This is a genomic window from Marinobacter sp. (genome assembly GCF_041690455.1).
Lineage (GTDB): Bacteria > Pseudomonadota > Gammaproteobacteria > Pseudomonadales > Oleiphilaceae > Marinobacter.
In genome coordinates this window covers 1-51,613 of sequence record NZ_JAWLHI010000027.1, presented here as the reverse complement: position 1 = coordinate 51,613, position 51,613 = coordinate 1, and the positions used below count along the sequence as shown (strand labels likewise).

Annotated in this window: 43 protein-coding genes, 1 tRNA gene and 1 pseudogene; 27 read left to right on the top strand and 18 right to left on the bottom strand. The window is 60.3% G+C overall.

Annotated elements, in window-relative coordinates:
- Positions 1–669 carry a thiamine phosphate synthase gene (thiE, locus tag ACESMW_RS08535; RefSeq protein ID WP_372986615.1) on the top strand — a complete coding sequence of 223 codons (669 nt, stop codon included), beginning with the start codon at positions 1–3 and terminating at the stop codon, positions 667–669.
- Positions 670–682: 13 nt separating this feature from the next.
- Positions 683–1,963: a glutamate-1-semialdehyde 2,1-aminomutase gene (hemL, locus tag ACESMW_RS08530; protein ID WP_372986614.1), complete on the top strand. Its 1,281-nt coding sequence runs from the start codon at positions 683–685 to the stop codon at positions 1,961–1,963.
- A gap of 34 nt (positions 1,964–1,997) precedes the next feature.
- Here the strand turns inward: hemL and ACESMW_RS08525 are convergent, their stop codons facing one another.
- The 4 genes from ACESMW_RS08525 to ACESMW_RS08510 form a co-directional block, all read right to left on the bottom strand.
- Positions 1,998–3,338: a tetratricopeptide repeat protein gene (locus ACESMW_RS08525; protein ID WP_372986613.1), complete on the bottom strand. Its 1,341-nt coding sequence runs from the start codon at positions 3,336–3,338 to the stop codon at positions 1,998–2,000.
- A gap of 140 nt (positions 3,339–3,478) precedes the next feature.
- Positions 3,479–3,844, bottom strand: coding sequence for a hypothetical protein (locus tag ACESMW_RS08520; protein WP_372986612.1), 366 nt, complete (start codon positions 3,842–3,844; stop codon positions 3,479–3,481).
- Entirely contained in the window at positions 3,841–4,512 is a 672-nt protein-coding gene (locus ACESMW_RS08515) for an anti-sigma factor family protein (RefSeq protein WP_372986611.1), read from the bottom strand. The genes ACESMW_RS08520 and ACESMW_RS08515 overlap by 4 nt, the downstream gene beginning before the upstream one ends.
- A 10-nt stretch (positions 4,513–4,522) precedes the next feature.
- Positions 4,523–5,110 (bottom strand): RNA polymerase sigma factor, encoded by a 588-nt coding sequence (locus tag ACESMW_RS08510; RefSeq protein ID WP_372986610.1) that lies wholly within the window; start codon positions 5,108–5,110, stop codon positions 4,523–4,525.
- A 194-nt stretch (positions 5,111–5,304) separates the two neighbouring features.
- On the opposite strand from ACESMW_RS08510, the gene ACESMW_RS08505 reads away from it, so the two are divergent.
- Positions 5,305–6,207, top strand: a complete 903-nt coding sequence (locus tag ACESMW_RS08505; protein WP_372986609.1) for a DUF4382 domain-containing protein — start codon at positions 5,305–5,307, stop codon at positions 6,205–6,207.
- A gap of 55 nt (positions 6,208–6,262) precedes the next feature.
- Here the strand turns inward: ACESMW_RS08505 and ACESMW_RS08500 are convergent, their stop codons facing one another.
- Both ACESMW_RS08500 and mrcB read right to left on the bottom strand, forming a co-directional pair.
- Positions 6,263–6,841: a tetratricopeptide repeat protein gene (locus ACESMW_RS08500; protein WP_372986608.1), complete on the bottom strand. Its 579-nt coding sequence runs from the start codon at positions 6,839–6,841 to the stop codon at positions 6,263–6,265.
- On the bottom strand, positions 6,838–9,156 hold the full coding sequence (gene mrcB, locus ACESMW_RS08495) for a penicillin-binding protein 1B (RefSeq protein WP_372986607.1): 2,319 nt from the start codon (positions 9,154–9,156) through the stop codon (positions 6,838–6,840). Before mrcB ends, ACESMW_RS08500 begins: the two co-directional genes overlap by 4 nt.
- A gap of 121 nt (positions 9,157–9,277) precedes the next feature.
- Here mrcB and ACESMW_RS08490 point away from each other — a divergent pair, with 121 nt between their 5' ends.
- On the top strand, positions 9,278–10,855 hold the full coding sequence (locus ACESMW_RS08490) for an AAA family ATPase (RefSeq protein ID WP_372986606.1): 1,578 nt from the start codon (positions 9,278–9,280) through the stop codon (positions 10,853–10,855).
- Between the two features lie 19 nt (positions 10,856–10,874).
- Positions 10,875–11,246 (top strand): Rieske (2Fe-2S) protein, encoded by a 372-nt coding sequence (locus tag ACESMW_RS08485; RefSeq protein ID WP_372986605.1) that lies wholly within the window; start codon positions 10,875–10,877, stop codon positions 11,244–11,246.
- Here the strand turns inward: ACESMW_RS08485 and sfsA are convergent.
- Complete coding sequence (gene sfsA, locus ACESMW_RS08480) at positions 11,230–11,961, bottom strand: DNA/RNA nuclease SfsA (protein WP_372986604.1); 732 nt, start codon at positions 11,959–11,961, stop codon at positions 11,230–11,232. The genes ACESMW_RS08485 and sfsA overlap by 17 nt on opposite strands.
- Before the next feature lie 176 nt (positions 11,962–12,137).
- Here sfsA and dksA point away from each other — a divergent pair, with 176 nt between their 5' ends.
- The 11 genes from dksA (at position 12,138) to pgi (ending at position 24,109) form a co-directional block, all read left to right on the top strand.
- Entirely contained in the window at positions 12,138–12,578 is a 441-nt protein-coding gene (gene dksA / locus ACESMW_RS08475) for an RNA polymerase-binding protein DksA (protein ID WP_091997293.1), read from the top strand.
- Between the two features lie 56 nt (positions 12,579–12,634).
- A complete protein-coding gene (gene gluQRS / locus ACESMW_RS08470; protein ID WP_372986603.1) occupies positions 12,635–13,507 on the top strand; it encodes a tRNA glutamyl-Q(34) synthetase GluQRS in 873 nt (290 codons plus the stop codon).
- 50 nt (positions 13,508–13,557) lie between these two features.
- A complete protein-coding gene (locus ACESMW_RS08465) occupies positions 13,558–13,734 on the top strand; it encodes a hypothetical protein (RefSeq protein ID WP_008940627.1) in 177 nt (58 codons plus the stop codon).
- Positions 13,724–16,687 carry an ATP-binding protein gene (locus ACESMW_RS08460; RefSeq protein WP_372986602.1) on the top strand — a complete coding sequence of 988 codons (2,964 nt, stop codon included), beginning with the start codon at positions 13,724–13,726 and terminating at the stop codon, positions 16,685–16,687. Before ACESMW_RS08465 ends, ACESMW_RS08460 begins: the two co-directional genes overlap by 11 nt.
- Before the next feature lie 7 nt (positions 16,688–16,694).
- Positions 16,695–18,095, top strand: coding sequence for a sigma-54-dependent transcriptional regulator (locus ACESMW_RS08455; RefSeq protein ID WP_372986601.1), 1,401 nt, complete (start codon positions 16,695–16,697; stop codon positions 18,093–18,095).
- A 436-nt stretch (positions 18,096–18,531) separates the two neighbouring features.
- A complete protein-coding gene (locus ACESMW_RS08450) occupies positions 18,532–18,804 on the top strand; it encodes a hypothetical protein (protein ID WP_258546136.1) in 273 nt (90 codons plus the stop codon).
- On the top strand, positions 18,777–20,141 hold the full coding sequence (gene pcnB, locus ACESMW_RS08445) for a polynucleotide adenylyltransferase PcnB (protein WP_372986600.1): 1,365 nt from the start codon (positions 18,777–18,779) through the stop codon (positions 20,139–20,141). The genes ACESMW_RS08450 and pcnB overlap by 28 nt, the downstream gene beginning before the upstream one ends.
- Entirely contained in the window at positions 20,138–20,650 is a 513-nt protein-coding gene (folK, locus tag ACESMW_RS08440; protein ID WP_372986599.1) for a 2-amino-4-hydroxy-6-hydroxymethyldihydropteridine diphosphokinase, read from the top strand. The genes pcnB and folK (ACESMW_RS08440) overlap by 4 nt, the downstream gene beginning before the upstream one ends.
- Before the next feature lie 130 nt (positions 20,651–20,780).
- Complete coding sequence (gene panB, locus ACESMW_RS08435) at positions 20,781–21,575, top strand: 3-methyl-2-oxobutanoate hydroxymethyltransferase (protein WP_372986598.1); 795 nt, start codon at positions 20,781–20,783, stop codon at positions 21,573–21,575.
- On the top strand, positions 21,572–22,420 hold the full coding sequence (panC, locus tag ACESMW_RS08430; protein WP_372986597.1) for a pantoate--beta-alanine ligase: 849 nt from the start codon (positions 21,572–21,574) through the stop codon (positions 22,418–22,420). Before panB ends, panC begins: the two co-directional genes overlap by 4 nt.
- A 27-nt stretch (positions 22,421–22,447) precedes the next feature.
- Positions 22,448–24,109, top strand: coding sequence for a glucose-6-phosphate isomerase (pgi, locus tag ACESMW_RS08425; RefSeq protein WP_372986596.1), 1,662 nt, complete (start codon positions 22,448–22,450; stop codon positions 24,107–24,109).
- Here pgi and folK (ACESMW_RS08420) read toward each other — a convergent pair.
- Both folK (ACESMW_RS08420) and folB read right to left on the bottom strand, forming a co-directional pair.
- Positions 24,092–24,616, bottom strand: coding sequence for a 2-amino-4-hydroxy-6-hydroxymethyldihydropteridine diphosphokinase (folK, locus tag ACESMW_RS08420; RefSeq protein WP_372986595.1), 525 nt, complete (start codon positions 24,614–24,616; stop codon positions 24,092–24,094). The two genes, pgi and folK (ACESMW_RS08420), sit on opposite strands and share 18 nt — an antisense overlap.
- A complete protein-coding gene (gene folB / locus ACESMW_RS08415) occupies positions 24,616–24,972 on the bottom strand; it encodes a dihydroneopterin aldolase (protein ID WP_372986594.1) in 357 nt (118 codons plus the stop codon). The genes folK (ACESMW_RS08420) and folB overlap by 1 nt, the downstream gene beginning before the upstream one ends.
- Before the next feature lie 141 nt (positions 24,973–25,113).
- Here folB and plsY point away from each other — a divergent pair, with 141 nt between their 5' ends.
- Positions 25,114–25,707 carry a glycerol-3-phosphate 1-O-acyltransferase PlsY gene (plsY, locus tag ACESMW_RS08410; RefSeq protein ID WP_372986593.1) on the top strand — a complete coding sequence of 198 codons (594 nt, stop codon included), beginning with the start codon at positions 25,114–25,116 and terminating at the stop codon, positions 25,705–25,707.
- Positions 25,708–25,715: 8 nt separating this feature from the next.
- Here plsY and tsaD read toward each other — a convergent pair whose 3' ends face one another.
- Positions 25,716–26,771 (bottom strand): tRNA (adenosine(37)-N6)-threonylcarbamoyltransferase complex transferase subunit TsaD, encoded by a 1,056-nt coding sequence (tsaD, locus tag ACESMW_RS08405; protein WP_372986616.1) that lies wholly within the window; start codon positions 26,769–26,771, stop codon positions 25,716–25,718.
- A gap of 237 nt (positions 26,772–27,008) precedes the next feature.
- On the opposite strand from tsaD, the gene rpsU reads away from it, so the two are divergent.
- The 9 genes and pseudogenes from rpsU to ACESMW_RS08360 all read left to right on the top strand — a co-directional run bounded on the left by rpsU (position 27,009) and on the right by ACESMW_RS08360 (position 39,899).
- Positions 27,009–27,224 carry a 30S ribosomal protein S21 gene (gene rpsU / locus ACESMW_RS08400; RefSeq protein WP_007153483.1) on the top strand — a complete coding sequence of 72 codons (216 nt, stop codon included), beginning with the start codon at positions 27,009–27,011 and terminating at the stop codon, positions 27,222–27,224.
- 163 nt (positions 27,225–27,387) lie between these two features.
- Positions 27,388–29,118, top strand: coding sequence for a DNA primase (dnaG, locus tag ACESMW_RS08395; RefSeq protein WP_372986592.1), 1,731 nt, complete (start codon positions 27,388–27,390; stop codon positions 29,116–29,118).
- 119 nt (positions 29,119–29,237) lie between these two features.
- Positions 29,238–31,094 carry an RNA polymerase sigma factor RpoD gene (gene rpoD, locus ACESMW_RS08390; protein WP_372986591.1) on the top strand — a complete coding sequence of 619 codons (1,857 nt, stop codon included), beginning with the start codon at positions 29,238–29,240 and terminating at the stop codon, positions 31,092–31,094.
- Between the two features lie 96 nt (positions 31,095–31,190).
- Positions 31,191–31,267: transfer RNA gene (locus tag ACESMW_RS08385), tRNA-Ile, on the top strand.
- Between the two features lie 658 nt (positions 31,268–31,925).
- Positions 31,926–32,015: pseudogene (locus tag ACESMW_RS08380) on the top strand (PEP-CTERM sorting domain-containing protein); the annotation flags it as partial.
- Between the two features lie 297 nt (positions 32,016–32,312).
- Positions 32,313–33,650, top strand: a complete 1,338-nt coding sequence (gene aupA / locus ACESMW_RS08375; RefSeq protein ID WP_372986590.1) for an alkane uptake protein AupA — start codon at positions 32,313–32,315, stop codon at positions 33,648–33,650.
- Positions 33,651–33,664: 14 nt separating this feature from the next.
- A complete protein-coding gene (locus tag ACESMW_RS08370; RefSeq protein ID WP_372986589.1) occupies positions 33,665–36,979 on the top strand; it encodes an Ig-like domain-containing protein in 3,315 nt (1,104 codons plus the stop codon).
- A gap of 149 nt (positions 36,980–37,128) precedes the next feature.
- Positions 37,129–39,423 (top strand): molybdopterin-dependent oxidoreductase, encoded by a 2,295-nt coding sequence (locus ACESMW_RS08365; RefSeq protein WP_372986588.1) that lies wholly within the window; start codon positions 37,129–37,131, stop codon positions 39,421–39,423.
- 17 nt (positions 39,424–39,440) lie between these two features.
- Positions 39,441–39,899 (top strand): DUF2489 domain-containing protein, encoded by a 459-nt coding sequence (locus ACESMW_RS08360; RefSeq protein ID WP_372986587.1) that lies wholly within the window; start codon positions 39,441–39,443, stop codon positions 39,897–39,899.
- Between the two features lie 303 nt (positions 39,900–40,202).
- Here the strand turns inward: ACESMW_RS08360 and ACESMW_RS08355 are convergent, their stop codons facing one another.
- Genes ACESMW_RS08355 through ACESMW_RS08345 form a run of 3 tightly spaced genes read right to left on the bottom strand, consistent with a single transcriptional unit; the run spans position 40,203 to position 44,640 of the window.
- The gene (locus ACESMW_RS08355; protein ID WP_372986586.1) at positions 40,203–41,582 is read right to left on the bottom strand and encodes an aminoacyl-tRNA deacylase and HDOD domain-containing protein; all 1,380 of its coding nucleotides are present in this window, start codon (positions 41,580–41,582) and stop codon (positions 40,203–40,205) included.
- Positions 41,583–41,597: 15 nt separating this feature from the next.
- Complete coding sequence (recG, locus tag ACESMW_RS08350) at positions 41,598–43,673, bottom strand: ATP-dependent DNA helicase RecG (protein WP_372986585.1); 2,076 nt, start codon at positions 43,671–43,673, stop codon at positions 41,598–41,600.
- Between the two features lie 7 nt (positions 43,674–43,680).
- On the bottom strand, positions 43,681–44,640 hold the full coding sequence (locus ACESMW_RS08345) for a hydrogen peroxide-inducible genes activator (RefSeq protein ID WP_343814533.1): 960 nt from the start codon (positions 44,638–44,640) through the stop codon (positions 43,681–43,683).
- A 76-nt stretch (positions 44,641–44,716) separates the two neighbouring features.
- Here ACESMW_RS08345 and ACESMW_RS08340 point away from each other — a divergent pair, with 76 nt between their 5' ends.
- Positions 44,717–45,586: an NAD-dependent epimerase/dehydratase family protein gene (locus tag ACESMW_RS08340; protein ID WP_372986584.1), complete on the top strand. Its 870-nt coding sequence runs from the start codon at positions 44,717–44,719 to the stop codon at positions 45,584–45,586.
- Here ACESMW_RS08340 and ACESMW_RS08335 read toward each other — a convergent pair.
- The 5 genes from ACESMW_RS08335 to ACESMW_RS08315 all read right to left on the bottom strand — a co-directional run.
- Entirely contained in the window at positions 45,579–45,965 is a 387-nt protein-coding gene (locus tag ACESMW_RS08335) for a RidA family protein (protein WP_091997337.1), read from the bottom strand. The two genes, ACESMW_RS08340 and ACESMW_RS08335, sit on opposite strands and share 8 nt — an antisense overlap.
- 78 nt (positions 45,966–46,043) lie before the next feature.
- A complete protein-coding gene (locus ACESMW_RS08330; protein ID WP_372986583.1) occupies positions 46,044–48,182 on the bottom strand; it encodes a RelA/SpoT family protein in 2,139 nt (712 codons plus the stop codon).
- A 162-nt stretch (positions 48,183–48,344) separates the two neighbouring features.
- The gene (rpoZ, locus tag ACESMW_RS08325) at positions 48,345–48,557 is read right to left on the bottom strand and encodes a DNA-directed RNA polymerase subunit omega (RefSeq protein WP_091997338.1); all 213 of its coding nucleotides are present in this window, start codon (positions 48,555–48,557) and stop codon (positions 48,345–48,347) included.
- Positions 48,558–48,643: 86 nt separating this feature from the next.
- Positions 48,644–49,276 carry a guanylate kinase gene (gmk, locus tag ACESMW_RS08320; RefSeq protein WP_372986582.1) on the bottom strand — a complete coding sequence of 211 codons (633 nt, stop codon included), beginning with the start codon at positions 49,274–49,276 and terminating at the stop codon, positions 48,644–48,646.
- A 276-nt stretch (positions 49,277–49,552) separates the two neighbouring features.
- A partial coding sequence (locus ACESMW_RS08315) for a cation-translocating P-type ATPase (RefSeq protein WP_372986581.1) occupies positions 49,553–51,613 on the bottom strand: 2,061 nt, incomplete at its 5' end.

The window sequence follows — 51,613 nt, the reverse complement described above, 5'->3', positions numbered from 1 at the left end:
GTGGGAACGCTAGAAAAAGGCCTTCGTCCCGGCCTGTATGCCATAACCGACAGCAAACTCACCCCGCCTGATCGCCTGCGGGCATCCGTGGAAGCCGCACTGCGCGGCGGCGCCGTACTGGTACAATACCGGGAGAAAACCGCCCCCTGGCCAGAGCGGTGGCGCCAGACCCGGGACCTTCAGGCCATTTGCATTAATGCCGGTGTGCCCTTGATCATCAACGATGATCCACAGCTGGCAAAGCGCATCGGAGCCGCGGGTGTACATCTCGGCCAGAGCGACGGATCGCTGGTGCTGGCCCGCCAACTGCTGGGTGACGATGCGATTATCGGGGTCACCTGTCATGACAGACTGGAGCTGGCCCGCCATGCGCTTGCGGAGGGAGCCGATTACCTGGCCTTCGGACGCTTCTACTCGTCCGGTACCAAGCCGGAGGCACCCGGAGCAGATCCGGCTGTCCTGACCGAGGCAAAACATCTCGGCAAACCGGTGACGGCCATCGGCGGGGTAACGGCGGAAAACGGTGCTTCCCTTATCCGGGCCGGAGCCGACCTGCTGGCCGCGGTCGGGGGCGTATTCGGCGGCACACCGGAACAGATTGAACAGAGGGCGAGAGCCTTCGGGCGGCTGTTCGCTGCCCATCATCCACTTTTCTCATTATCGGATTAACAGGAGCCGAACCATGACACACTCCGAAACCTTGTTCGAAGAGGCGCAAAAATACATTCCCGGTGGCGTGAATTCACCGGTACGGGCCTTTCGTGGCGTGGGCGGCACCCCGATTTTCTTCAAGCACGCCGAAGGCGCTTACCTGTTTGACGAAGACGATCGCCGCTACATTGACTACATCGGTTCCTGGGGCCCGATGATCCTCGGCCACTCCGACCCGCGCATCAAGCAGGCCCTGCATACCCAGGTCGACCTTGGCGTTGGCTATGGTGCCCCCACCGCCATCGAGACCGAAATGGCCAAGAAGGTGTGCGAACTGGTGCCCTCCATTGACCTGGTGCGCATGGTGAACTCCGGCACCGAAGCCACCATGACCACCATTCGACTGGCGCGAGGCTACACCGGCCGCGACAAGATCGTGAAATTCGAGGGCTGCTATCACGGCCACGTGGACTCACTGCTGGTCAAGGCCGGCTCCGGCGCCCTGACCCTGGGAGTACCCAACTCCCCCGGCATTCCCGCCAGCCTGGCGGAACATACCCTGACCCTGACCTATAACGACATCGACGAAGTCCGGGACACGTTCGAGAAAATGGGTGACCAGATCGCAGCCATCATCGTGGAGCCGGTCGCCGGTAACATGAACTGCATCCCGCCGGTCCCGGGCTTCCTGGAAACATTGCGTGAAGTCTGCGATCAGCATGGATCTGTCCTGATCTTTGACGAGGTCATGACCGGTTTCCGGGTGTCCCTGGGTGGGGCTCAGGGCTACTACGGCGTCACCCCGGACCTGACTGCCCTGGGCAAGGTGATCGGCGGCGGCCTGCCCGTGGGCGCCTTCGGTGGCAAGCGGAAAATCATGGAGCACATCTCGCCCCTGGGTCCGGTTTACCAGGCCGGTACCCTGAGCGGCAATCCACTGGCCATGGCAGCGGGCCTGACCACGCTCAACGCCATTTCCGAGCCCGGCTTCCATGACCGGCTCACCGAAAAGACCATTGAGGTGCGCAATGGCCTGAAACAGGTGGCTGACGAAGCCGGCATTCCGATGACGGTGCAGAGCGCCGGGGCCATGTTCGGTTTCTTCTTTACCGAAGAACCCTCGATCACCCGTTTCGACCAGGTGATGGCTTGCGACGTGGAGCGTTTCAAGAAGTTCTTCCAGGGCATGCTGAAGGAAGGGGTTTACCTGGCACCCTCCGCCTTTGAGGCAGGGTTCACCAGTGCGGCGTTGTCCGACGAGGACATCGAGCACACGATTGCCGCGGCCCGCAAAGTGATGGCGACGCTGTAATTGCAGAGCTCCGGGTCCGGCCGAAAGGCCGGGCTCAGAGTACGCCTTCCAGCGTCACCATGAATGTGTGGCGCTGGTAACTGTAACTGTCTATCGCGCTACTGTTGTCTCGGAACAGCCACTCGCCCCGCAGGAGCCAGCTCCGGCTCAGGCCATACTCCGCAAAAGTTCCGGTTTCCCAGCGCCGGTCTGTGCGGCGTTCAACCACCACCGCTTCGCCCTCCAGCAAACGGTGGGAATCCTGATAACGGCTGTACCTGAATCCGCCCATGGCGCCCAGCACCATATCTGCCTGAACGCTGTAACGGGCGACCGCTTCAATGGCGTGATGTTGCGGTGAGACACTGACAAACTGGCTGCCGGAAGCCAGATCGCTCCGGTCATTCAACTCCCAGAGGTACTTGCCTTCCAGCTTCCACGCCCCGATCCTGCGCGCCGCCCTGGCCCGCAGTCGATACCACTGACCATCATAGGCCTCGAACGAGCTGCCCCCGTCGACCCGGGCAGCTGCCAGGGACATATCGCAGCCATCGACCGGAAGCGCAACCGGGCACTGGGTCCAGGCCATGAGACCCTCCACGCCATAACGCGTTTCGAACGCGTCCGCACCGAACCAGGACTGGCTCAGTACCGCCCCCAATTGCCGGCTCAGACCCGAACCCTGTTCTGACCAGGCAAGTTTGCCCTGAAGGAATCGGGTGTTGTAGTCATCGTCGTCCGGATAGTCCCGGCCAAAAAAGGCAGCTTCCAGATCCCAGCCGGTGTTCTTGTCGCCGCGGACACGGACGCTGCCGGCAACCACCGCATCCAGGAACAGGCCGCCCTCCCGGGTGGTGGCGGTCTCTGGGAGACCGGCGATGTTACTGTCGTAACCACCGGATGCAGCCAGATAAAGGCGACGGGGGCGCTGACCGGACACCGGCACCTGAACGCCGGTTTCCACCAGCCTGGCCCGGGCGAGGTCCTGCAGTTTGTCAGGGCCGTCGCTCTCAATGACCGACAGGAAGTAATCCCGGGCGACCGGTTCGTCGTTCCGCGCCAGGGCAATCAGGCCAAGGTTATAGCGTGCCAGGGTTTCATGGGGAGAAGACAAGAGACGAGCGAACGACTCTTCTGCGGCATCCAGCTGACCCAGTCGGTAATACACCACACCGAGGTTGTAATGGAGCGTCATGGAATCCAGACCGGCCGCGCGGGCCGCTTCCAGCCGTTGTCGCGCGGCCTTCAGGTCGCCTTGCTGGAAAAGATCGACACCTTTTCGGAAGTCCGCCTGCGCCGGCGATTCCCCGGAGGGATCCTGCGCCAGTGATGGCACGGAGGCAAACAGGAGCGAGCAACTCAGAAGCAGCTTACGGGTGAGGCAGGCAGCCAGCAAACAACACCTTCCGTTTTGTTCCGGACCAGGGGGATGAGTCGGCGGGCTGACAGCGAGCCAGCGTTACCGAACGATAACGCGACAAGTATAACAGGGAGAGGGCAAAATGGCTGCCCGCCGGGGCGTGGCGGGCAGTAGAATCAATTGCGGGGTTTGGCTGCCTCGGGCAGGTTGTCTCGAACTTCCTGGACCTGTTCAGGCAACTCAGACCTGTCAGGCTTTTCCCGGGAAGATTCGCGGGCCTTTTCCGCCATTTCCTGACCGAATTCCCGGCCTTGTTCACGGGCATCCCGGGCCATGTCCACCCCCGGTGCATCCCGGTTCTCTCTGGCCCGATCCGGCCGTTCAACGGACACGGGTTCGGGCAATTCGATCTCACGGACGACGGATTCGGTCAGAGCCCGTTCATCAAGAACCATGCGCATGGTGACATCAAGGTCCTCACGCGCTTGGGTCTCGGAAGCGAACAACGCAACCAGCACTATTACCGGAACATAACATCTCATGATGCCGGCACCTCCTGATCTTCAATCGCACCGGGAATCTCGACCCGGAAACTCTTTTGCTGCTCTCCTGTATTCAGGTGAGCGACCAACTCTCCCCTGCCCGGAAACAGGACTTTCAAGGGCAAGGAAACCACATTCTCACCGGCATCGAGGCTGATCTGCCAGCTCAGTTCCTGGCGCCCCGGCCATGGAGACAACTCTACGTTCGAAGGCAGTTCAAGCGTCAGGGTGACATTGTCCAATGCCTGGCCAGAACGAAATGCCAGCCGTACCATCTGCTCAACGGGCTCGAAAACCACAGGCTCCAATGCCTGCTGGCCTGCCAGCTGTTGTGGTTCGGGAGAGGTTCCCTTGTTCACAATCACACCCAGCGACACACCCAACGCCAGCGCCGCCGCGATAGCTCCACCAAGTACTCGATGGCTCCAGCGCACCTGCCGGACAGGGTCCGTTGTTGCCGCCGAAAGCACCCGGGACTCAAACCCCCGGGATGGCTCGGGAATGCGCTGGCGAACCTTCAATTTCTCACCCAACAGCCGTTCCGCCTCCAGTGCCCGGCTGCAGGCTGTGCATACCGACAGATGCTCAGCCACCTTCTCCCGGTGCTGGGCTGGCAACTCATTGTTCAGGTAAGCAACAAGGCTTACGCGGATTTCCCGACAGGACATAGTTATCACCTCAGTTTTCCACACGCCCGGCGCCTGCTGTTGGTTCCAGCTGTTGCTGTAATTTTTTTCTCAGTGCAGCGCGGACCCGATGCAAGCGGGATTTCACTGTCCCCAGGGGGATATCCAGAATTTCCGCAATCTCATCCTGGCGCCAGCCATCCACATCGTGAAGAAGCAACAATGTACGCTGGTCGGGCTCGAGCGTAGCAATGACCCTGTCCAGCTCCGGGCCCAGCCGATCCAGCTCCAACAGGGCCATCGGCCCGGTATCTTCGGCCTCCAGGCTGTCGAGCCAGTCCGCCTGGCTATCCGCCTCCACCAGTTCACTCATGGGCCGGTCGCCCTGCCGGCTCTTCCGCCGCAGCTGGTCGATGAAATGCCGGTACAGCACCCGATTCAACCAGGGGCGCAACTGGTCCACCGTCTCCAGTTCCTCCAGACGGGGATACAGTTTGACCACAACATCCTGGACCAGATCCTCGGCATCCTGCTGCTGACCCGCAAGCCGGAAGGCAAAACGGTACATGGGCTCAAGATGGGGCTGGATCAGGATCTCGAAACGCCGTTTTTTACCCGACTTGAAGGAAAGAATCGACAAAACCGTTACTACCCGTGTGGTTCGCTGTTGAAGCGGCAAGTCTATACCAGACTGGCACGCGGTTGCAGTTACGGGCGGGGCCCGGAAACCGCCGTATTACCGGTTAGTGAGGAAAGGTTAACAAAATTTCCGGAACCCTCCCGGAATTTGTGTCGTGGATTGAGGGAGATTCAGCCAAAAACCACGGAGGTTGTATGAAGCGTTCAATCCAGATTTTCGCCGTATCTGCGCTGGCAGCGGGTATTGCCGCTTGCGGTGGTAGTAGTGATGGTGGCTCGTCTACCGGTAGTGTTAGCGTCGGGCTCACGGACGCACCGATTGATAATGCCGATGCCGTAAACATCGAAGTTGAGGCACTGGTCCTGCAATCACCAGACGGTGACCGACTCCGGTATGAATTCGACTTCCCACAGCCACTCAACCTTCTCGAACTGCAGGGCGGCGCCGTTGAAGCTCTGATTCAGGATGAAGAAGTTCCGGCTGGCGAATACAGCTGGATGCGCCTGGAAGTTGGCACCAACAACACTATTGAAATTGATGGTGCTGTCTACGACCTCACCACCCCCTCAGCACGCGGTGTACAGACAAGCGGCTTCGTGGTTCCTGCCGGTGGAGAAGTGGCGCTGACCATCGACTTTGATGTCCGAAAATCCATCGTAAATCCACAGAATGATACAATCTACAAGCTCAAGCCTGTGGTGAGACTCGTCGACAACTCTACCGTAGGGACGATTAGCGGAACTGTAACGGCGGAACTCATTAACGAACAATGCACTGACGTTACCACCATGGAGGAGTCCTTCCTCGGAAACATCTATGTGCACGAGGAGTTTAATCAGGCTCCGGATGATATTGGCAGCGCGAACGAACCGCTGGTTGTTGTCCCCGTAACCTACAATGGCAGCGAAAGCACATACACAGCAGCATTCATTCCGACGGGGGAATATACCGTCAGTTATTCTTGCGGCGATGACTTCGTTGAGACAGCTGATGGACAACCCGCCGATGACGACCTGACATTTGTAGGAAGGCAGAATGTAGAAGTGACTGAGGGTGAGACTGCAACTGCGGACTTTGATACTCAAGTAGCTCAGTAAAGAGCTCCGCCCAATGGGGGAAAGGGCGCGACAGTGATTCGCGCCCTTTCTATTTCTAAAGCGCCGCAGCCCTAGCTTCCGCCTGATCCGCCCCGGCCACATTCCCCCTGGCCCGGCGAATATCCGCCAGCAACAACCACCCTGCCCTCTGCAGACGGGCATTGTCACCTGCCAGCGACAGCCCCTTCAGAGTGAATTGTTCGGCGCTGCCCAGGTTACCGGCTGCCACGTAGGCCTCGGAAAGCTTGAAATAGACCTCCGCCGAACGGGGTGCGATGCGCTGCGCCCGCTCCAGGCGGGAAATGGCTCCGGAGGTGTTGCCCTGGGCCAGCAGGTTATCAGCCTCACTGACCAGGCTCTGGGCCGCCGGGGAAAGACTCTCTCCCGAGTCCTGATAGCTGGGCGCGGTGTCGCGGCGCTCCTCAACAACCGTGGGCTCCTCCTCCGGCTGCTCGCTCTTGCGCCATACCGGCTCCTCTTCCGGCTCGCTGGTGGAGGTCCGTGGTGGCTCCGGGGCCCTGGAGGTCTCACCACCACCGATCGGCACATAAATGGAACCGGGACCACTGGCACAGCCTGCCACAGCAAGAAAGGCGCCCAGGGCACCGGCACGGGTCAGCACAGATATCTTCATCGGAACAATCCTTCAAACCAGCCTTGAATTCGACGCTGCAGGGTACCAGAACAGGAAACCTCCTGATCCGGCTCACTGCCGGTTATGAATGGTACGAAGCGGGCATTGTCGCAGTATTCATCGGTCAATGCCTGCCTCTCGGCGTTGACCCAATGATAGGTCACACCGTCCGGTACCACTGGCGAGAAACCATGCTGGGGCACGCCAGCCATGAACCGCGACCACACCGGCAACGCACCGGAGGCACCCGACAGCGAGGTCGGGCCATTATCATCACGACCTACCCAGGCAACCGCCAGCAGATCACCGCTGAAACCGGCAAACCAGGAATCCCGGCCATCGTCGGTGGTGCCGGTTTTGCCTGCTACGGTCAACTGCTCGGGGATGGTGTAATAGGCCGAGCGACCGGTTCCCTCCTGCATGACTTCCTGCATTGCGTACTGCACCAGGTGCACGGCGGCCGGGTCAGCAACCTGGTCCACCTCCAGCGGATAGCGATTCAGCGGCTCTCCCTGGGAATCCGTCACCTCTCGGATGGTGCGCAAAGGCGTATTGAAGCCGGACGTGGCCAGCCCCTGATACATCTGGGCGACGGTGACCGGCGTCATGGACACCGAGCCGAGCAGCATGGACGGATAGCGGGAGATGGACGATGTCACGCCGAACGCCTGCAGGGTCTCGGCGACCACATCGACACCGATATCCAGCCCGACCCGAACCGCCGGCAGGTTATAGGAATGAGACAAGGCCTCATGCAGGGGCACCTCACCCCGCTCCTTTTTGTCGTAGTTCTTCGGCTCCCAGCGCCTGCCATCATCGAATTCCAGCGCAAATGATTTGTCATTGACCGGTGCAATCAGGGTGTAGCGATCCGGTTGCGCCAGCGCGGAAAGATAGATAAACGGCTTGATCAGGGAACCGATGGGTCGCTCAGCGTCCAATGCCCGGTTGAAGCCGGCAAACCCGGGGTCCTTGCCGCCGACCAGAGCCAACACCTCGCCACTGTCCTTGGCGGTAACCACCAGGGCCGCCTCCAGGGCTTCCCGGACTTCACCGCTGGCAAGCCGGGGCATAGTATCTTCCACTGCGTACTCGGCCGCATACTGGATAGCCGGATTGAGGGTCGTGAAAATCCTGAGGCCTTCGCTGCGCAGATCTTCCTCCCGATAATCCCGGGCCAGGTGCCGACGCACCAGATCAATGTAGGCCGGATAACGGTTCTCGGAGTAGGAAGGTTGTTTACTGACGCCCAGAGGCAACCCCCGGGCCCGGGCCGCCTGGCTCGGATCAATCAGCCCCGCCTCTTCCATCTCGGAGATCACCAGGTTCCGGCGCTCGGTGGCCCGTTCCGGATTCCGGCGGGGGTTGTAGTAGCTCGGTCCCTTGACCATTCCCACCAGCAGGGCGATCTGGTGAACTTCGAGGTTATTCAGGGATTCACCGAAATAGAACTGACTGGCCAGACCGAAGCCGTTGATGCTGCGGGTACCCGCCTGGCCCAGGTAGACCTCGTTCAGATAGGTTTCAAGGATGTCGTCTTTCTCATAGTGCCATTCCAGCAGCACCGACATCAGCGCTTCGTTACCCTTGCGCAACAGGGTCTGCTCCCGGGTCAGGAAGAAGTTCTTCACCAACTGCTGGGTCAGGGTACTGCCCCCCTGGACAATCTCCCCAGCCCGGAGATTCACGAGCATGGCCCGGGCGATGGACAGGGGCGCAACGCCGAAATGGTCATAGAAATGCTGATCTTCCACCGCCATGAGGGTCGCCGGCAGCAAGTCCGGCACTTTGTCCAGCTCGACAAGGATGCGGTCTTCCTTGTGGGTCGGGTAGATGCCACCGATCTGCGCCGGCTCCAGGCGCACGATCGGTGCAGGGTCACCACTCAGGACCCGGAGGTTTTCGACCCGGTCACCATAGATGCCAAAGGCAATCCGACGTCGTGCCTCCTCGCCATCCGGGAACCGGAAGCCCCGGGTACTGATCACGAAACGATTGCCATTGCGGCTGTAGCTGCCGGCCTTGGTACCGTCCCCCCTTCGGAAACCGGATAGTTCCAGTTCTCTCTGGAGGGCCGTCGTGCTGACGCTGGCTCCGTCATAAAGTTCCAGGGGCCGTGCGTATACCCGGGAGGGAATCTCGAACCGGCGGCCCTCGAAACGGGAGGTCACCACGGCATCCAGATACACCATCCAGCCGGCCAGCAACACCAGGGCGATCAGGGAAATTCGGAAAAACAGACGCCAGAACCAGGGCTGGCGGCTGGATTTCGGGGATTTGCGGGGGGATTTACGGGGAGTCTTTGATTTTGCCATGGCGCGATTATAGCGAAGGGATACCCCGGTGAGGCAGGCCCGCTGTGTGTTATTTCTGTAATCTGCCCGTTATGATAGGGCTTCAAAAATCAACGAGTTCAGGGAATGCGAGGAGAACACCGTGAGCGAGACGTCCGGCAATACGCTGATTCAGGCACTGCAGAATTCGGCGCTGTATGACCACCCTGTCCGGGAATTTCAGGTGATCGAAACGCACATTTCCCAAGTAATCCTCACCGGCGACTACGCCTACAAGATCAAGAAGCCCATGGACTTCGGCTTCCTCGATTTCTCCACTCTGGAGCGGCGCAAACACTTCTGCGAGGAAGAACTCCGGCTCAACCGTCGGCTGGCCAGCAAGCTTTATCTGGAAGTACTTCCTATCACCGGCAATCCGGAAAAACCGGTTATCGGTGGTGAGGGAGAACCCTTCGAGTATGTCATCCGGATGCGCCAGTTCGACCAGGACAAGCTCTTTGATCGCTTGCAGGAGCGCGGTCAGCTGACACCGGAACTGCTCACCAGCGTGGCCCGGCAGGCGGCCGAATTCCACGAACAGCTGCCGCCCGTAGCGGAGGACAAGCCCCTGGGCACTCCGGAAGCGGTTTACGCCGCCATGCAGGAGAACTTTGACCAGATCCGCCCGCTGATCGACGACAAGACGCTGCTGGCACAGCTGGACAACCTCGAAGCCTGGACCCTGACCACCTTTGAACGACACCGGGAGCTGATCGCCCGGCGCCACGACAACGGCTTTGTCCGTGAATGCCATGGTGATCTTCATCTTGCCAACATCACGGTGTATGAAGGCGAAGTCACCGTGTTCGACTGCATCGAGTTCAACGAGCCTTTCCGCTGGATCGACGTCATCAACGACCTGGCCTTCCTGCTGATGGACCTGGAATCCCGCCATGAACGGGCCCTGGCCAACCGCGTACTGAACACATATCTGGAGTACCGGGGCGACTTCGAGGCACTGCCACTGCTGCCCCTGTACAAGGCCTATCGCGCCATGGTCCGGGCCAAGATTGCCCTGTTCACCATGGGCAATCCGGACATGGGTGAGGACGAAAAGGCTGAACTGATGCAGCGCTACCGGGGCTATGCACAGCTGGCCGAGGATTACAGCATCATTCCGAACCCTTACCTGTTGGCCACCACCGGCCTGTCCGCCAGCGGCAAGAGCTGTGTCAGCGCCGCCATGGCCGGGGAACTGGGATTGATCCGGCTGCGCTCTGACGTCGAGCGCAAACGCCTGCATGGTCTCGGGCCACTGGAGGACAGCAAGTCCGACACCGGTGAGGGCCTCTACACACCGGAGGCCACAACCCGGACCTACCAGCGCATTGCGGACCTGTCAGCTGAGCTCCTGGCCGCAGGCATTCCGGTAGTCGTTGATGCCGCCTGCCTGAAGCAGAGTGAGCGGGACCTGTTTGCCGCTGTAGCCGAAGACCGGGCCGCGCCCTTCGCCCTGTTGCATTGCGAAGCGCCCGAGGACCTGCGCCGGCAGTGGATCCGGAGCCGTTCCGGGGATGCCTCCGAGGCCACCGAGGAACTGCTGGATGCCCAGCAAAGCTGGTTCGAGCCGCTCACCGCGATGGAGAAGGCCCACACCATCCATCTGCACACCGACCAGGAGCATGTGGCCGAGGCGGTGGCGGACCGTATCCGCCAGCATTTCGGGCTGCAGGGCCACTGAGAAGGCAGTAAGATATTCCATGTCTGAAGGCACCAATCCCTGGCAACCGGTCTGCTCCACCGCAGACCTGCAGCCGGGACAGTTCATCGAGTTCCGGTTGACCGTCAAGGCCCGGGAACCGGAGGGAATGCCCCTGACCGGCTTCCTGTTTCTCGATGACGGCGAACCGAGGGCCTATCTGAACCAGTGCCCGCACCTTGGCATCGAGCTTAACTGGATGCCGGGTCGGTTCATGGATTCGGACAACCTCTTCCTCCAGTGTTCTACCCACGGCGCCCTGTTCAAGACCGGCACAGGCGAATGCATCGCCGGTCCGTGCCAGGGCGATGCCCTGACCGCACTGGAGCTGATGGAAAAGGACGGCCAATGGCAGATCAGGCTCCCAGATTGACCGGAACGGCCTCGGTCAGCACCAGACTGCCCGAAAAATCACCTTCAGCATTTACCAGCGCGGCCCGATAGGCGAGAACCTCAACTCCGGCGGCAACCGCCTCCCGAAGTAGCCGGCCATAGGTCGGATCAATGTGGTCCGCGGGCCGCACTTCGTCGATGCCGGTGTGATTGACCACGAAGAACAGGACTCCTCGCTCGCCCTGCGCCACCTGCCCCATCAGCTCCCGCAAATGCTTTTGGCCACGGGTGGTGACGGCATCGGGGAAGTACCCGGCCCCGTCCTCATCCAGGGTCACGTTCTTCACTTCCACCCAGGCATCGGGCCGGCTGTCATGGCCGGACAGTAGCAGATCGATACGGCTTTTCTCCCCACCGTACTTCACTTCCGACCGACATTCAGCATACCCGGCCAGCTCCAATACCACGCCGGCTTCAATCGCATGCCTCGCCTGGGCATTGGGTCTGGCGGTATTTACGCAGGCCAGCACTCCGGGCCGGGTCTCCACCAACTCCCAGGTATACTTCAGCTTGCGCTTGGGATTGTTGCTCTCGCTGAGCCAGACCCTGGCGTTTTCCGGCTGGCAGCCGCGCATGGAACCGGTATTGGGGCAGTGGGCCGTCACTTCAGTGCCGTCGGGCAACCGTATGTCCGCAAGGAAGCGCTTGTAGCGGCGAATAAGCCGGCCTTCGACCAAAGGTTCAGAAAACTTCATGTCATCTCCGCAAAAGTCAGTGTCACAAGGCTGGCACCCCCGTGACTAATCTGCTATTTTCCGCAAATTCCCGTTTCAGGACGAATGCTTCATCCAGGGTACAATCGCACAGCCTCCGGGCTGGCATGATGGGAAGCAAAGCGTTCTTGTGAAGTACAAACAAGAGGCCGGGTTCAATGGCAAATACTGCAGAACAGTCACGCGAACGTTTTACCAACTTCACCCCCTATGAAATGAAGAAGGGTGAAGAGTACATGAGTGCCGAGATGTTGCAGCACTTCAAGGATCTGCTCCTGCAATGGAAACAGGAGCTGATGGAAGAAGTGGACCGCACCATGCACCACATGCAGGAAGACGCAGCAAATTACGCGGATCCGAGTGATCGCGCAACCCAGGAGGAAGAGTTCAGCCTGGAACTGCGTACCCGTGATCGTGAGCGCAAGCTGATCAAGAAGATCGACCAGACCATCGACCGGATCGACAAGGACGACTACGGCTTCTGCGATCAGTGTGGTGTCGAGATCGGTATCCGCCGCCTTGAGGCTCGCCCGACTGCCACCCTGTGCATCGACTGCAAGACGCTTGCCGAGATCCGTGAGCGCCAGACAGGCATCTGATCCCGAAACCAGCTGTCTGCCGGAAACCGGAAGGCGACCGGCAGACTGACTTTCCCATGGCCAATCCACGCTACCGGGGCCGTTTCGCACCCTCCCCAACGGGCCCACTGCATTTCGGCTCCCTCGTTACCGCTGTCGCCAGCTATGTCGAAGCCCGGGTCCACCGCGGCCAGTGGCTGATTCGCATTGAAGACCTGGATCCGCTCCGGGAACCTCCGGAGGCCACCGGCCAGATTCTCCGAAGCCTGGAAGCCCACGGCCTGTTTCCGGACGAGCCGGTCCGGTTCCAGTCCCGACGCCATGACGCCTACCAGGACGCCATCAACCGGTTGCTGACCACCGGGCATGCCTATCGCTGCCCCTGCTCCCGCAAGGAACTCCTGGCCAATGGCGGCCGGCACCCGCATCACTGCCGGGAAGCCAGGCTCCAGCCGGGCGACCGTCCTTTTGCGGTCCGGTTTACCCTGCACGATGAGCAATGCCATTGGCAGGATGAGCTGCTTGGCCCGCAACATCAGGTAGTTCAGGCAGAGCTTGACGACCCGGTCCTCCTGCGCAAGGAGGGCTTCTACGCCTACCAACTGGCCGTGGTGGTGGATGATATCGATCAGGGGATTACCGACGTGGTCCGGGGCTCGGACCTGCTCGACATGACTGCCCAGCAACAACAGATCTATCGGGCCCTGGGTGCCGAGCCACCCGGATGGCTGCACATACCGGTGATCCTAAACGAACAGGGGCAAAAGCTCAGCAAGCAGACCCACGCGCCCGCCCTTGACGATGACCGGGCCTCCGAGAACCTGTTCCGCGCACTGGACGCCCTCGGCCAGGAACCACCGGCGTCACTGCAGGCATCAAGCCCGGATGAGATCCTGGTCTGGGCCTGCCAGCACTGGCGCCGGCAGGCAATGGACCTGACAGCCCGCTAACTGGCATGGTATAAAGCCCTTCTTACACTTCAGTGCGGACCTTGAGCCTGATGTACATCTACCGTCTGGTCTTCCTGCTGGTTCTGGCCATATACATTTTCTCTCCCAACATCCTGGATTGGTGGACTGCGCCGGGTAACGTCTGGTACAGCCCCTATGTCATCTGGGCGGGACTGATCGCCATCGGGTTCTGGCTTGAATGGCGACGGGATCCCAATGAGTTTTAGTGCCTCGGGCCTGGTACTGGCCAGCCTGGTTTACCTGCTCCTGCTTTTCGGTGTGGCCTGGATTACCGAACAGGGCATGCTGCCCAAACAGTGGGTACGCCACCCCCTGGTCTACACGCTGAGCCTTGGCGTCTATGCCGGTATCTGGGCGGTTTATGCCGCCATCGGCATGGCCGCTGAAACCGGTTACGGTTTCCTCGCCTATTACCTTGGCATCAGTGGCGCCTTCCTGCTGGCACCGGTGTTGCTCAACCCGATCATGCGCATCGCCAGGGCCTACCAGCTGACGTCCCTGGCCGACCTCTTTGCCTACCGTTACCGCAGTCAATGGGCGGGAACCCTCGTAACCCTTTGCTCCGGCGCTGCCATACTGGCGCTGCTGAGCATGCAGATCCAGGCAGTGGCCGTCTCCGCCAGCATCCTGGCCCCGGACACCTCGCCCAAGGCCATGAGCCTGCTGTTCTGCCTGATCGTGTTGCTGTTCGCCATCCTGTTCGGCGCCCGCCGCAACCAGAACTCGGAAAACCACCAGGGGCTGGTGCTGGCTATTGCCTTCGACTCTCTGGTGAAAGTGGGCGCGCTGTTGACTCTTGGTGGCGTAATCCTGTTCCAGGTTTTTGACGGGATGGAAGGGCTGGAGCTATGGCTCGCCATGAACAAGGCCGCCACCGGAACCATGACACTGGCCATTGACGACGGCAGCTGGCGCGCCCTGATGCTGATGTCTTTCGCCGGCGCCCTGGTACTGCCACACATGTACCACATGACGTTCAGCGAGAATCCATCGCCCAAATCCCTGGCCAAGGCCAGCTGGGGCCTGCCGCTTTACCTCCTGCTCCTGGCCCTGCCGGTTCCCGTGATTCTCTGGGGTGGTCAGGCTCTGGATGTGGGCACCAACCCCAATTTCTATGCGCTTGGCGTCGCCCAGGCCCTGGACAGCCCGCTGCTGTCGCTGCTCATGTATATTGCCGGCCTGTCCGCCGCCAGCGGCCTTATGATTGTCAGCACCCTGGCACTGGCGGGCATGGTCCTCAACCACATGGTGCTGCCGGTCAAGACCCCCCGGGACCAGGCGGACATCTACCGCTGGCTGCAGTGGGTCAAGCGGCTGCTGATCGCGGTGATCATCTTCTTTGCCCTGCTGTTCCATGAAACCGTGGGCCAGGAGCTGGACCTGGCCATCCTGGGCGCCATTTCGCTGTCCGGGATGCTCCAGCTGCTGCCCGGCGCGCTGGGCGTCATCTACTGGCCGGAGGGTAACCGGCGCGGGCTGATTGCCGGCCTGATTACCGGGCTCGTGATCTGGCTGGCGACCCTGGTTCTGCCCTTCTCCCACACCATCAACCCGCTGGCCTGGTTCAACGTGCCGCTGGTTCCGGATTACAGCAACTGGCATATCTTCACGTTCATCAGCATTACCGCGAATGTTACCGTCTTCGGCCTGTTTTCCATCCTCAGCGCCAGCTCGGCGGAGGAAACCAGTGCCGCCCAGGCCTGCTCCATGGGTGCGCTGTCCCGGCCCCAGCGGCGGGAACTGCTGGCCAGCTCTTCCACCGAATTCATTCGCCAGCTCGCGGACCCTCTGGGCTATGGCGTGGCCAGGCGGGAAGTGGAAAGGGCCCTGGCCCAGCTGAAGCTGCCCAATATCGAGTACCGCCCTTACCAGCTGCGACGGCTGCGGGATCAGGTGGAGATCAACCTCTCCGGCCTGCTCGGCCCTTCTGTGGCCCGGGACATGGTGCACCGTCATCTGGGCTTCAAGCCGATGGCCCGCGGCAACACTGGCCAGGATATCCGCTATGTGGAGCGCGCACTGGGCGACTACCAGAACCGGCTGACCGGTCTGGCCGGCGAACTGGACAACCTGCGCCGGCATTACCGCCAGACCCTGCAGAACCTTCCGATTCCTGCATGTTCGGTGGGCGAGGACGGCGAGATCCTGATGTGGAACCACGCCATGGAAGAGCTCACTGGCATCACCGCCGACGATGTGGTGGGTGCCCGGCTGATGGCCCTGCCGGAGCATTGGCACCTGTTGCTGGAGGACTTCAATCGCGGCGAGGAACTGCACCGTTACAAGCACCGCCTCGACCTGCGCGGCAAGCCGCACTGGCTGAACCTGCACAAGGCGGCACTGAGCGGGCCTGACCACACCGAGGGCGGCAGCATCATCCTGGTGGAAGACCAGACCGAAACCCGCCTGCTGGAAGACGAACTGATGCACAGCGAGCGGCTGGCCTCGGTCGGTCGACTGGCCGCCGGGGTCGCCCACGAGATCGGCAACCCGGTCACCGGGATTTCTTCGCTGGCCCAGAACCTGAAACTGGAGACCGACAACCCGGACATACTGGACACCGCCGACCAGATCCAGCAGCAGACCAGGCGTATTTCTGCCATCCTGCAATCGCTGATGAATTTTGCCCGGACCGGCAACCATGCCCACGCCAACCGTTATGAACCGGTCTCCATCCATCGCTGCGTGGAGGAGTCGGTCAACCTGCTGTCGCTCAGCGACAAGGGCATGGGCATCCGCTACCTGAACGAAGTTCCCGAGGATCTGTTGGTGCTGGGGGACGAACAGCGCCTGGTACAGGTGTTCGTCAATCTTCTCGCCAATGCGAGGGATGCCTCGCCCGAGGGTGGTACCATCAGGGTCAGTGGAAACGGCGACAGCTACTCCGCTATCATCGAGGTCATTGATGAAGGCTCAGGTATCCCGGAAGACCAGCTCGACCACATTTTCGAGCCCTTTTACACCACCAAGGCCCCCAACAAGGGCACAGGCCTTGGCTTGTCCCTGGTGTACAGCATCGTCGAGGAACACTACGGCAACATCCAGGTTGAGAGTCCGGCGAGTACCGAGACCGGCACCGGTACACGTGTGCGCCTGAGGCTTCCGGCGTACCGGCCCGAAGTCGACGATACCTCTGCCAGCCAGAACGAAAGGTCCTGAAACAGTTATGCCCCGCATTCTGATTGTAGAAGATGAAGACATCATTCGTTCCGCCGTGCGCAAGCTACTGCAGCACGCCGGCTATGAAGTGGCCGACGCCAGGTCGGTGGAGGAAGCCGAACAGAACCATGAACCGGATCAGTTTGACCTGATCATCTCCGACCTGCGCCTGCCCGGTGCGGCGGGCACCGAACTGATCAACCGTGCGCCCAACACGCCGGTACTGATCATGACCAGCTATGCCAGCCTGCGATCGGCGGTCGACTCCATGAAAATGGGCGCCGTCGAATACATTGCCAAACCTTTTGACCACGATGAAATGCTGGCCGCGGTCGAGAACATCCTGGCGCGCCAGGGGCCTGCCGATGCCGAATCCGGGAACGGCACGGGCTCCGGCGACAAGCCTCAGGAGAGCGATCCGGCCAACATCATGTTTGGCCAGTGCGAGGCCATGCAGAAAGTGTTCACCCTGATCCGCAAGGTGGCACCGACGGAAACCACGGTGCTGATCCAGGGGGAATCGGGAACCGGTAAGGAGCTGGCCGCCCGTGCCCTGCACCTGCTGAGCCCCCGGGCATCGAAACCACTGATCTCGGTGAACTGCGCCGCCATTCCCGAGAGCCTGATCGAATCGGAACTGTTCGGCCACGAGAAAGGCGCCTTCACCGGTGCGGTGTCTGCCCGTACCGGTCTGATCGAAGCCGCCGACGGCGGCAGCCTGTTCCTGGACGAGATCGGCGAGCTGCCGGCCGAGGCCCAGGCGCGACTGCTCCGGGTGCTGCAGGAGAGCGAGATCCGCAAGGTCGGTTCCACCCAAAGCCGCAAGGTCAATGTGCGAATGATCGCGGCCACCCATCGGAACCTGAAGGCGATGACCCGTACCGGCGAGTTCCGGGAAGACCTTTACTACCGGCTGAACGTGATGCAGATCCGGATCCCGCCCCTGCGCGAGCGCCAGAGCGATATTCTTGGCCTGGCACGAAAGTTCCTCAGGCGCCAGGGCGAGAAAATGGGCAAGCCGAACCTCAATCTCAGCCCTGAAGCCATGCGAGTCCTGGAGCGGCACCGCTGGCCGGGCAACGTCCGGGAACTGGAGAACGCCATAGAGCGGGCCACCATCCTGTGTGACGGGGATGTGATTACACCGTCCCTGCTCGACCTGGACAGTGAAGGCGGCGACGAGCACATCCCCGAGACCCTGGTGGAGGGCAACAACGAACAGACCCCTACCCGGGATGCGGACTCCGCCAACGACCTGTCCCTGGAGGATTACTTCCAGCATTTCGTCCTGGAGAACCAGGACCGGATGAGCGAGACGGAGCTGGCCCAGAAGCTGGGCATCAGCCGGAAGTCACTGTGGGAACGACGCCAACGGCTGGGGATACCGCGCAAGAAAACCAGCAACTGATCAGGGGGCCGTTGGCCCCTTTTTCATGTCGGCCGGGGCCAAAGGATGAATTCGAGCTCAGTTGTTACCCCCTGTTCCCCACGGTAACACTCCCCTCGGAACAACTGTGATCTCAGTAACACTTATCGGGAGTACGGGGTAACACTTATTCCCTCCAAAACCGTAAGGTACTGTTAATAAAGCTTTTTCAAAAACTGGCACGCACTCTGCAATCTATTAAGCGCACAACAACAAAAACAAGAAGTGGCAAACGCAGCGTCAAAACAAATACAAAAAGCTGCAGGAAGACGTTCGGTAACAAAAACAAAAACAGAACGCGAGCGAACTGAGTGTTTTGGGTACTTTGCTTTTTAGTGGTCCCACGGCACGTGTGAGTTGTAGATGTAGAGAAGAATCGCCTTCCAGACGACACTGCATCTGCTGACAGACTCGCCCGATGTCCCTGACCGCTCTGTGTATTCAAAGCTTTCCGTTTGCACTGCTGAGATCCTCCGTACTTGGAGGCACACAGTGGGGTACAAAAACGAAGAAAAATCCCGGCAACAATAAAAACAATGCAGATCGTCAACGCTTTCAGGGCGGATTCGTGAAAACGGATCCGCCTTTTGATTATCTGGCGTGTGCAAATCCTGCCCAAACCGTTAAACTCTCGGTTTTTGCTCACCGCAAATACGGATTTCAATGCCTAAACGACTTGTCGACAGAATAAAATCCTTCATCCCCGGCGGACGGAAAAAGCCTCGCACCTATCAGCGACGGGAGATCCCCCGGGACCAGCACAATGTTTCGCGTTCCGTGATCAGCGAGCCGGCCAAGAAAGTCCTGCATCGCCTGAACAAATCCGGCTACGAGGCCTACCTGGTGGGCGGCGGCGTTCGCGACATCCTGCTCGGCGGCAAACCGAAAGATTTCGACATTGCCACCAACGCCACCCCGGAAGAAGTGCACGACCTGTTCCGCAACTCGCGCCTGATCGGCCGCCGTTTCCGCATTGTCCACGTGGTGTTCGGCCGGGAGATCATCGAAGTCACCACCTTCCGCGGCAATGCCAACGACGCCGATGACGACAGCACCGACGATGATCGCAGGACCAGCGAGCACGGCCTGCTGCTGCGGGACAACGTGTACGGTAGCCAGGAAGAAGACGCGCTGCGGCGGGATTTCACGGTTAACGCCCTGTATTACTGCATCCGCGACTTCACCGTGATCGACTTTGCCAATGGCATCGAGGACCTGCGCAACCGACAGATCCGCCTGATCGGCGATCCGGAAACCCGTTACCGGGAAGACCCCGTACGCATGCTCCGGGCCATCCGCTTTGCCGCCAAGCTGGACTTCGAGATCGAGCCGGAAACCGAGGCGCCGATCCGCGAACTGGCCCCGCTGCTCGGCCATATTCCCCCAGCCCGCCTGTTTGACGAGGTATTGAAACTGTTTTCCGCTGGCCATGGCGAGAAAACCTACGACCTGCTCAATGAGTACAACCTGCTGGCACCACTGTTCCCGGAAACAGTGAAAGCCATCGAGGCCGGCGAGCCGGACGACCTGATCCGCCAGGCCCTGCGCAACACCGATGCGCGGATCGCCCAGGGCAAGTCTGTCACCCCCTATTTCATGTTTGCCGCCATGCTATGGCCCGCCCTTCAGGCCGAGTGGCACCGCCGCCAGGATAACGGCGACCCCGTACAACCGGCCCTCCACGGCGCCATCGGCAAGGTCATTGGCCGCCAGGTGCAGGCCACTTCCATACCCAAGCGCTTCTCCGGACCCATGAAGGAGATCTGGGAACTGCAGATGCGCCTGCCACGCCGCCAGGGCAAACGGGCCTTCGGCACCATGGCCCACCCGCGGTTCCGGGCAGCCTATGACTTCCTGCTGGTGCGGGAAGCAGCTGGCGAGATCGAACCGGGACTGGGGCAATGGTGGACCGAGTTCCAGCAGGCGGATGAGCGGGGGCAGGAACGCATGCTGTCCCAGCTGGGCAGCGACGCTCCGAAAAAACGCCGTCGCCGTCGCAAGCCGGTGAAGCGCCAAGCCGCGCAATGACCACGGATGTGTTTATCGGACTGGGCAGCAATCTCGAGAATCCCGCTACCCAGCTGGCCCGGGCGGTTGCCGAACTTGCGGCACTGCCACAAACCACACTGGTCGCACAGTCCCCCTTTTATGCCAGCCGACCGGTAGGCCCCCAGGATCAGCCGGACTTCATCAATGGCGCCGTGTGGCTCAGAACGGATCTGACACCACATGCCCTCCTGGATCACCTGCAAACCATCGAGCAAGCTCACGGCCGGGAGCGCCTGCGCCACTGGGGACCGCGAACCCTGGATCTGGATATCCTGGTATTCGGACAGGAAACCCTGGACGACGATCGCCTCGTCGTGCCCCACCGGGAACTGGCCAATCGGGACTTTGCGCTCCAGCCGCTGCTGGATCTCAAACCGGATCTGACCCTGCCGGATGGCCGCACAGTGGCTGAGCTCAGGCAGAACTGTCCGGACAACGGCCTGCGCAAGCTACCGCCGATCCCGCGCGAGCCCTTCGCTCCGGAGTGAAACGCGGGCACCCCGCCCCCGGTTACCCCGTGATACTATTGCCTCAGGCATACCCCCGGATTACCCTTAGCACCTGAATGCCGGAACCACGGCGCAGTCCACGCCCATCCACCCAAAAGGCTAGGATTCTATGGCTGTTACCATCAATACCCTGCGGGAATACAAGCAGAACGGCGAGGCCTTCTCTGCCCTGACCTCCTACGACGCAACCTTTGCCCAGATCGTCAGCGAAGCCGGCGTTGATGTCATCCTGATCGGCGACTCCCTGGGCATGGTACTCCAGGGCAATGACAGCACCCTGCCGGTCACCATGGATCAGATGGTGTACCACACCAGCTGCGTGGCCAAAGGCAACCGCGGCTCGCTGATCATGGCGGACATGCCGTTCATGTCTTACGGCACCGTGGAGGCGGCCCTAGAGAATGCCGCGGAGCTGATGCGGGCCGGCGCTCACATGGTGAAGCTGGAAGGCACGGACTGGATGAAAGACACGATCAGTGCGCTGAGTGAACGGGGGGTTCCGGTCTGCGCCCACCTGGGCCTGACTCCACAGTTCGTCAACAAGTTCGGTGGTTACAAGGTGCAGGGCCGGGATGAGAAAGCGGCGGAGATGATGATCGAGCACGCCTGCGAACTCGAGGAAGCCGGGGCCGACATCATTCTGCTTGAATGCGTGCCCGCGCCGCTGGCGGCCCGTATCACCCAGGCCGTCAAGGCACCGGTGATCGGCATTGGCGCCGGTTCTGACACCGACGGCCAGGTACTGGTGGTGCACGATATGCTGGGACTGACGCCCGGCCGCAAGCCACGGTTTGTGAAGAACTTCCTGGCCGAGACTGACTCCGTTCAGGAGGCGCTTGCTACCTACGTCCAGCAGGTCCGTGACCGCACTTTCCCGTCCGAGGAGCATACGTTCAAAGCATGAGAACGATCCATTCCCTCAAAGAACTTCGCACCATCCTGCGCGGCTACCGCCGGCAGGATAAGACCATCGGGCTGGTCCCCACCATGGGCAACCTGCACGAGGGCCATATATCCCTGGTGCGTAAAGCGGCCGAGTCCGCGGACGTGGTGGTGACCACCATTTTCGTCAACCCGATGCAGTTCGGGGCCAACGAGGACCTCGACAAGTATCCCCGCACCCTCGCCGACGACCAGGAAAAGCTTGAAGCCGCCGGCAACACCCTGGTGTTTGCACCGCCGGTGGAAGAGATCTACCCAGAGGGCCTGGCCCAGCAGACCAAGGTAATCGTGCCGGAAGTCAGTGACGGCCATTGCGGCGCAAGCCGTCCCGGGCACTTCGAGGGCGTTGCCACCGTGGTCACCATGCTGTTCAACATGGTGCAACCGGATCTGGCGATTTTTGGCGAGAAGGATTTCCAGCAACTCGCCGTAATCCGCAAGATGACCCGGGACCTTTTCATGCCCGTGGAAATCATCGGTGCCCCCACCGTCCGCGAGGACGACGGACTGGCCAAAAGCTCCCGCAACGGCTATCTCTCAGAAGAGGAACGCAAGATCGCACCGGTCGTGTTCCAGACACTGGAAGCCACCGCCGAAGAACTCGCCAATGGTCGTACTGACTTCCACACGCTGGAAAGCGAAGCTGAACAGTCGCTGAGCGCTGCTGGCTTGCGGCCGGACTATTTCAACATCGTGAACAGCCTCACGCTCAAGCCGGCCTCACCGGACGACCATGAGCTGACTATCCTGGTGGCCGCCTTCCTGGGCACCACCCGGTTGATCGACAACCTGTCGGTGACCCGCTGACTCTTACACAAGGAAAAGGATGCCCTGATGCCCGAACACCCGGCAGTACTGACCTCGAAACCCGAATGGCAGGCACTGAACCAGCGGCGGGACAAGCTGCGAAGCATGACCATGCGGGAACTCTTCGCGCAGGATCCAGATCGGGCCAGCCGGTATTTCATCGAAGGCGCCGGCCTGGCCCTGGACTTCTCCAAGAATCTGCTCACGGACGAGACTCTGACAGAACTGATGGCCCTGGCCCGCAGCTGCGGACTGGAAGAACGGCGCAATGAGCTTCTCGGTGGCGGCCAGGTGAACGTCACGGAAAACCGGCCGGCACTGCATACTGCCCTTCGCCACTCGGGAAACGAATCCATCCTGGTCGATGGCGTGGATGTGGTTGCCGAGGTGCAACGGACCCTGGACCGAATGGAAGCCTTTGTCGACGGCGTTCTTGACGCGTCCAGGACCGGTTTCAGTGGCAGGGTCTTCACGGATGTGGTCAGCATCGGGATCGGCGGCTCCTACCTTGGCCCCAAGCTGGTCGGCGAATCATTGCAACCCTTCTGGCAAGGCAGCATTCGGTGCCACTACGTGGCCAACATCGACGGTACCGATATCTGCGAAACGCTCCGCCAGGTAAACCCGGAAACTACCCTGTTCCTGATCCAGTCCAAGTCTTTCCGCACCCAGGAAACCCTGGAGAACAGCAAGGTGGCGCGGCAGTGGTTCCTGGATAACGGTGGTAATGAAGCTTCCATCGCCCGGCATTTCATGGCGGTGACCGCCAACGTTCCGGCAGCCGAGGACTTCGGCATTGATGCCGACAATGTGTTCCCCATGTGGGACTGGGTCGGTGGCCGCTATTCCCTCTGGTCAGCCATTGGCCTGCCCGTGGCTCTCACCATCGGCATGGACAACTTCCGGGCCCTGCTGGCCGGCGCCCATGCCATGGACCGCCATTTCCGGGAAGCACCCCTGGAGCGCAACCTCCCCGTGGTCATGGGCATGCTCAGTGTCTGGTACAACAACTTCTGGGATGCCGAGACCCACGCCATCCTGCCCTACGACCATTATCTGCGCAGCCTGCCGGACCACCTGCAGCAGCTGGACATGGAGAGTAACGGCAAGAGCGTGACCGAGGCGGGGCAGCCCGTGGATTACCAGACCGGCCCGGTGCTCTGGGGCGGTGTCGGCTCCAACGGCCAGCACGCCTATCACCAGCTGATCCACCAGGGCACCCGGCTGATTCCCGCGGACTTCATCATTCCCCTGAAGACCCACAATCCGGTGGCGACCCACCATGCGGACCTGTTCGCCAATTGCCTCAGCCAGTCCCGGGCGATGATGTCGGGCAAGACCCTGGCCGAGGCCCGGGCGGAACTGGAGGCCGAAGGCCTGGATAAGAAAGCCGTTGAAGCCCTCGCGCCGCACAAGGTGATTCCCGGTAACAAGCCGAGCAATACACTGATCATGGAGAAGGTCGCGCCGGAAACGGTGGGGGCCCTGATTGCCCTCTATGAGCACCGGACCTTTGTTCAGGGCGTGATCTGGGACGTGGATTCGTTTGACCAGTGGGGCGTGGAGCTGGGCAAGCAGCTGGGCAAGGGCATTCTGCCCAAACTGCTGAGCCAGGACGCCATCAGCACCGCCGGTGACAGCTCCACCGACCAGTTGATCCGTAAATTCCGCTCAGCCAACGGCCTCTGAGATTTTCCGTCCCTGCCACATGAAGTCCACCGGCCAGAGCTTCTGGCCGGTGTCATAGGCATGCCAGAGCTCCCGGTAACTCTGGCCGCAAACCGGGTGCAGCGCATCCGGCGCAATATCCGCCAGCGGACGCAAAACGAAAGCGTTCTTCAGAATCTCGCCACGGGGCAGTTCAACGCCATCAATGGTGCCGGTGCAGTCACCGTAGGTGAGGATATCCAGGTCCAGGGTCCGGGCACTGAATTTCGGCACATCGCGTCGGCGGCCGTTCTCAGTCTCCAGCTGCTTGAAGCGCCGGGACAGCTCACCGACGCTGAGATCTGTATCCACCCCGACCACCAGGTTCAGGAAGGGTGAGCCGTCAAAACCGACGGACTCGCTTTCATACACGGGGGAAATCTGCATGTCACCGAACCAGTCCGCCAGTGCATCCAGTGCCGCGGTCACGTAACGCTCCCGGTCAATATTGGTGCCGATGCTGATGTAGACCCGGGTTGTTGCTGTCATCACTTGCTTCCCCGTTCGATTCGCACACCCACGGACCGGGCCGCGGGTACCGCGCCGGGCTTGCGCAGGGTCAACGTCAGCTGCCCCACCCCGAACTCCTTCATAAGAAGATCCGCCAGCACTTCAGCCGCCCGTTCGAGCAACTGGGGTTTCAGTTCCTGCAGGCAGCGGGCAACCCGCTCACTGACCGCGGCATAATCCAGAGCATCGGCAACATCGTCGGACTGCCCCGGCGCACGGTTATCCCACGCCATATCGAGATCGATCAGGATCTGCTGGGTCACGTCCCGTTCCCAGTCATAAACGCCAATGACGGTTTCCACCGCCAGACCTTCGATCAGGACACTGTCTGCCAAGGGGATCTCCCGGAGTCTTCCACTCTTTGCTGATTGAAATGCACACAACCACCGGATACTGTGATCAGGCTGGCCGGTGCCAAACGGGCCGGCATTTTCGCACAGATTGCACCGATTCGTCTCCGCCTCCGGAATGACACCATGGATCTGACCAGCCCTGCCGTCGCCACCGTTGCACTTTGCACCCTTGCCTACCTGTTCGGCTCGGTACTGTTTGCGCTGCCGGTGTGCCGGATCTGGAAACTGCCCGACCCGAGGGCCCTTGGATCAGGTAATCCCGGTGCCACCAACGTCTATCGTAACGGCGGCTGGGCGCCGGCCCTGGTCACCCTCGCCCTCGATGCCTTCAAGGGCTGGTTGCCGGTGTGGATCGCCCACGTTGCCGGGCTCTCGGTGATGGTGCAGGCGATGGTTGCCCTGTGCGCCGTCACCGGCCACATGATTCCACTGTTCTACCGGTTCAAGGGCGGTAAAGGGGTCGCCACCGCCCTGGGCGCGGGCCTGGCGCTGGCGCCGGTCACAACCCTGATCATGGCAGCCATCTGGGCCGGCGTGATGTGGCGCTGGCGTATCTCTGCCCTGGCCTCCCTGGTGGCCATTGCCTTCGGACCACTGATCAGCGCCCTGATCGAACCGGAAACCCTGCCCCTGTTCGGACTACTTACCATCCTGATCGTGGTGCGGCACCGCAACAACCTGATCCGGCTCGCCCAGGGGCGCGAAGCCGGTTTCTGACCGCTTGCTCAGTCCACCAACCCGTTGGCGCGCGCTTCGTTAATCGGCGGCAAGGTATTCATGGGCCACCTGGGCACGGCCACGATACGCTCACCATCCTGTTGACCCGCCAGCATTCGCTGGGCCCCGGCGTAGGCAATCATGGCGCCGTTATCGGTACAGAACTCCGGGCGGGCGTAGAACACGTGGGCCTGGAATTTCCGGGCCATTTTCTCGAGACCGGCCCGCAGGCGCTTATTGGCACTGACACCACCGGCGATCACCAGGCGCCCGCAACCGGTTTGCTCCAGTGCCCGGCGGCATTTGATGGTCAGGGTATCCACCACTGCAGCCTCAAAGGCCAGGGCGATGTCGGCTTTGACCTGCTCCGAAAATTCCCCGGCATCAATGGCTGCATTCACGGTATTGAGGGTATAGGTCTTGAGCCCGCTGAAACTGAAATCCAGGCCCGGCCGATCCGTCATCGGGCGGGGGAAGCGATAACGGTCAGGCACTCCCTTCTCGGCCAGGGCAGCGACGCGGGGGCCACCCGGGTAATCCAGACCCAGCATCTTGGCGGTCTTGTCAAAGGCCTCGCCGGCGGCATCATCCACCGATTCACCGAGCATCTCGTACTCACCGATACCATCGACCCGGACCAGCTGGGTGTGGCCACCGGAGACCAGCAACGCCACAAACGGGAACGCCGGCGGGTTATCCTCCAACATCGGGGCGAGCAGGTGCCCCTCCATGTGATGGACACCCAGTACCGGCACGCCCAGCGCAAAGCCCAGGGCATGGGCCACCGAGCCACCCACCATCAGTGCACCCACCAGTCCGGGACCGGCGGTATAGGCAATGCCATCGATATCCTTGCGGGTGCACCCGGCTTCCGCAATCACCTGATCACACAGAGGCAGCAACTTGCGCACATGGTCGCGGGACGCCAGTTCCGGCACGACACCGCCGTAGTCCGCATGCATGTCGATCTGGCTGAACAGGGCATGGGCCAGCAGCCCCTTGTCGGTGTCGAACAGGGCCACGCCGGTTTCGTCACAGGAGGTTTCAATACCGAGAATGAGCATAAAATCAGGCCACATCAGGTTGCCGTGAATGAGAACGGAGCGCATTTTAGCAGAAACCCGAAACCGGAAGGCAGTTTCATCGAACAAACATTGACCTTGCCATCGTCCAGGGGCTATCATTGCCGCCCTAAATTATGCACTGGTCGAGTTTTAGCCAATCTGACCAGGTATCGAGCCGCACAGGCATCGCCGTGCGGAGCAAATGGAAACCGAATCTATCAGGTAGGTGATTTTCGAATGCCAGCTGTTAAAGTGAAAGAGAATGAACCGTTTGACGTAGCACTGCGTCGCTTCAAGCGTTCCTGCGAAAAGGCCGGTGTACTGTCTGAAGTACGTCGTCGTGAGCACTACGAGAAGCCGACCGCTGTTCGCAAGCGCAAAGCAGCCGCTGCCGTTAAGCGTCATCTCAAGAAGCTTCAGCGGGAACAGCGCAAGTTCGAGCGTCTGTACTAAGCTACAACCAGACGCCGCTTGACTGCAAAGCACTGATTGCCTGTCAGCAACAGGCTGCACAGAGCGATTCAAAATGCCGCCGAGGCCTGGCTTCGGCGGCATTTTTGGCTATGGCCAACACCTGAAGTACCGGCACTGACGAGCCGGCAGACCTGGAGTCTCCATGAGTGGACTGATCCCTCAACGCTTCGTTGAAGACCTGCTGGACCGCATTGACCTTGCGGAACTGATCGGGTCCCGGATCACCCTCAAGAAAGCCGGCGCAAACTACAAAGCCTGCTGTCCCTTCCACGATGAGAAAACGCCATCCTTCAACGTGCGACCGGACAAGGGCTTCTATCACTGCTTCGGCTGTGGCGCCCATGGCGATGCCATCAGTTTTGTGCGGGAATTCGAAGGCCTGGGCTTTACCGAGGCGGTGGAAGAACTCGCCAAGCGGGCCGGACTGGAAGTGCCCTACGACCGGGCTGCGCGCCAGGAAATGCAGCAGGCCCGGACCCTGACCGACGCGCTCGACTTCGCCAACCAGTTCTACCGTAATGCCCTGAGCAGCCCGGCCGGCAATTATGCCCTGGACTACCTGAAGCAGCGCGGGTTGGATGACGCGATCATCGAACGGTACCAACTGGGCTACGCCCCCGGTACCGGGACAGCACTTTACGACGCGGCGGCACAGGACCTGAAAGGCCCCTTGATCGAGACCGGGACGGTATCGGACCGCTACGGGCGCCCGAGGGATCTGTTCCGAAACCGGGTGATGTTCCCGATCCGCAATACCCGGGGCCGGACCGTGGCTTTTGGCGGGCGGACCCTGGGGGATGACAAGGCCAAGTACATCAACTCTCCGGAGTCGGATGTATTTCACAAGAGCCGGGAGATCTACGGGCTGTTCGAGGCCCGCCAAGCGATCCGCCAGCTGGACAAGCTTCTGGTGGTGGAAGGCTACATGGACGTCATCGCCCTGGCCCAGTACGGCATCGATTACGCCGTTGCCACACTTGGCACCGCCACCAACCAGGACAGCCTGCAGGCACTGCTGAAACAGGTGCGGCATGTGGTTTTCTGCTTTGACGGCGATAACGCGGGCTTCCGGGCTGCCGACCGGGCCATGGAGAATGCCCTGGAACTGATGGCGGACGGACTGCATCTGCAGTTCCTGATGCTGCCGGAGGGCGAGGATCCGGACACGCTGATCCGCAAAGAGGGCACCGAAGCGTTCCAGAAACGGATCGAGGGTGCCACGCCCCTGTCCCGCTATCTGTTTGACCGGCAGGGCGAGGGTCTGGACCTGCAGTTACCGGAACACCGGGGGGAGCTGCGCGCACGGGTGGAACCGCTGCTGAACAGAATGCCCCGCAGCACGCTCCGGGATGCCATGTGGCATGAAATGCTGCGCCTGTGCGGCGGCCGCAACCAGTGGCAGAAACGCCAGCCGCAGCAGCGGGGCAAATGGCGCAACGGTGAATTCCGGGACCGGCCGGCCGAAGAGCGCGTGGACGTCAAACTCAACAAGGACAGTACGCTCTGCCTGGCGCTGGTGGAAGCCCCGGAACTGGCCACCGAGGTCAGCGAACTGGCCCGGCAATCGCGGCAGTTTCCCCAGGCGATGAGTCTGGCTTCCTGGATCCTGGACAAGGGGATCCGGGACCGCCGCAAACTGATCGGCGCACTGGCCCTGGACCAACAGGCCCGGGACCGGTTCTACCATCTGTTTGATGGCATCGAGCATATTCCCTCACGGGAGAGCACGCTGGCCTCGGCCCGCGAGCTGATCAGCCCGAGTGAGGAGACCTCGCGCCAGCAACGGCTGGCAACGCTGCTGAGGAATTTTGCGAACCTCTCTGCCGAGGAACGTAACGAGCTTCGGGAGCTGAGTGGCGGTACTCAGGAATAACCGCACTTGAAACTTAACCGATTGGCCACAATCTAAACAGTCGGTGGCAGAGCAACCACGTGACAGCTATAATGGCTGTTTAACTTTTTTCCTTTTAAAAGCGAGTTCACAGGGTGTCTATGTCAGGCAATTCGCAAAAATCACGTTTGAAAGACCTCATTGCACGAGGCAAGGAACAAGGTTACCTGACTTACGCCGAGGTAAACGACCACCTCCCGGAAGACATCGCCGACCCAGATCAGGTCGAAGACATCATCCGCATGATTAACGACATGGGTATCCAGGTGTGCGAGGAAACTCCCGACGCCGATACCCTGTTGATGACCGAAGGTGATTCCACCGCCGACGAAGCTGCCGCCGCCGAAGCTGCCGCAGCGCTTGCGGCCGTGGAAACCGACGCCGGCCGCACCACCGATCCTGTCCGCATGTACATGCGTGAAATGGGCACCGTGGAACTGCTGACCCGCGAAGGCGAGATCGTTATTGCCAAGCGCATCGAAGAGGGTATCCGGGATGTGATGGCCGCCGTGGCCCACTTCCCCGGCACCGCCGGGACAGTGATTCAGGCCTACGACCGCATTATCGAGAATGAAGGCCGCATCAGCGACATCGTTACCGGCTTCCTGGACCCGGATGACGCCGAGCCGTTCATGGGCGAAGAGCCCGCGGCACCGGAGGAAACCAGCACAGAAGACGCCGACTCCGACGATTCCGATGACGACGACAGCTCCAGCGACGATGACAACGACAACGGCCCGGATCCGGAAGAGACCCGCCTGCGTTTCGAGCTACTGAGAGAGAAGCTGGACGCCGCCAACAAGGCGCTGGAGAAGTATGGCCGTTCCGACAAGAAAACCCAGGACGCCCTGAATGAGCTCGGGCAGGTTTTCGCGCCGTTCAAGCTGGCCAACAAGGCCTTCGAGGAACTGGTCAACGTTGTTCGCTCCACGAACGATCTGGTACGTGAGAACGAGCGCGCCATCATGCAGATCTGTGTGCGCGACTGCAAAATGCCGCGCAAGGACTTCATCAAGTCCTTCCCCGGCAACGAGGTAAACCTGGACTGGGCGGACAAGATCGCCAAGAGCAAGAAGCCTTACGCTGCCGCCATCGGCGAGCGCCTGGACGAAATTGTTCGGCTGCAGAAGCGCATCCATAACGTCCAGACCGAAGTGGACCTGGACGTAGCCGACATCAAGGAAATCAACCGCCGCGTTTCCATCGGTGAAGCCAAGGCTCGCCGTGCCAAGAAGGAAATGGTCGAGGCCAACCTGCGTCTGGTTATCTCTATCGCCAAGAAGTACACCAACCGCGGCCTGCAGTTCCTGGACCTGATCCAGGAAGGCAACATCGGTCTGATGAAAGCGGTGGACAAGTTCGAATACCGTCGTGGCTACAAGTTCTCCACCTACGCCACCTGGTGGATCCGGCAGGCCATCACCCGCTCCATCGCGGACCAGGCCCGCACCATCCGGATTCCGGTGCACATGATCGAGACCATCAACAAGCTCAACCGCATCTCACGGCAGATGCTGCAGGAGATGGGCCGTGAGCCGACTCCGGAAGAGCTGGGCGAGCGCATGGACATGCCGGAGGACAAGATCCGCAAGGTCCTGAAGATCGCCAAGGAACCGATCTCCATGGAAACCCCGATCGGCGACGACGAAGACAGCCATCTGGGCGACTTCATCGAGGACATCCAGGCCCTCTCCCCGGTGGATTCCGCCACCGCCGAAGGCCTGCGGGAAGCCACCCGCTCCGTGCTGGCCGGCCTCACCGCCCGGGAGTCCAAGGTACTGCGCATGCGCTTCGGCATCGAGATGAACACCGACCACACGCTGGAAGAAGTCGGCAAGCAGTTCGACGTCACCCGCGAGCGGATCCGTCAGATCGAAGCCAAGGCCCTGCGCAAACTGCGCCACCCGTCACGCTCCGATCACCTGCGCGGCTTTATTGACGACCAGGGCAACGGATAAGCTCCACAACAGTAGCGGGCGCCACACCTCACCGGTATAATGGCGCCCGCTCTGTTTCCCCATCCGGAAACATCTCTCCAGAAAGCAATTCTGTTCGGGCCTATAGCTCAGTTGGTTAGAGCAGGGGACTCATAATCCCTTGGTCGCTGGTTCGAGTCCAGCTGGGCCCACCACTCCTTTCAGTCCATTCCTCACTATCCCCTACCGCCTCATCTGTCAGTATTTTTTACGAAAAATGCTCGAAAGGCTTCCTGCCCCAAAGAAAAATCTCAACTTTTCATACAACTATGAACATGGCACTACGCTTGCTTCTGAAATAGCAGACATCTCGAAAACGTAAAGCGCTCGAGGGAAAGGGTGGTACAACACCACCAATAAGGAGAAGGAGATTCGAACATGAGGATGAAAAAACTGTTCATAGGCACAGCGGCCGCGGTTGCGTTTGGCATGAGCGGAACCGCATTCGGGTACTACATCGGCGACGGTGCCACAGATGTCGGTGACCTTGACATTTACGTCGATGGAACCGGGGTTCTCAGTGGCGAGCAGGCTGAAACTGATTGGGTATCCGGAGCTCTCGGATTTGACGTCACTTTGACCAATAAAACCGAAGATACCAGCTTCACTGTCGTTGACGGTGAGACCTCCATCATTGCGTTTGAACTGGCTAGCGGGCCCGGCTGGTATTTGGTCAAGGATGCTCAAACATCAATACTGTTCCAGAATGTGGCCAGCCTTTTCTGGGGGGTTTTCGATCTGGAGGATTATTTCGGAACCCACAAGCTTGAAGAGCTGGAACTGAGCCACGTCACCGAGTTTAACGGTGGCACAGTAACCGTTCCGGAACCCGGTACCCTTGCACTTTTGGGCCTGGGCCTGGTTGGCTTGGGACTCGCACGCAGAAAAAAAGCGTCTGAGTAATATAAGAGTCGAATTTCTTTACACCCTCCAAGGCTCCTCCATGAGGAGCCTTTTTCGTTCCCGCCCAGAAACATCAGACTACAAAAACAAACACTCCAAATCCTGATAAAGCCATGTATTCAGGTTATTTTTAAACCTGACGCTTAACATACGTGGTTCTACAGACATTGATCTGTGTCAAAAAAGCCAAAGTCCCGAAAAGACAAGCCACATACACTGCAATCCTGAACCAACGTGGCGCCACCTTCAGGAAGCACCGGCGCACGGACAAAAACAACGAGATAACGGAGTGTATCAATGGTAACCACCCCCCGGTTTTCAGTACGGGCCATGTCCCTTGCAGTTGCTGCGGTCTCCGCAGGTGTTTCACTGTCCGCCACTGCCAGCATGGGCAACCTCGGCACCACCTACGGTGTGATGCCGGTTGACGTTGCCACCGCCCAGTCCCTGTCCATGTTCAATGACCAGGTGTCCGCCACCTATTACAACCCGGCGTACCTCACCAAGGACACTCGCGGCGAACTGACCGCAGGTATTCTGCACGCAGAACAGGAGCTGCGTTCCGCCAACCCCAACGCGGACGGCGATGTGCTCTCCAACTCCCCGAGCCAGCACGTGCTGATCGGCATGAAGACGAACCTGGGTTCCCTGACCCGTTTTGATCATCCGATTTATCTCGGTTTCATTGCCGGCGTGGAAAAATACGGAAAGGAAATGCTGGCGTTCAGCTCTGAAACCACCGAAACCGGCCAATTCCTCCAATATGGCAAGGAGCCGTTGTTCCTGAACATCGGGGGCGCCACACCAATCTGGCGCGGCATCTCCGCCGGGGCATCGGTTCGGGTGACTCTGGATGCGACTGCCAACCTGGATGCCGTTTCCACTCTGGGTGGCGAAACCAGCCGGGAAAGGCTCTCGGTCAACGCCGAGCCGGCCATGAAGACCATCCTGGGTACGAATATCGACCTGGGCAGCACCTTCTGCCCCGAAAGCGACTGTTTCCTGGATGGCTGGGAATCCGCGCTTATCTACCGGACAAAGTCCTCTGCATCGACCACCATTGATTCCAACATCATCGTCACCCAGACCATTCCGGAGCCGGGTCTGAGCCTTGCGGTGTCCACCATCGATTCCTTCCAGCCGGAAACCGTCGGTATCGGCACCCAGTACCAGGGCGAGAACTGGCGAATTGGTGGCAGCATCGAGCAGCAGAACTGGTCCGAGCTGGAGGAGGAATTCGCCGCCGACAGCATCAAGGACCAGGGTTCGGTGGCAGCGGCCAGCCGGATCGAGTTTGACGACATCCTGATTCCGCGTATCGGCGGTGAGTATCAGTTCCACAAGAACTTCGCCCTGCGCGGCGGGGTGGCCTATGAGGAGTCCCCCCTCAAGTCCACCCGCAACCCCGAGATCAACTACCTCGACACCGACAAGATCGTGATCGGCCTCGGCATCAGCGCCACCTACGATCGTACCCGCCTGCTGGCCTACCCGGTCCGACTGGACCTGGGCTACCAGTACCAGCAGCTGCAGGAGCGTGATTTCACCCTGGTGGACTATGACGGCAACGAGACCGACGTGACCGCCGATGGCGATGTCCACGTGGTCAGCGGTTCCATCACCCTGAAGTTCTGAGGAGAGGTTCAGTCATGAAGTACAACAAGACACTGGCACTCGTCCCCGCCATTTTCCTGGCCGCCTGTGGGGGTGAGGAGCAGGCGATGAAACCAACCACCACTCCTGGGTCCATGGTGTACTCCTACCCCATGGATGGCCAGAAGTCGGTTAGCCCGAAAACCGATCTGGTACTGCGTTTCTCTCATGCAGTCACCGATGAAACTGACGACCTCGCCAGCAAGATCAAACTGACCTCCGGGGAGACGGAGATCCCCGTTTCCGTGGAAAAAATCGACGGAGGGAAAAGCCTGAAACTGGTCATCGACGGTGAGTTGCCGGCGGGAGCGCCCTACTCTGTCAGTTTCAGTGAGCCCCTCGGTGCCGAAGGCGGTCGTTCCATATCAACGCCCAATGCCGTCGGCGAACCCGGCATCCAGTTCGACACCCGTGGGTCCTTCTCCGGTATCGCGGATCTAGCCAACACATCCGGTCAGTTCGACGTAGCCTGGCAAGTGCCAGCCAGTAACAGCCCGTTCCAGGCCATGAACTTCTCCACCTTCCGCCTGGCACTGACACAGCCGGTCCATCCAGACTGGCGGGCCCTTGGGGGTACCATCGAACTACTCGATCCGGAAGGCCAGGCTGTACCGGCAACGGTTCTGGTAAAAGGCAACCGGATCACGGTTGACCCCTGCGTCACCGATGATCCCCTCGAATGCGGCGGCAAGCAGGACATCCTGGAAAGCGGTCAGACTTATACCTTGAAGCTTGAGAACCTGGCCAGTTTGACCAACGGGCCCGAGGGAGAGCGTTTCAGCAATGAATTCACGTTCACGCCCCGGGATACCGGACCAACCGTGGTGCTGCAGCAGAGCGCCATTGACTCCGGTCTGGCAGCCGGCCTGGATGAAGACAACGCGATCAAGTCGGTCATGAACGGCCAGCCCATCAATGGCGTCACTCTGAACTCGGTACTCCAGGGGAAAGCAGGCCCGTCCCAGCAAACCGGTGACCTGTTTGCGGAGCTCGCCTATGCACCCTCCTTTGAAGCCGATGAGGCCATACCTCTCCGAATCGCCAAGGGCAGTGTGCTCAAAAGCACCAGCCTGGATGTGCTGATCGGAGGGGAAGTGCCGGTAACTGTAGCAACAAGGGACGGAGAACCAACTGGCCCCTTGCAGACCACGGGTGATATCAAGGTCACCATGATCTCCGATGCCAGTGGCTACATGAGTCCCAACCCCTACACCGATGACCTGAACGCCCCCCGTCATATCACCCTGTTCATGGATGTATCCATGAACACGGAAGAAGCGCAGCCGAACGCGTCACTATCCCAGGACCTGATGGGTGTCGAACTGCGTGGTATCGCCTTGGTTGAAAATGGGGTGCTGACAATCGACGCCATCGGCATGGTCGAGCCCAACTTGCTCGGACAGGAATACACCGACTCCACCATCGCCTTCCACCTCGAGGCAGCAACCGACGTGGACTCGGCTCTCGATGCCGAAACCTTGCGTGAGATGGACACTACTCCACCTCAACTGGTGAGCTGGATGCCGGGACCGGACGATGCCATTCCCGAAACCCGTCAGTCGATGCAGCGTCCGGGGGATCCGGTCGTTCTCAACTTCGACGAACCCATTGACCCCGATACTGTCGTTTCCGGCCTGACTCTCGATGATGGTAGCGGTACGGCACTCACCATCGCGGACGGCACCCTTGAAGCCTTCGTCGATGGCACTGCCGTGGTCGTCAATCCGGTCGGTGGACTGGAGCATGGGGTGGACTACTCACTCAATATCAGCAATGCGCTGACCGACCTTGCCGGCAACCCTGCCATGGATCAGTCGCTGACGTTCTCACTGCCCGAACTTGCCCAAGGTTCTGAGGTCACGGTTCGATCGCCGTTTGCACTTACGACGTACCCTGGTTTTCCCTGCGTAACTGAGAATCTTGACCTTGCAGAGGGCAGCCATGGAACGTGTGTGGACAATGCTCCTGTGGAGCTGTCCGAGACGCTGGAAAGAGACCAGCTTCCGGTCACTGCGCTACCGGAAGATCGTCCAATTGTTATCAAGTTCTCCCAATCGATGGATCTGTCAACAATCAACAGTCAAACCTTCGTGGTTGAAAAGATTGCTGATCCGGCATCGCCGACCGAAGTTGGTACCGAAACCGCAGTCCCCGGCCGGCTTGAACTGAACAACCAACGGGTCCGCTTTTATCCGGACATGCCCTGGAGCGAAGGGGAAACCTACCGATATACCCTGCGCTCGGCTGCCAACGGTGACTGCACAAGCGGGAACTACATCTGCTCAGACGAGGGATTTCCACTGGATACAGACCTGCTCATGGGCCAAGACGCCGACCGGGATGGCAACATAGAATACGGCGGCCCGGACATGGAGATCTATTTTACCGGCGCCACTTCTGTGTCGAGCGTCTTTACACCCCTCCGGAACCTGCCTGTCCGGGACACCAATTCCAACTATGAAGTGGACTGTGGCACTCTTGGGGGAACCAACTGTCCCGAGCCATTCGCACATGAGCCCGACGACCAGGATGGTTTCAAACCATCAGCAAACGCTTCCAAGCTGTTGGTTACCGATAAGACCGCCACGGTTCTTGGGGCTCCTGCGGGTGCTGCCGTGGGATGTGAAGCAACCGATTCCTGTCCGAAAAACAAGTTCATCTACCAGACTTATGGCCTCGACACGGAGGTCATCGGTCCGGCCAAAAATGACGCAGGTGAGACAATCGGGGTAAGGGTCCTGCTCTACCCGACATTATTGATGACCACCAATGCCAGCGTTTTCCTTGATGGCCTTGGCGAGCAGCGGACTGGCCCCCAGATTCTCCGGATGACTTATGGTGAGCCTACCGAGGACAATCCACTTGGCCTGGTGGAAGGTGTGATCGTTGAGGGGCCAGACGGTCGTCCAACTTTCATGACCACCGCGGACCTTACCCTGGATGCGCCGGACCTGACGGTGCCCCTGGAAGGAACTCTTCGCCATAACCTCTACAGCTACCCATTCCCCCTGGAGCTTGAGGGCCCCATTACCTTCTTCGATGACGGCCGGATGCAGATCGAGCAACGCAACACCAATATCCCGGAATTGGACGTTCTGGTTACCACAGACAACGCGATTCTTGGAGGAGCGGTCGATTTTGCGAGCTGCCTTGGAGGACTACTGACCGGTGACACGACCGCCTGCGAGGATCTCTTGAGTGGTGAAACGGAGTCCTCCGGAGCGGTCAGAATCCCGTTGTTCATCCCAGAGCAAGGCGTCTACCTCAACTTCATCTCCAATCCCATAAAGGAGATCCCGGCCCAGCAATAAAACGAAATGTCTCCGCTTCAGGCCAGTCTCCGGACTGGCCTTTTTTTCTTCCCCTTGTCCCCTCCTGACTTTTCCCCTCCCCCGCCAAACCTGCTAATCTGGTTGCACAACGAAACCTGCTGCCAGAACAATAATCCCCGGGAGATTCCATGGACAACGGCACCCATTACCGCACCTGCCACCTCTGCGAAGCCATGTGCGGCGTGGCCATCGAGGTGAAGGACGGCCGCATTGCCTCCATCAAGGGCGATGAGAACGATCCCCTGAGCAAGGGCCATATCTGCCCGAAGGCCGTTGCCTTGCAGGATCTCCATGAGGACCCGGAACGGCTGCGTCAGCCCATGCGCAAGACCGCAAGCGGCTGGCAGAAGATCGGCTGGGACGAAGCCTTTGATCTGGTCGCCCGGCGCCTGCACCAGACCCGTAAGGCACACGGCCGCAACAGCATCGGGGTCTACCTGGGCAATCCCAATGTCCATAATCATGGCTCGCTGGTGGCGACCATGCCGTTCCTCCGTGCCATAGGCAGCCAGAACCGGTTTTCCGCCACCTCCAATGACCAGCTGCCACACATGCTCGCCAGCCTGGAAATGTTCGGGCACCAGATACTGTTCCCCATTCCGGATATCGATAATACCGACCTGTTCATCTGTATCGGCGCCAATCCCATGGCCTCGAATGGCAGCCTGATGGCGGTGCCGGATGTCCGGGGCCGGCTTAAGGCCCTGAAGCAGCGGGGCGGCAAACTGGTGGTGATCGACCCCCGGCGCACGGAAACCGCCAAACTGGCTGATGAGTTTCACTTCATCCGCCCGGGCAACGATGCCCTGCTGCTGATGGCCATGGTGAATACCCTGTTCGAGGAGAACCTGGTGGATCCGGGTCCGGCGGAACGTCTCGTCAAGGATCTCGAGTTGCTGCAGCTGGCTGCCGTCCCCTACACGCCGGAAGCGGTGAGCGGCCACACGGGCATCGAAGCCGAGACCATCCGTGACCTGGCCCGCCAACTCGCTTCCACCCGCAAAGCGGCCCTGTATTCGAGGATGGGCACCAGCACCCAGGCCTTCGGCGGCCTCGCGACATGGCTGGCCTACTGCCTGAACATCCTGACCGGAAAGCTCGACTCGGTGGGCGGAGTACTGTTCACCCAGCCGGCCATTGATCTGGTGGCACTGGGGGCCATGAGCGGCCAGAACGGGCATTTCGACAAGCGCCGAAGCCGGGTCCGGGATCTTCCCGAGTTTGCCGGCGAGTATCCTGCCAGCACCATGGCGGATGAGATCCTTACCCCGGGTGATGGCCAGATCCGGGCCTTTGTGACGGTCGCCGGTAACCCGGTACTGTCCAGCCCCAACGGCCGAAGGCTCGAGCAGGGATTAGAGAAACTCGATTTCATGGTCTCGGTGGACTATTACCTGAACGAAACCACCCGCCATGCCGATGTCATCCTGCCGCCCACCGCCGCGCTGGAGCGCAGTCATTACGACCTGATCTTCAGCATGTTTGCGGTGCGCAATTACGCCAAATACAGCGACGCCCTGTTTGAGCCCCGGGAAGATGCGAAGCACGACTGGCAGATCCTCCTGGAACTGGCGCATCGGCTGGAGCAGCAGCGCAAGGGTGGCCGGCTGCCACTGCGATCCGAGCTGGGCTGGCGCGCCTTCAAACAGATCGGTCCGGATCCGATCCTGGATCTGTTGCTGCGTTCCGGCCCTTACGGCGCCGATACCGGTCCGGCCAGGAAATTCCTCCAGCCCGCGGTTGATCTGGTGCTGGATATTCTGCCCGAGCGTCACCCGCTTCGGGGTCTGGCACGGCTAAGCCCGGTTAACCGGCAGTGGAACGCCCTGCCCAAGGGCCTGTCCCTGTCGGCACTCAGGGACAACCCCCACGGCGTGGATCTGGGTCCGCTCCAGCCATCCCTGCCGGACCGGCTGTTCACCCGGGATGGACTCATCCACCTTGCGCCCCGCCGCTATCTCCAGGATCTCGGCCGCCTTCACAAGCACCTGGTGTCCGAGCCGGATGATCAGCTTTGCCTGATCGGCCGCCGGCACGTGCGCAGCAACAACTCCTGGATGCACAACAGTCGCCGGCTGGTCAAAGGCAAGGAACGGTGCACACTGATGCTGCACCCGGACGATGCCGTTCGCCTTGGCCTTCAGGCCGGGGAATCGGCCGAGGTCCAGGGCGCCGGTCAGGCCATTGTGCTGCCGGTGGAGATTACCCAGGACATCATGCCGGGGGTGGCGTCCATACCCCATGGTTGGGGCCATGACCGTCAGGGCACAGGCCTCTCGGTGGCAAGCGCCCATGCCGGTGCATCGATCAATGACGTGCTGGAAGACAACCAGGTAGACCAGCTGTCCGGAACTTCCGTATTGAATGGTCAGTCAGTAACTGTCAGAGTCTGGCGTTCCGGAAAGCAACGTCATTCCGCCTGATCGAGAAAGGAGATGTCATGCCCCTTTGGCTGCAGTGGACCCTGATTATTGCCGGCCTGGCTGCCATAGCCTGTCTGCTCTGGTTTATCCGCAAACAGACGAGGCTGCTCGCCGAGGGCCGCCGACGCCAGCAGAAAGCCGAGGAGTTCCAGACAAAACGCCGTGAGGACATGATCGGCAGTATCCGGGTGATTGCCATGGCCGTTGAGGAAGATCAGATCGAATACTCCGAGGCCTGTCTGCGTATCAAGGGGCTGTTGGACCATGTGGCACCGCAACTGCTGGAGGAAGCCCCATTCCGGGTTTTCCAGACAGTCCACGAGAAACTGGAACACATGCCCACGCACCGGGCCCGGCAGGCGACTGAAACCCGGTTTGTCGAAAAGATGGATAAAGAGCGCTTCGAAGTCGAAGAAACCCATGCCGACGAAATCCGCCGGGCGGCAACCGCTATCCGTCATCACCAGTTCGACTAGCCAGCAGAGCCCGCAACTGGTCCGACCTCATTTTTGTAACAATTTGTAACTGGAAAAGCGGAAAACCTGAAACTTTAGCAAAGTAAATCAATAGCTTCGAAAATCCCGTTAAACTGAGGCAAGACTCACTCCTTTTCCCTCCGACCTGTTGACTTTTCTTTTTGTCTTCCTGATCTAAATTGAAAGCAGGGTGGTGCCAAAATCTGCGACGGTAACGCCCTACGTTGTTTTCTCCTGATAAGTTAGGACGACTCTGCAAAAAGCGGGTGAGCTTGCCGGCCATTGGGCCGGCTTTTTTGGTGGTCACAAGCCGGGCGGTGGTGTATCCGCGTTCCCGGTCACGGCAAGAATACTGTCTTTGCCCTTCAACAACTCCTCGAACTGCCTGATAACACGATCCGGTTGCAGACTCAGCTCGTCGTAGAAAGCCTCCGGAACCTCCTCGGCGACCCTGCCGGTTACCCCCAGCGCCGCCAGATGCTGTTGGCAGAGCCAGAGCAGTCTCGGGTAAACCTGATTTGCCCCCTGGTAGAAAGGATCGTTCTGGTGCCGGATCGCCAGAATCACCTCCTCCGGCATCCCCCAGCTCTCCATCAGCCGGGCTGCGATATCATTCCGGCTGATGCCCAGCAGGTAGTGTTCGATCACCGCAGGATCGAAGTGCGGGTTCACTTCCTGGGCCCTGGAGACCAGTCGGTGATGGGGCGGGAAAATCTGGGCCAGCGCGAGTTCTCCGAAGTTGTGCAGCAGGCCGGCCAGATAGGCCAGACCAAAGGTGGGGCGTGTGCCCCGTGGCATCATGCTGGCCAGGATGCCAGCTGACTGCGCCTGCCAGAGGGCCCGCCGCCAATAGCTTGTGTAATTTTCGGAGCCATCGGTGGACTGCTTGAGTCCCCGCCCCATGGACAGGCCCATGGCCAGGTTCATTACCAGGTCAAACCCCAGCACCCGCGAAACCGCGTCATGGACTGACCGGACGTGGCCGGCCGCACCATAGAACGAGGAGGAAGCCCAGCTCACCACCTGGGCCGCCAGGCTTGGATCACTCTCGACAACATCCACCAGGTCTCCCATCACGGCATTGGGGTCCACCCGCAGGTGCACAATACGCTGCGCGGTTTCCGGCATCGGGGGCAACTCGAGGGTGTCCTCCAGGCGCTGCTGGATTCTCAGGGCAGTAAACTTTTTGATGCTGGAGTGGAACTGCTCCGTGCCAACGGAAGACTTTTTGCCGGGCGCAGGAATCAGGGCAGGATCGACTGCAAAGGAACAATGCCAGGCTGCTTCCGCCAGGGGACGGAAGTCACTGGCGGACATCACAATGGCCAGGTTATCTCCGGCCAGTTCCAGTACAACTGTCTCCAGGTCCCGGACCCGGAAATCCACGACCGTCGGAAGTTCGGTCAGGGACGGCAACGCAGGCAGCTCGGAAAGCCCGGTCCGCTCCACAATACGCCGCTGTTCCGGAAGCTCCATAAGCCGGAAGTCACGACCAAGTTGCTGGTTAAGCTGCTCAAGGTCGATCAGATCATGCTTGCGACAGATGACCTGCAGGCTGCCCTGTTCATCACTGAGCAACAGCATCCTCAATGCCGACAGCGAATCGGCCTGGCGGACAGTCGTCAGTGACACGCGTTGGGCAGAATCTCCAAGAGCCTGCCGCACCGCGAGGGGTAGTTCCATAAAGATCTCCCTGGTTCAGACGTCGCCATAGCGTATTCGTTCGCCCAGCCAGCGGCGAATCAGTCCATTGACAACGTCAGGGTGCTTCATCAGCGAAGGAGCCATCTCCCTGACCGGCTCGATCCAGCCCTTGTCCCTTTCAAAATCCGCAAGCCGGAATTGCATCATGCCCGTTTGCCGCGTGCCCAGGACCTCCCCGGGGCCACGGATTTCAAGATCCTTCTCTGCGATTACGAAGCCATCCTGGCTGTCCCGGAGCGCCTGCAGCCGTGCCTTGCCATTGGACGACAGCGGCGGGTGGTAGAGCAACACACAAAAACTGGCCTGCTCACCACGCCCGACCCGGCCCCGTAGCTGATGCAGCTGTGCCAGGCCGAGGCGTTCGGGGTTCTCGATGATGATGAGCGAGGCATTGGGCACATCCACCCCCACTTCAATCACCGTGGTTGCCACCAGCAGATCCAACTCACCGGCCTTGAAGCGCTCCATCACCTCGGCTTTCTCCCGGGCTTTCAGCCGACCGTGAACCAGGCCGACCTGCAACCCCGGGAGCCGCTCGGAAAGTTCCTGTGCCGTCACTTCCGCCGCCTGGCATTGCAGCGCTTCGGATTCCTCAATCAGGGTGCAGACCCAGTAGGCCTGGCGGCCATCCCGGCAGGCGTTGCGCACCCGCTCAATCACATCATCGCGCCGGCTGTCGGGAATCACAATAGTTTCAATGGGTTTGCGCCCCGGAGGCAATTCATCGATCACCGAGGTATCGAGATCAGCATAGGCACTCATGGCGAGAGTACGGGGAATCGGAGTTGCCGTCATGATCAGTTGATGGGGTGCGAGGGAACCACCCACGCCCTTTTCCCGTAACGCCAGGCGCTGATGAACGCCGAACCGGTGCTGCTCGTCGACAATCACCAGTGCCAGCCGGTCGAACCGGACGTCTTCCTGGAACAGCGCATGGGTACCGATTACCACCGGGGCGTCCCCGGAGCTCACAGCATCGAGCGCTTCCTGCCTGGCCCTGCCCTTGACCTTCCCGGAGAGCCAGGCCAGCCGGATACCCAGGGGCTCCAGCCAGGCGCGGAAATTCTGGTAATGCTGCTCGGCCAGTATCTCGGTGGGTGCCATCAACGCCACCTGGGCGCCGGCACCGATTGCCTGCAGGGCCGCCAGGGCCGCCACCACCGTCTTCCCGGAGCCTACGTCACCCTGGACCAGCCTGAGCATCGGGATAGGCTGGCTCAGGTCCTGACGGATATCACTCACGACATGTTTCTGGGCGCCGGTAAGGGCAAACGGGAGGCTGTCGAGAAAGCGTGCGGCTAGATCACCGGTTGGCAGAAGCGGCAGTGCTTCCCGGGTCTGGATCTGTTCGCGCACCTGCAGCAGGCTGAGCTGGTGCGCCAGCAATTCTTCCATCACCAGGCGCTGCTGCGCCGGATGCTTGCCCTCCATCAACAGATGCACTGGGGCGTTCGCCGGTGGTGCATGGACCAGCCTCACCGCCTCGGTGATGCCCGGTAACTGGTAATCCGCCAGCAGCCCTGCTGGCAGCCAGTCCCGGATCGGAAACCGGTCCAGGTATGTCAGAGCCTGCTGACAGAGATTTCTCACCCTGGGCTGCTGGATGCCCTCAGTAAGCGGATACACCGGGGTCAGGGTTGCCTGGCCTTCCAGTGGCATGGGCGGTGGATTCACCTGGTATTCCGGATGATAGAACTCGTAGCCGGCACGGCCCGGCCTGACTTCCCCGAAGCAGCGCACCCGGGCGCCCTCGGCCAGCTGGTTTTTCTGGGCGGCGTTGAAGTGGAAAAAGCGCATGACCAGGAAGCCGCTGCTGTCCCTGAGCGTGACCTGAAGGCTTCGGCGCCGGCCCAAGACCAGATCCGCCTTCATCACCTCACCCTCCACCACGGCCACATCTCCGATGCGGAGGTTGCCCATGGGGATCACCCGGGTCCGATCTTCATAGCGGTGAGGCAGGTGAAATAGCAGGTCCTGCAGGGATTCTATCCCCAGCTTGGCGAGCTTCTCCGCCAGGGCGTTTCCAACGCCCTTGAGCTGAGTGACGGGGATGTCGTCCAGTGCCGTCATGTGGGGCTCAGGCGGATTCGGCGACGGCCGGATTATCCGTTTTCGCTTTCTCCACCACCCGGCACTGACTGGCCGCCAGGGACAGCACATCAATTGCCTTGGGCCTCGGGAAGGTTACCCTCCAGGCCAAAGCCACTGTCCGGAATGGCACCGGAGGGGCAAACGGCCGGACGGCCAGGATGTCTTCGTGATACTGCATGGCCGTAGCCGCGGAGAGGGGCAACACAGTAACCCCGAGCCCGGAGGCCACCATGTGGCGAATGGTTTCCAGGGAGCTGCCCTCGGTCACCAGCGAGGGAGAGCCGTTGTCCACCCGCTTGGTGATCGCCTCCACCATGGGCGGGCAGGATTCCAGCACTTGGTCCCGGAAACAGTGCCCCGGGCCCAGCAGCAAGAGCTGTTCCTTGGCCAGCTCCTCGGCGGTGAGCTGTTCCTTTTTGGCCAGCGGATGACCGGCCGGGAGCAGCACCACGAAAGGCTCGTCATACAGTGGCAGCGTCAGAACTTCCGGCTCTTCGAACGGCAGCGCAATGATGATCGCGTCCAGGTCCGACTGCCGCAGCTTCTGGCGCAGATTGGCGGTGTAGTTCTCCTCGATATACAAGGGCATGTCCGGTGCCGCCCGGCGCAACTCCGGTAACAGATGCGGGAACAGGTAGGGGCCGATGGTGTAGATGGCACCGACCTTCAGCGGTGAGTTCAGCTGGTTTTTCCCGTCCTGGGCCATGTCCTTGATCACATTCACCTGATCCAGGACCCGCTGGGCCTGCTCGATGATGCGCTGACCGGTTTCTGTCACGCGGATACTGCTTTTGCTCCGCTCGAACAGGGGGATACCCAACTCGTCCTCGAGCTTCTTCACGGCAACACTGAGCGTCGGCTGGCTGACATGACATCGCTCCGCAGCCCGGCCAAAATGCCTTTCGCGGGCGAGGGTAACGACGTATCGTAACTCGGTAAGAGTCATGGTGAGCTCCGGTCAGATAGGTACGGGTCGAAGTTTCACTTATTTATGAGGTCAAGCATAAGGATTGAAATTGTCTATGGCAAACACTGAAAACGGGCATCTGCCACGGATCCTGGTCGCCGGCTGCGGGAAACTCGGTGGCAGTATTGCCAGTGCCTTGCTCGACAATGCCAAGGTCTTCGGTCTGCGCCGGGACGCAAGCAAGGTACCCAAAGGAGTAACCGGTATCAGTGCCGACCTGACCCGCCCGGAAACACTGGTGGGCGCCCTTCCCGCCGGGCTGGACGTGGTCATCTATTGTCTCACCCCCTCCAGCTACGACGAAGACGGCTACCGGAACGCCTATGTCACCGGGCTGGCCAACCTGCTTGACGCGATCGGGAATCATCCGCTGAAGCGCCTGATCTTCGTCAGCAGCACCAGCGTTTACGCCCAGGATGATGACGGCTGGGTGGATGAAACCAGCGAGACCGCCCCGGCACGATTCAGCGGCCAGCAGATCATCGCCGGCGAACAGATCGCGCTCGAGAGCATCCACCCGGCTACCATCGTGCGCTTTAGCGGGATCTATGGGCCCAGTCGCCAGCGCTTCCTCGAGGAGGTTCTCGAAGGGCGGATGAATCCCCAATCACCAGCTCCGTTCAGTAACCGGATCCACGAAGTGGACGCTGCACGGGTGGTCGTTCATCTGGTGGATAGGGCTCTGGCGGGAAAGACACTGGAACCGGTGTACATCGCCAGTGATTGCGAGCCGGTGCGACTGGACGAAGTAGTCGACTGGGTCCGTGAGCAGGTTGCCTGCAAACCGCCTCAGACGGATGCCCGCAAGGGAGGTCGGGCCGGGAGCAAGCGATGCAGTAACAGGAGGTTATTGGAGAGCGGGTTTACGTTCCGGTACCCCGACTTTCGGGCGGGGTACCGGGAGATGATTGACAGCCTCAGCTGAGCACCATCACCGCTTCCATTTCGACGGGCACACCCTTCGGCAGTGCCGCTACGCCAACGGCGGCACGGGCGGGATACGGTTCCTGGAAGTAAGTCGCCATGATCTCGTTAACGGTGGCGAAATTGGCCAGATCCGTCATGTAGATATTGAGCTTGACGATATCCTTGAGCTCACCGCCGGCAGCCTCACAGACAGCCTTGAGGTTCTCGAATACCTGACGGGTCTTGGCGGAGAAATCCCCCGGAACCACTTCCATGGTTTCCGGATCCAGCGGAATCTGACCGGAAAGGTAGACAGTGTCCCCTGCCTTGACCGCCTGCGAATAGGTGCCAATCGCCTGGGGAGCATTTTCGGTCTGGATTACGGATTTGTTGGTCATGATCTCAGAATTCCTCTCTTCCAAAACGCCAATGCTCGCCGCTGACGGCCGCAGCTGTCAACCGGCCTTTGGTCGATCCTAGTGGCGAACCCGGTTGATGTGCGTCACCGCGCGGATGTTGCGGATCCGGCGCATCACCCGTGCCAGGTGGCGGCGGCCGTTGACGTGAACCACCAGGCTGACGATTCCGAACTTGGCATTCTGGTCCTCCACGTTGATGCGCTCGATGTTGCCATCTGCCATGGCCACCGCATTGGCCAGCTCCGCGATGACGCCCCGTTGGCGCTCCAGCTCCACCCGGAGTTCGACCGAGAATTCATCGGTAATATCCTTGGCCCACTTGAGGTGGGTCAGGCGTGCCCTGCCCTCGTCGTCTTCCGGCAGGCGGGAACAGGTGTCGGAGTGAATCACCATGCCATTGCCGGAATCCATGACACCAACCACCGGATCCCCCGGGATCGGCTTGCAGCAGCTGGCGAACTTCACCAGCAACCCTTCGGTACCGCGGATAGTCACCGGGCTTCGATCTGCCGGCCGCCCGGCTTCAACTGTGGCACTCTCTGCACCTTCGGCTCCGTTGACCAGCTGTCGCGCCACCAGGTAGGCCATACGGTTACCGAGGCCGATGTCACTGATCAGATCATCAAAACTGTTCACCTGGTTGTGATTGACCACTACCTGCTTCTGGCCGTCGCTGATGTCGGCGAGTTTGGTGCCAAATCCCTTGAGTGACTTCTTCAATAGGGTGCGACCAAGTTCCAGGGATTCCGCCCGTTTCTGGGTCTTGAGGACATGGCGGATACTGCTGCGGGCCTTGCCGGTGACCACGAAGCTGAGCCAGGCGGGGTTCGGCCGCGCGCCCGGCGCAGTGATGATCTCCACCGTCTGCCCACTTTGCAGCGGCTGGCTCAGGGAACCGAGATTGCGGTTGATCCGGCATGCCACCGCGGCGTTGCCGATGTCGGTATGGATGGCGTAGGCAAAATCCACTGGCGTGGCGCCGCTGGGCAGCTCCATGATCCGGCCTTTGGGGGTGAACACGTAGATTTCGTCAGGGAACAGGTCCACCTTCACGTGCTCGATAAATTCCAGGGAGTCATCGGCACGTTCGCGCATTTCCATCAGCCCCTTGACCCAGCGGTCTACCCTGGCCTGGTTGACGCTGGTGACATTGGACGGCTCGTTCTTGTACATCCAGTGGGCCGCAATACCGTTGTTGGCGATGTGCTCCATCTCCTCGGTGCGGATCTGGATCTCGATGTTCACGTGCATGCCGAACAGGGTGGTGTGCAGGGACTGGTAGCCATTGGCCTTGGGCATGGCAATGTAGTCCTTGAAACGACCGGGCAGCGGCTTGTACAGACTGTGCACCGCCCCAAGGATGCGGTAGCAGTCGTCCTCGGTGTCGGTGATGATCCGGAAAGCGTACACATCCATGATTTCATGGAAGGATTTATGCTTGAACTTCATCTTGTTGTAGATGCTGTTCAGGTGCTTCTCGCGGCCGAGGATGCGGCCCGGCAATCCCCTTTCCTCCAGCTTTTCCTGCAGCCTGCCGCGGATTTCCTCGATGATTTCCCGGTGACTGCCCCGCAGCTTGTTCACCGCCTTGGAGATATATTTGGCGCGCATCGGATACAGGGACGAGAAGCCCAGATCCTCAAGCTCGGTGCAGATGGAGTGCATGCCCAGGCGATTGGCAATCGGGGCATAGATATCGAGGGTCTCGGTGGCGATGCGCTGGCGTTTCTCGTAAGGCATGGGCCCGAGGGTGCGCATGTTGTGCAGCCGGTCCGCCAGCTTTACCAGAATCACGCGGATGTCCCGGGCCATGGCCAGGGTCATTTTCTGGAAGTTCTCCGCCTGGGCTTCGGCCCGGGAGCGGAATTCAATCTGGGTCAGCTTGCTGACGCCATCCACCAGTTCCGCCACGTCCTCGCCAAACTGCTCGGCCAGGGCGTCCTTGGGAATACCGGTGTCTTCAATGACGTCGTGGAGCATGGCCGCCATCAGGCTCTGGTGGTCGAGCTTCAGCTCGGCGAGGATGCGGGCAACCGCCAGGGGGTGGGTAATGTAGCGGTCCCCGCTCTTACGCATCTGCCCTTCGTGAGCCTGTTCGGCGTAATAGTAGGCCCGTCGCACCTGATTGATGCGATTGGTATCCAGATAGGTACTGAGCTCTCCCGCCAGACCTTCAACCGTAGGCTCTGCCGACACCGCGCCTCCACACTTTTCAAATTTCAGGGACAAAAAAACCCGAATGCACGCATCCGGGTCCTTCCTGGTCCTTCCAGCAACGTTCTATAGATACACTATAAAACCGCGGGGACAGATTTCAATGCTTCTCACTTGCGCATAGGTAAATATCCTGCGCAGTGATCAATCCTCGTCTTCTTCTTTCAGAAGATCTCGGGTCACCTTGCCCTCGGCAATTTCACGCAACGCAATGACCGTCGGCTTATCGTTCTCTTCCGGAACCATCGGCTCAAAGCCCTTGGTCGCAATCTGGCGGGCACGCTTGGTAGCCAGCATCACCAGCTGGAAGCGGTTATCAACGTTTTCCAGACAATCTTCAACGGTAACTCGTGCCATAACTTCCCCGACAAATAAAATGACTGTTTCAGCAGACCGCGTAGTTTACTGCTACCGGCTCAATTTGTATACAGGAAAACCGCGTATCAGGCCTTGCCAGACAGTCCTGCCAGCAGATCCCTGTGCCTGACCTGCTGGACCTGCATGCGCAGGCGCTGGCTGCGGACAATCGCCAGCAGATCCGCCAGTGCCACCTGAAAATCGTCGTTCACCACCAGGTAATCGAACTCCAGGGCATGGGAGCACTCTTCGGTGGCTTCCCTGAGCCGGCGTTCGACAACGTCCGGGGCGTCAGTGCCGCGTCCGGTCAGGCGCTCCCGCAGCACCTCGGCCGAGGGAGGAACAATGAAGATGCTGACGCATTCGGGAATGAGCCGGCGCACCTGCTCGGCCCCTTGCCAGTCGATTTCGAGAATTACGTCCTCGCCCCGGGCCAGGGTCTCACGCACCCAGACCTGAGAGGTGCCATAGTAATTGCCGAAGACATCGGCATGCTCCAGGAAATCTCCCCGGGCGATCATGGCCTCGAACTCATCCCGGCTGACGAAGTGGTAGTTCACCCCATCCTGCTCCCCTTCCCGCATGGGGCGGGTGGTGTGGGAGATCGACACGCCGAGCTTCGCATCATTTTTCAGCATTTCTGCCACAAGGCTGGTCTTGCCCGCACCCGAGGGGGCAGAAATCACAAACAGGGTGCCATGCTCACCGGCCTGACTCATGATTGAAAACTCCCGAACGTCGATGTGTTGCTCGCCCCTGGGGCTGGAAAAGCGGGTGATTATACGTGAAAGCCGCAGGGTCGGCGAATGTGGGGGAATATGCAAGACGGGGTCAGATGAAGGTTTTCATCAGACCCCATTGCAGGTCGCCACCCTGAGGCCAGTCTTTGCTCAGGGGTCTGATGAACACTTTCATCTGACCCCATTCCAGACCATCGCCCCGGAGTCAGGCCCAAGCCCCAGGGGTCTGATGAAGACCTTCATCTGACCCCATTTTCAACTTGCCCCCCCGCCGCCATTCTGCCGCCACAGCCATTTCTCCAGCAGGATAATCAGGAACCCCGCAAACGCCACACCGGCGGACATCAACCAGTCGGCTGCCTCCAGCGGCCGGGTATGGAATAGCTGATTGAGAGGTTCCAGATAGACGAAGGCCAGCTGCAGCACCAGGGTCACCCCAATACCGAGATACACCCAGAGATTACTGAACAGGCCGACCCGCCAGAACGTCTGGGTGAGTGAGCGGCAGTTCAGCAGATACAGCATCTGGAACAGGATGATGGTCGTTACCGCCATGGTCTGCGCCTTACCCCGGGCGACATCAACCGCACCCCCTTCGGAAAGATCGGCGGTGTACTCCAGCAGGAAAAGCCCCGCCGCCCCACCCGTCATCAGGGCGCCGACCAGAAAGGTACGAACCACCAGGAACCGACTCAGCAAAGGCTCCTTCGGCGGCCGCGGCGGTCGCTTCATCAAGCCCGGCTCCCTGGCCTCCAGGGCCAATGGCAGCGCAAGTGCAATGGCAACGACCAGGTTCACCCAGAGAATCTGCACCGGCTCGATCGGCATCAGAAGATGGCCGTCGGTAACGGGGAAGAAGAGTACCGCGACCAGGATGATCATTGCCTGACCGAGACTGGTGGGTAGCACGAACGCGAGGGACTTGGAGAGGTTGTCGTAGACCCGTCGTCCTTCCTCTACTGCGGCGCTGATGGAGGCGAAATTGTCATCCGCCAGCACAATGTCGCTGGCCTCCCTGGCAACCGCCGTGCCATTGATTCCCATGGCGACCCCGATCTCTGCCCGCTTCAGTGCCGGCGCATCATTGACACCATCACCGGTCATGGCGACAACCTGCCCCGAGGCCTGGAGCGCCTTGACCAGCCGCAGTTTATGCTCGGGCGCCACACGCGCGAAAACATTGGTGGAGTGCACCAGCTCAAGCAGTTCGGCATCAGTTGCCGCCTCGATCTGCACTCCCGTCACCACCTGCGCACCCTCGCCGCCGGTCTCCAGCAAACCGATGCTCTGGCCGATGGCCCGGGCAGTCTCCGCGTGATCGCCGGTGACCATCTTGACCACAACGCCCGCCTGCTGACAGGTCCTGACGGCGTGAATGGCTTCATCCCGGGGCGGATCCGACATGCCGACCAGACCAAGGAAACAAAGCTCGCCTTGCCAGCCGTTGGACTCCAGATCCACCTTGCCGGCGGAGGGCTTTGCCATGGCAACTGCCAGCACACGCATACCTCGTGCAGCCAGCGCCTCCACGGCTTCGTGCACAAGCTCCATGGCCATTGGCCGGCCTCCGGCGAACACCGGGCACATCTCGGCGATCACCTCCGGCGCGCCTTTCACACACACCATGTCGGAGCCATCGCCGGAATCGTGCAGGGTCGCCATGAACTGATTCTCCGAACTGAACGGAATCTCGTCCTTGCGGGAGAAAGCGGCCCGCGTCGAGTCTTCATCGAGCTCCGCCTTGCCGGCGGCGACGACCAGAGCCCCCTCGGTGGGGTCGCCAACGATTCGCCAGCGCCCGTCCTTGCACTCCAGCTCCGCGTCGTTACAAAGTAAACCCGCCAACAGCAAGTCGTGAATCTGCTCCGGCATCGGAGACAACGCCTGATCCCCGGCGCGCAGCTCGCCTTCGGGCGCGTAGCCGATACCGGTTACCTCAACTTCCATATCCGGCGTCCACAATGCCTCGACGGTCATTTCGTTGCGAGTCAGGGTGCCGGTCTTGTCGGTACAGATGACAGTGGTACTGCCCAGGGTTTCGACAGCGGGAAGGTGACGGACAATGGCACGGCGACGCGCCATCCGCTGTACACCGATGGCCGATGCGATGGTGATAACCGCGGGAAGACCTTCGGGAATGGAAGCAACGGCAAGCGTAATGGCGGCAAGCGCACTATCAAGCAGTGAGTTGTCCCGCCACATCCCGACAAGGAAGATCAGCACCGCGATGACAAGGATCGCCAGGGAAATGGATCTGACCAGGCTGGCAAGCCGCCGGGTCAGCGGAGTCTGCAGATCTTCGGTTTCACTCAGCAG

Coding starts and splice junctions, on each gene's coding strand:
- hemL (WP_372986614.1), top strand. CDS start 683: ATGACACACTCCGAAACCTTGTTCGAAGAGGCGCAAAAATACATTCCC.
- ACESMW_RS08520 (WP_372986612.1), bottom strand. CDS start 3,844: ATGAGATGTTATGTTCCGGTAATAGTGCTGGTTGCGTTGTTCGCTTCC.
- ACESMW_RS08515 (WP_372986611.1), bottom strand. CDS start 4,512: ATGTCCTGTCGGGAAATCCGCGTAAGCCTTGTTGCTTACCTGAACAAT.
- ACESMW_RS08505 (WP_372986609.1), top strand. CDS start 5,305: ATGAAGCGTTCAATCCAGATTTTCGCCGTATCTGCGCTGGCAGCGGGT.
- ACESMW_RS08500 (WP_372986608.1), bottom strand. CDS start 6,841: ATGAAGATATCTGTGCTGACCCGTGCCGGTGCCCTGGGCGCCTTTCTT.
- mrcB (WP_372986607.1), bottom strand. CDS start 9,156: ATGGCAAAATCAAAGACTCCCCGTAAATCCCCCCGCAAATCCCCGAAA.
- ACESMW_RS08485 (WP_372986605.1), top strand. CDS start 10,875: ATGTCTGAAGGCACCAATCCCTGGCAACCGGTCTGCTCCACCGCAGAC.
- sfsA (WP_372986604.1), bottom strand. CDS start 11,961: ATGAAGTTTTCTGAACCTTTGGTCGAAGGCCGGCTTATTCGCCGCTAC.
- dksA (WP_091997293.1), top strand. CDS start 12,138: ATGGCAAATACTGCAGAACAGTCACGCGAACGTTTTACCAACTTCACC.
- gluQRS (WP_372986603.1), top strand. CDS start 12,635: ATGGCCAATCCACGCTACCGGGGCCGTTTCGCACCCTCCCCAACGGGC.
- ACESMW_RS08465 (WP_008940627.1), top strand. CDS start 13,558: ATGTACATCTACCGTCTGGTCTTCCTGCTGGTTCTGGCCATATACATT.
- ACESMW_RS08460 (WP_372986602.1), top strand. CDS start 13,724: ATGAGTTTTAGTGCCTCGGGCCTGGTACTGGCCAGCCTGGTTTACCTG.
- ACESMW_RS08455 (WP_372986601.1), top strand. CDS start 16,695: ATGCCCCGCATTCTGATTGTAGAAGATGAAGACATCATTCGTTCCGCC.
- ACESMW_RS08450 (WP_258546136.1), top strand. CDS start 18,532: ATGTCCCTGACCGCTCTGTGTATTCAAAGCTTTCCGTTTGCACTGCTG.
- pcnB (WP_372986600.1), top strand. CDS start 18,777: ATGCCTAAACGACTTGTCGACAGAATAAAATCCTTCATCCCCGGCGGA.
- folK (WP_372986599.1), top strand. CDS start 20,138: ATGACCACGGATGTGTTTATCGGACTGGGCAGCAATCTCGAGAATCCC.
- panB (WP_372986598.1), top strand. CDS start 20,781: ATGGCTGTTACCATCAATACCCTGCGGGAATACAAGCAGAACGGCGAG.
- panC (WP_372986597.1), top strand. CDS start 21,572: ATGAGAACGATCCATTCCCTCAAAGAACTTCGCACCATCCTGCGCGGC.
- pgi (WP_372986596.1), top strand. CDS start 22,448: ATGCCCGAACACCCGGCAGTACTGACCTCGAAACCCGAATGGCAGGCA.
- folK (WP_372986595.1), bottom strand. CDS start 24,616: ATGACAGCAACAACCCGGGTCTACATCAGCATCGGCACCAATATTGAC.
- plsY (WP_372986593.1), top strand. CDS start 25,114: ATGGATCTGACCAGCCCTGCCGTCGCCACCGTTGCACTTTGCACCCTT.
- tsaD (WP_372986616.1), bottom strand. CDS start 26,771: ATGCTCATTCTCGGTATTGAAACCTCCTGTGACGAAACCGGCGTGGCC.
- rpsU (WP_007153483.1), top strand. CDS start 27,009: ATGCCAGCTGTTAAAGTGAAAGAGAATGAACCGTTTGACGTAGCACTG.
- dnaG (WP_372986592.1), top strand. CDS start 27,388: ATGAGTGGACTGATCCCTCAACGCTTCGTTGAAGACCTGCTGGACCGC.
- rpoD (WP_372986591.1), top strand. CDS start 29,238: ATGTCAGGCAATTCGCAAAAATCACGTTTGAAAGACCTCATTGCACGA.
- aupA (WP_372986590.1), top strand. CDS start 32,313: ATGGTAACCACCCCCCGGTTTTCAGTACGGGCCATGTCCCTTGCAGTT.
- ACESMW_RS08370 (WP_372986589.1), top strand. CDS start 33,665: ATGAAGTACAACAAGACACTGGCACTCGTCCCCGCCATTTTCCTGGCC.
- ACESMW_RS08365 (WP_372986588.1), top strand. CDS start 37,129: ATGGACAACGGCACCCATTACCGCACCTGCCACCTCTGCGAAGCCATG.
- ACESMW_RS08360 (WP_372986587.1), top strand. CDS start 39,441: ATGCCCCTTTGGCTGCAGTGGACCCTGATTATTGCCGGCCTGGCTGCC.
- ACESMW_RS08355 (WP_372986586.1), bottom strand. CDS start 41,582: ATGGAACTACCCCTCGCGGTGCGGCAGGCTCTTGGAGATTCTGCCCAA.
- recG (WP_372986585.1), bottom strand. CDS start 43,673: ATGACGGCACTGGACGACATCCCCGTCACTCAGCTCAAGGGCGTTGGA.
- ACESMW_RS08345 (WP_343814533.1), bottom strand. CDS start 44,640: ATGACTCTTACCGAGTTACGATACGTCGTTACCCTCGCCCGCGAAAGG.
- ACESMW_RS08340 (WP_372986584.1), top strand. CDS start 44,717: ATGGCAAACACTGAAAACGGGCATCTGCCACGGATCCTGGTCGCCGGC.
- ACESMW_RS08335 (WP_091997337.1), bottom strand. CDS start 45,965: ATGACCAACAAATCCGTAATCCAGACCGAAAATGCTCCCCAGGCGATT.
- rpoZ (WP_091997338.1), bottom strand. CDS start 48,557: ATGGCACGAGTTACCGTTGAAGATTGTCTGGAAAACGTTGATAACCGC.
- gmk (WP_372986582.1), bottom strand. CDS start 49,276: ATGAGTCAGGCCGGTGAGCATGGCACCCTGTTTGTGATTTCTGCCCCC.